Annotated in this window: 42 protein-coding genes (2 of these 42 cut by a window edge); 9 read left to right on the plus strand and 33 right to left on the minus strand. The window is 40.7% G+C overall.

The annotated features are described in order from the left end of the window. The 3 genes from QQK00_RS05180 to QQK00_RS05190 form a co-directional block, all read right to left on the minus strand. Positions 1-3527 carry the 5' portion of an ATP-binding protein gene (locus tag QQK00_RS05180; RefSeq protein WP_284216414.1) on the minus strand. Its footprint begins 1066 nt before the window's first position, so 3527 of the gene's 4593 nt are visible here — the first part of the coding sequence; it begins with the start codon at positions 3525-3527; the stop codon falls past the left edge of the window. Positions 3528-3706: 179 nt separating this feature from the next. Next, positions 3707-5815: a S8 family peptidase gene (locus QQK00_RS05185; protein WP_284216415.1), complete on the minus strand. Its 2109-nt coding sequence runs from the start codon at positions 5813-5815 to the stop codon at positions 3707-3709. A 260-nt stretch (positions 5816-6075) separates the two neighbouring features. Then, positions 6076-7368 carry a mechanosensitive ion channel family protein gene (locus QQK00_RS05190; protein WP_284216416.1) on the minus strand — a complete coding sequence of 431 codons (1293 nt, stop codon included), beginning with the start codon at positions 7366-7368 and terminating at the stop codon, positions 6076-6078. Positions 7369-7603: 235 nt separating this feature from the next. Here QQK00_RS05190 and QQK00_RS05195 point away from each other — a divergent pair, with 235 nt between their 5' ends. The 3 genes from QQK00_RS05195 (at position 7604) to QQK00_RS05205 (ending at position 9659) form a co-directional block, all read left to right on the plus strand. Continuing rightward, on the plus strand, positions 7604-7981 hold the full coding sequence (locus tag QQK00_RS05195) for a VOC family protein (protein ID WP_284216417.1): 378 nt from the start codon (positions 7604-7606) through the stop codon (positions 7979-7981). A gap of 191 nt (positions 7982-8172) precedes the next feature. Continuing rightward, complete coding sequence (locus tag QQK00_RS05200) at positions 8173-8727, plus strand: TetR/AcrR family transcriptional regulator (protein WP_284216418.1); 555 nt, start codon at positions 8173-8175, stop codon at positions 8725-8727. Between the two features lie 56 nt (positions 8728-8783). Next, positions 8784-9659, plus strand: a complete 876-nt coding sequence (locus tag QQK00_RS05205) for an NAD(P)-dependent oxidoreductase (RefSeq protein WP_284216419.1) — start codon at positions 8784-8786, stop codon at positions 9657-9659. Between the two features lie 6 nt (positions 9660-9665). Here the strand turns inward: QQK00_RS05205 and QQK00_RS05210 are convergent, their stop codons facing one another. Continuing rightward, entirely contained in the window at positions 9666-10109 is a 444-nt protein-coding gene (locus QQK00_RS05210) for a YaiI/YqxD family protein (protein WP_284217568.1), read from the minus strand. A gap of 78 nt (positions 10110-10187) precedes the next feature. Then, complete coding sequence (locus tag QQK00_RS05215) at positions 10188-11579, minus strand: SLC13 family permease (RefSeq protein ID WP_284216420.1); 1392 nt, start codon at positions 11577-11579, stop codon at positions 10188-10190. Positions 11580-11751: 172 nt separating this feature from the next. Here QQK00_RS05215 and QQK00_RS05220 point away from each other — a divergent pair, with 172 nt between their 5' ends. Together QQK00_RS05220 and QQK00_RS05225 are read left to right on the plus strand one after the other, a co-directional pair. Beyond that, positions 11752-12396, plus strand: coding sequence for a hypothetical protein (locus QQK00_RS05220; protein ID WP_284216421.1), 645 nt, complete (start codon positions 11752-11754; stop codon positions 12394-12396). Then, positions 12393-13142, plus strand: a complete 750-nt coding sequence (locus QQK00_RS05225) for a DUF3307 domain-containing protein (RefSeq protein ID WP_284216422.1) — start codon at positions 12393-12395, stop codon at positions 13140-13142. The genes QQK00_RS05220 and QQK00_RS05225 overlap by 4 nt, the downstream gene beginning before the upstream one ends. A 46-nt stretch (positions 13143-13188) precedes the next feature. On the opposite strand, the gene QQK00_RS05230 is transcribed toward QQK00_RS05225, so the two are convergent. Both QQK00_RS05230 and QQK00_RS05235 read right to left on the minus strand, forming a co-directional pair. Then, complete coding sequence (locus QQK00_RS05230; protein WP_284217569.1) at positions 13189-14661, minus strand: cryptochrome/photolyase family protein; 1473 nt, start codon at positions 14659-14661, stop codon at positions 13189-13191. 329 nt (positions 14662-14990) lie between these two features. Further along, complete coding sequence (locus tag QQK00_RS05235; RefSeq protein WP_284216423.1) at positions 14991-15299, minus strand: hypothetical protein; 309 nt, start codon at positions 15297-15299, stop codon at positions 14991-14993. A gap of 186 nt (positions 15300-15485) precedes the next feature. Between QQK00_RS05235 and fabA the strand changes: the two genes are divergently transcribed. Then, positions 15486-16004, plus strand: a complete 519-nt coding sequence (gene fabA, locus QQK00_RS05240) for a bifunctional 3-hydroxydecanoyl-ACP dehydratase/trans-2-decenoyl-ACP isomerase (RefSeq protein WP_284216424.1) — start codon at positions 15486-15488, stop codon at positions 16002-16004. An 83-nt stretch (positions 16005-16087) separates the two neighbouring features. Here the strand turns inward: fabA and rmf are convergent, their stop codons facing one another. Further along, a complete protein-coding gene (gene rmf / locus QQK00_RS05245) occupies positions 16088-16264 on the minus strand; it encodes a ribosome modulation factor (RefSeq protein WP_284216425.1) in 177 nt (58 codons plus the stop codon). Positions 16265-16731: 467 nt separating this feature from the next. Between rmf and QQK00_RS05250 the strand changes: the two genes are divergently transcribed. After that, the gene (locus QQK00_RS05250) at positions 16732-17268 is read left to right on the plus strand and encodes an RICIN domain-containing protein (RefSeq protein WP_284216426.1); all 537 of its coding nucleotides are present in this window, start codon (positions 16732-16734) and stop codon (positions 17266-17268) included. A gap of 50 nt (positions 17269-17318) precedes the next feature. On the opposite strand, the gene QQK00_RS05255 is transcribed toward QQK00_RS05250, so the two are convergent. The 20 genes from QQK00_RS05255 to rluC all read right to left on the minus strand — a co-directional run bounded on the left by QQK00_RS05255 (position 17319) and on the right by rluC (position 47518). After that, entirely contained in the window at positions 17319-19028 is a 1710-nt protein-coding gene (locus QQK00_RS05255) for a DUF3466 family protein (RefSeq protein ID WP_284216427.1), read from the minus strand. A gap of 12 nt (positions 19029-19040) precedes the next feature. Next, a complete protein-coding gene (uup, locus tag QQK00_RS05260) occupies positions 19041-20957 on the minus strand; it encodes an ATP-binding cassette ATPase Uup (protein WP_284216428.1) in 1917 nt (638 codons plus the stop codon). Further along, entirely contained in the window at positions 20954-21184 is a 231-nt protein-coding gene (locus QQK00_RS05265) for a glutaredoxin family protein (protein WP_284216429.1), read from the minus strand. The genes uup and QQK00_RS05265 overlap by 4 nt, the downstream gene beginning before the upstream one ends. After that, positions 21181-23319: a bifunctional 23S rRNA (guanine(2069)-N(7))-methyltransferase RlmK/23S rRNA (guanine(2445)-N(2))-methyltransferase RlmL gene (gene rlmKL, locus QQK00_RS05270; RefSeq protein ID WP_284216430.1), complete on the minus strand. Its 2139-nt coding sequence runs from the start codon at positions 23317-23319 to the stop codon at positions 21181-21183. The genes QQK00_RS05265 and rlmKL overlap by 4 nt, the downstream gene beginning before the upstream one ends. Then, positions 23312-24316, minus strand: coding sequence for a quinone-dependent dihydroorotate dehydrogenase (gene pyrD, locus QQK00_RS05275; RefSeq protein ID WP_284216431.1), 1005 nt, complete (start codon positions 24314-24316; stop codon positions 23312-23314). The genes rlmKL and pyrD overlap by 8 nt, the downstream gene beginning before the upstream one ends. 58 nt (positions 24317-24374) lie before the next feature. After that, positions 24375-29213 (minus strand): NAD-glutamate dehydrogenase, encoded by a 4839-nt coding sequence (locus QQK00_RS05280; RefSeq protein ID WP_284216432.1) that lies wholly within the window; start codon positions 29211-29213, stop codon positions 24375-24377. A 250-nt stretch (positions 29214-29463) separates the two neighbouring features. Beyond that, a complete protein-coding gene (locus QQK00_RS05285; protein WP_284216433.1) occupies positions 29464-31785 on the minus strand; it encodes an efflux RND transporter permease subunit in 2322 nt (773 codons plus the stop codon). Position 31786: 1 nt separating this feature from the next. Beyond that, positions 31787-32884 carry a WD40/YVTN/BNR-like repeat-containing protein gene (locus QQK00_RS05290; RefSeq protein ID WP_284216434.1) on the minus strand — a complete coding sequence of 366 codons (1098 nt, stop codon included), beginning with the start codon at positions 32882-32884 and terminating at the stop codon, positions 31787-31789. 65 nt (positions 32885-32949) lie between these two features. Continuing rightward, on the minus strand, positions 32950-34317 hold the full coding sequence (locus tag QQK00_RS05295; RefSeq protein ID WP_284216435.1) for a DUF1329 domain-containing protein: 1368 nt from the start codon (positions 34315-34317) through the stop codon (positions 32950-32952). A 10-nt stretch (positions 34318-34327) separates the two neighbouring features. After that, positions 34328-36403: a DUF1302 domain-containing protein gene (locus QQK00_RS05300; protein WP_284216436.1), complete on the minus strand. Its 2076-nt coding sequence runs from the start codon at positions 36401-36403 to the stop codon at positions 34328-34330. Positions 36404-36564: 161 nt separating this feature from the next. Further along, positions 36565-36789 carry a DUF2835 family protein gene (locus tag QQK00_RS05305; RefSeq protein ID WP_284216437.1) on the minus strand — a complete coding sequence of 75 codons (225 nt, stop codon included), beginning with the start codon at positions 36787-36789 and terminating at the stop codon, positions 36565-36567. A gap of 62 nt (positions 36790-36851) precedes the next feature. After that, the gene (gene pepN, locus QQK00_RS05310; RefSeq protein WP_284216438.1) at positions 36852-39500 is read right to left on the minus strand and encodes an aminopeptidase N; all 2649 of its coding nucleotides are present in this window, start codon (positions 39498-39500) and stop codon (positions 36852-36854) included. A gap of 18 nt (positions 39501-39518) precedes the next feature. After that, a complete protein-coding gene (gene nhaC, locus QQK00_RS05315; RefSeq protein ID WP_284216439.1) occupies positions 39519-40997 on the minus strand; it encodes a Na+/H+ antiporter NhaC in 1479 nt (492 codons plus the stop codon). Positions 40998-41000: 3 nt separating this feature from the next. Further along, positions 41001-42329, minus strand: coding sequence for a sodium-dependent transporter (locus tag QQK00_RS05320; protein ID WP_284216440.1), 1329 nt, complete (start codon positions 42327-42329; stop codon positions 41001-41003). A 45-nt stretch (positions 42330-42374) separates the two neighbouring features. After that, the gene (gene prc / locus QQK00_RS05325) at positions 42375-44432 is read right to left on the minus strand and encodes a carboxy terminal-processing peptidase (RefSeq protein WP_284216442.1); all 2058 of its coding nucleotides are present in this window, start codon (positions 44430-44432) and stop codon (positions 42375-42377) included. Positions 44433-44445: 13 nt separating this feature from the next. Next, positions 44446-45108, minus strand: coding sequence for an RNA chaperone ProQ (proQ, locus tag QQK00_RS05330; RefSeq protein ID WP_348521139.1), 663 nt, complete (start codon positions 45106-45108; stop codon positions 44446-44448). A gap of 49 nt (positions 45109-45157) precedes the next feature. Then, the gene (locus tag QQK00_RS05335) at positions 45158-45418 is read right to left on the minus strand and encodes a hypothetical protein (protein ID WP_284216444.1); all 261 of its coding nucleotides are present in this window, start codon (positions 45416-45418) and stop codon (positions 45158-45160) included. A 33-nt stretch (positions 45419-45451) separates the two neighbouring features. Next, a complete protein-coding gene (locus QQK00_RS05340; RefSeq protein ID WP_284216445.1) occupies positions 45452-45919 on the minus strand; it encodes a GAF domain-containing protein in 468 nt (155 codons plus the stop codon). Positions 45920-45927: 8 nt separating this feature from the next. Beyond that, positions 45928-46599 carry an HAD family hydrolase gene (locus QQK00_RS05345; RefSeq protein WP_284216446.1) on the minus strand — a complete coding sequence of 224 codons (672 nt, stop codon included), beginning with the start codon at positions 46597-46599 and terminating at the stop codon, positions 45928-45930. Beyond that, entirely contained in the window at positions 46577-47518 is a 942-nt protein-coding gene (gene rluC, locus QQK00_RS05350; RefSeq protein WP_284216447.1) for a 23S rRNA pseudouridine(955/2504/2580) synthase RluC, read from the minus strand. Before rluC ends, QQK00_RS05345 begins: the two co-directional genes overlap by 23 nt. 465 nt (positions 47519-47983) lie before the next feature. On the opposite strand from rluC, the gene rne reads away from it, so the two are divergent. Together rne and QQK00_RS05360 are read left to right on the plus strand one after the other, a co-directional pair. Then, positions 47984-50905 (plus strand): ribonuclease E, encoded by a 2922-nt coding sequence (rne, locus tag QQK00_RS05355; RefSeq protein ID WP_431307731.1) that lies wholly within the window; start codon positions 47984-47986, stop codon positions 50903-50905. A 92-nt stretch (positions 50906-50997) separates the two neighbouring features. Further along, positions 50998-51705 (plus strand): SapC family protein, encoded by a 708-nt coding sequence (locus tag QQK00_RS05360; RefSeq protein ID WP_284216449.1) that lies wholly within the window; start codon positions 50998-51000, stop codon positions 51703-51705. Between the two features lie 110 nt (positions 51706-51815). Here QQK00_RS05360 and QQK00_RS05365 read toward each other — a convergent pair whose 3' ends face one another. The 5 genes from QQK00_RS05365 to QQK00_RS05385 all read right to left on the minus strand — a co-directional run. Then, positions 51816-52451, minus strand: a complete 636-nt coding sequence (locus tag QQK00_RS05365) for a putative glycoside hydrolase (RefSeq protein WP_284216450.1) — start codon at positions 52449-52451, stop codon at positions 51816-51818. Positions 52452-52503: 52 nt separating this feature from the next. Continuing rightward, positions 52504-53214 (minus strand): SapC family protein, encoded by a 711-nt coding sequence (locus tag QQK00_RS05370; RefSeq protein WP_284216451.1) that lies wholly within the window; start codon positions 53212-53214, stop codon positions 52504-52506. A 12-nt stretch (positions 53215-53226) separates the two neighbouring features. Continuing rightward, the gene (locus QQK00_RS05375) at positions 53227-54777 is read right to left on the minus strand and encodes a tryptophan halogenase family protein (protein WP_284216452.1); all 1551 of its coding nucleotides are present in this window, start codon (positions 54775-54777) and stop codon (positions 53227-53229) included. A gap of 73 nt (positions 54778-54850) precedes the next feature. After that, positions 54851-56965, minus strand: a complete 2115-nt coding sequence (locus tag QQK00_RS05380) for a VCBS domain-containing protein (RefSeq protein ID WP_284216453.1) — start codon at positions 56963-56965, stop codon at positions 54851-54853. 56 nt (positions 56966-57021) lie between these two features. Next, positions 57022-57671, minus strand: the 3' end of a protein-coding gene (locus tag QQK00_RS05385; protein ID WP_284216454.1) for a TonB-dependent receptor domain-containing protein. The gene runs 3067 nt beyond the window's last position; 650 of the gene's 3717 nt are visible here — the last part of the coding sequence; the start codon falls outside the window, past its right edge — the gene reads right to left on this strand; it ends in the stop codon at positions 57022-57024.

The raw sequence follows: 57671 nt of genomic DNA on the forward strand, positions 1-57671 counted from the left end.
ATTAAGACAAGCGTATTTTCACCAATGAGGTCAGCTACATCAGTTCGATACCCTGAGAGTGTTTCTATACTCGATTCCAATCGCAATGTAACGGTACATTTCGCCCCAATTCTTTGTAGTAAGTTAGTATAATTATCTAGAGAAATTGACGGATGTAGTACCAACAAGAAGTCTGACTGTTTAATGCTATCTATCTGCGCACAGGCATTAATTTTATCCGGTGTATCAACTGTATTGATTGGCAATGTAACCGTAAATGATGTGCCCTTACCCATTTCAGAGCTCACATTGATAGAGCCACCTAATAATTCTACTAAATTCTTGGTAATATTTAAGCCAAGTCCTGACCCGCCAAATCGACGAGTGGTGCTAGATTCAGCTTGCTCAAAGGGATTAAAGATACTTTCTAATTTGTCGTTTGGAATACCAATACCTGAATCTGTAATCTGAATATTTAAACCAAAGTCATTCACTGATACGACCGTTTTTACAAATCCAGATTCTGTAAACTTAATCGCATTACCTACAATATTAATGATTATCTGACGCAACCTAATAGGATCATTAAATATAAATTTAGGGCACGCTTGTGAAATGTTTAAACCGAGCGCTACACCTTTCTCATAGGCTCTGGTGGCAATGTATGAAATCGCATCTTCAATAGTACGATGCACATCGGTGGGTACATTCTCAACGGCTACCTTGTTCATTTCCATTTTAGAGTGATCAAGCACGTCATTAATCATTTCGAGAAGCATTTCACCCGAACGATAGGCAGTCAATGCATATTTGCGCTGAACACTGTCTAGCGTTGTATTTAATAAAAGCTCCCCCATTCCAAGAATACTGTTCATGGGCGTGCGAATTTCATGGCTCATTGTGGCCAAAAATATCGACTTGGCTTCTGCAGCAGATTCGGCTTCTTCTTTAGCTGCTTGGGTTTCTGTTACCGCTAGCTCAAGTTGATGATTTGTTTTACTCAATTCGGCTGTGCGTTCATTGACTTGCGTTTGCAACTCACGTTGAAACGCTAATTGACGCCGCATTTTTTGCTTATATGAACGAAATACTACCGAAATGAATATACCAATCATCAGTAAATAAATAGCGTATGCAACCGAACTTCTCCATATGGGAGGGTTTACAACAATAGGTATCGTAATTTCATTCCTTGTACGCACACCATTTGCATTCGCCCCCCTAACTTTTAGCTTATATTCACCATCAGGCAAGCTAGAAAAATTTATATCACCACTGGTACCGTTTGAAATGAATTGTGGATATAAGCCTTCAAGCGTGTATTCGAAGGTGTTTTTTTCTGGTTGGGAATAATCTAATACGGCAAACTTAAATCCAATGAACGTCTTATCAAATGCCAACTCCAAAACACCATCGTCATTTAACGCACTATCAAGTGAGATGGGTGTATTCGCGACTGAAAAAGAAATTAAATTTAGGTTAGCGGAATGTGCATGTTTCTCAAGTGTTTTGGGATTAAACACATTAAAACCATTAGACCCACCAAAGAAAAAGTTACCGTACCTGTCTGCATATGCCGCACCGGACGTAAAATCACGCCCTTGAATGCCGTCGACAAACGAAAAATTATCAATGGCTAGGGTGGCAAAATTGATTTTTGACATCCCACGAGAATGACTTAACCAAACCTGATTTGTATCATCAACTAAAATACCGTAAATAGAATCACTTGGCAGTGAGGTGGATTTATCAAAATAGACGACATTCAATTCCGTTTCACTAATCGACGGTTTGTATATTTGGCCTAAACCAGTCTCTTGAGTTCCAAACCACATATGTGATTTAGTGTTATGAAGTACAAAAATATTATTACTTTTTAAGGCGCCGTTTTCTTTATTCAAAAAGGAAAAGCTTTTAATTTGGGGGTCGAAAACGTTGATACCGCCACCAATTGTCGCAATCCAGAGTAAACCATCTTCATCTTGCTCTAAATCAACTAATTGATTGCTGCTAAGCGAATCCCCCGTCGCATCGTTTCGACTGTATCGCGTAAACCTGCCATCCGGCGCCAATATATTTAATCCTCCGCCAAAGGTAGCAACAGCGATATCTCCTGAAGCTAAGGGTAAGACGTTGCTGACCGCGCTATGACTCAAGGAATACTCATCATTAGGATCTGGCTTATAATGCATCAGTGACGAGTCAGTAACAGAGTATTTAAACAAACCAGAACTGAATGTGCCAATCCATAAATGTCCATCGTTGTCTGCAGCAACGGACATAACGTTATCATCAAATTCAGCATACTTTTGAGTATTTATAAAAGATATTTCTTTGCCGTCATTTGCCAACACACTGATACCGCCGCCAAATGTAGCAACATAATAAATATTATATTGCTCATCATACGTAAATGAGGTTACCACATCGGCATTTAGAGTAGTCTTACCAGCAAAGCTTTTTTCAATGTGGTTGAATTTTCGTAGTACGGGATTCCATCGACTAATACCGACCATTGTCCCTATCCACATGACGCCGCCATTGTCACTAAAAATCGAGGTAATACGATTGTCAATAAGGCTATTTTTGTTACCATCAGTTGTTTGATACAAATGTGCGTCGCCGGTAAACGAGTCGTAAGCACAAAGCCCCTTATTTGTAGCGAGCCACAATAAACCACCATTGTCCGCAAACAAATGCGCTAGTTGTGTACCGCAAACATCTGAATTAAATTCCCGTATTTGTAAATTTTGGTTATCTAAGTCAACCTCGTACAACGCGCCGACTTTATCTATCGCCCGCAAGATATTTAACTTTGGTTCATAAGTTAAACGAAACCTGCCGCCATCATAAGCAAAGGTATTGGATTTATATGCGATGAGTTTATTGTCGTGAAAGCGGAAGATTCCACGATTTTCGATAGAAATGAACTCTCCATGAGGTGTCGTAACTATATCGACGATACTATTTGAAGGAAGATCAACATTCTGCCCTAGCTTCATTAATTGATCAGTAGTATTTGCAGTAAAGTGATACTCTATTCGATCGGCGTCAGGTGTAAGCGAAAAAATCCCATTGCGTTCGGTGACAAGCCAAATTGTGCCATTTTCCAATTCAACAATCGCTTTGTAGGAAAATTCTTTAGGTAAGCCAAGCGCTTTATCGACAGAAATGAAGCTGTCCGATTCGGACAAATAGCGATCAACGCCGCTTCTTGTCGCTACCCAAAAGCGTCCAGATGAATCATTGTGAAGATCCAAAATCCAGTTGCTAGACAAAGTATTTGAGTTTGAAATTTCAACATTATAATGAATGAACCTTGTACCGTCATACTTCTCTAAGCCATCCTGCGTACCAAACCACATGAAGCCTTCAGAGTCTTGCTCAATTGTATTGATGACCGGCTGAAAATCATGATCTTCTGGGTCAATATTAACAAACTTAATGGGCTGAAATGCGGGCTCTAATATATCATTCGCTCGCGTGTTAAAAATACATACCATCAACATGATACTTAAACATATGTTGCCAATTTTGCGCGAATTCACGCATAAAGAGTGACACCGCCTAATATATAAGGAGCTTAGTAGTCTATTCAAATTTTTTTCGAATCATCAACATGGTATGCCTTTTTATCGACATGTTCGTATATATTTTTACTCACTATAAACAAAAAAAGCCTTGAGTGAAAACACCCAAGGCTTTTTAAGTAGCGAATAGTTAATACTTATTCGTGGTCAACCCAGTCATTCAGTATTGAATTACTGCTAAAACTTCTACCGCGCCATAGCTGAGAACTACTATTGAAGCTATTCCCTCTCCAAAGCTGTGAATCAGCGCTAAAGCCGGTATTTCTCCAGAACTGGGAGTTAGCACTAAAACCCGTGTCCCGCCATAGCTGTGAATTGCTGCTAAATGACGTGTGTCTCCACAATTGAGAATTACTGTTGAAGCCAGTGTTTCGCCACAGTTGCGAATCACTAGAAAAACGCCACAACTGTGAATCACCGTATACACCAGACCATTCTAGCCCTTCAATACCTGGAATATAATAGTCACCTTCATTTTCGTGACGTCTAACCGGACCGATGTAATGCGCCTCTCCGGATAAGTCCTTCTCGATGTCCATATTGTTGTTAGCACAGGCAAAATTTGCATTTGTTACCGCTGCGAAGGCGTCTACTAAACCCGCACCTTGTTGAAATATGCTGAACGCTAAAGAACCGTCGTCAGATGTCGCAGCCTTAGCAGTAGATATTAAGCGACATTTTACATCGTCAGGGCTTAAATTAGGGTTTGCTTCTAGCATTAAAGCAACAATGCCGGTAGTAATCGCTGCAGATTGAGATGAACCCGACAATGCAAAGTAATCCTGTTTTTTGTTCGAATCAAAAATGCTGTATGTTTTTCTCAAAAGAGAATTCTTATCCATTATTCCTTTAATGTGGCCACCAGGTGCAACCAGTTCAGGTTTGACAAAACCTTCATACGTTGGTCCAGCACTTGAAAAGGTCGTGACGTAATCGTCGTTAAGATTACCCGGCGTGAAATTGTCTGAGACTGCACCTACCGTAATAACGTATGGTGTGTTACCCGGCACGCCAATTGTCATTGCATCAGGCCCTCGATTACCAGCCGCGGCAATGACCGTAATACCCACTTGCCACGCTCGCATAATGGCCTTATTTAGCGGATCGTCCCAATAGTATGAACTTGGCATCGCACTGAATGATAAGTTTAATACTTTGATATTGAGCACATCTTTGTTTTCTATTACATATTCAACGGCCTTTAATATGTCTGTGTAGTTTGCGCGACCTTGTGCGTCAAACGCTTTGATTGACACAAGGTTTACATTTGGCGCAATACCATTATATCCGTCCGCTGGATTTTTCTGTGCGTTAGCAATAAGACTGGTTAGGTGCGCTCCATGGCCATTGTCGTCAGTGGCACGCTCGCTATTGGTTAAAACGTTAACCTCTGTAATATGTCGCTTTTTATTGTTAGCGTTTGTCTTCAGATGTCGTGAATCTGTATAACCAGTATCGATGATGGCGACGGTAACACCTTGACCGGTATAACCCATCTCATGCACTAAATTAGCATTAACTAGTTTGGGATAATAGGTATCCACATCTTTGGTTTTTATCACCTCGCCAGTTGCGCCTTTCGTCGCGTTAACGATGCCATCTGAGTATGCTAATGAGAGGGCGTAATTTGTGCGGTCTACATTTGCTAAGGTGCTAAATTCAACAACTACGTTCGTTGCTTTATTCGGCTTCAGGTCTACATAACCAAGCAGCGCAATTTCGTTTTCTGACGTCTGATGAAATAGCACATTTTCGCCGTTGATGACGATTGATTCTATTGAACCGTTTTCGGTCGGCGCCTCAATGAACAAAGAGGCCAGCTCTTTTGTACCGGTCTCGATATTTTCAACTTGCCAGCTTACCGCATTAGATTTAGTTAAAAATTTAAGCGTGTTCGCCAGTGGCGTATTTGATGAACTCGCTGTGTTACTGCTAATGCTTAGATCGTTTTCAGCAAAAAAATGTAATTTAGCGTTACTGCGTTCAATCGCCTGTTTTTGTTGATCGCTCAACAAAACAGCAACAGCATCAATAGTGTCGTATTGATATGTCGGTTTAATACCTAATGTGCTCAGCGACGCCTTAATGTTTTCTAATTTATCACCATGCACGATGTATTGATTAAGATTAAAAGCCGAGACATCTGCGGCTACACTATGTGGTTTAACTGAAAGCATATGCGATATTTTTGCACTTGAAATAGCTGTTGCTACAAATAATGCAGCAATTATCAGATGTTTTTTCATTTAGTACTTCACCCTATGTTTAGGAATCGAAATGAACCTTCACTACGATCTTAAGAACTAGCGAACTCATATGCTTCACCGCAGAAGGCGTGCCAACTTAGAATATGAGAAAAAAAGGCGAAATTTGTAAAATCTAGCGGGTTTTTAGCGGCAAACACCAAAAATATGAACTGCCACCTACCAATGAATAAATATTTGAACTAATTTACAAACAAATACCTAATAAATGAACAAATTTTTGAATATAATCGATGTGCTCGTTAATCGTCATTTAATAGTCTTACTTCCCGCTGCGGGAATGGAATCGAAATATTATGTTGTTTTAAGGTTTCTAAAATAATTAACAGTAAATCGCCACCTACCCTATTTTTGCCATCGTCAATGCCCTCAATCCAAAATTCGACAAACATATTAATACCACTGTCCCCAAAGCTATCAATCTCACAATCAGGGCGCTCTTCAAATGGCACCTCTTCTCCGCCAATCACCTGCGGATGTTGAGCAACCGCATCTTTGACTAGTTCAACCATCGTACGCACGTCAGTACTATAAGCCACGCTGAAGTCGACTCTGTAGCGTTGCTTAGGGTCCTTATGCGTCCAATTCACAAGCATTGACGATATGAAGGTTTCATTTGGCACCAATATATCTTTACCGTCATATGTCTCTAGCACCGCGTGGCGCATTTTAAACTCTCGAACAAAGCCTTTTTTGCCGTCATCTAACTCAACATAATCACCAACTGTGAGCGATTTATCTAACAGGATAATGATGCCTGAAATAAAATTTGAGGCAATCGCCTGTAAACCTAACCCTAGGCCAACACCTAAGGCGCCACCAAAAACAGCGAGCGCCGTTAAATTTATCCCCATGATGTTCAGTAGCAACAAAAATATGATACAGAACAAGCCTACTTCAAACAGTTTTGTAAAGACTTCTCTCGTACTGACATCCAAGTTACTTTGATTCCGAATAATGTCTTTACCGACATTGTTCGAGGCTCGGCCAAGCCAAAAGAGTAATGCGCCAAAAAATAACACTCTGACAAGGCCAAACAGGGTGACCCTTATATTTCCAACTGAAATTGCCATTGACTCTAGGGCTTGTATGACAATTGGCAAGGCGCCTAACAAATGCAGGAACATAACGGGTATGCCAAACCAAATAAAGAGACCAGCCATAAATGGACTGGAGACAAACTCACGAATAGAAGAATAAACCAAGAGCAAAATAGCAATTGTAATTGCTGCATCCATCAACCATATAACATGACCGAAGTACTCAGTTACTGACAGGCAGATGCGCAAAAATATAATGGCAAATAATGGAAAAAGTAAGCGACTAAGCCTCGGTAACAAACGCGTGAATGGATGTTCTAGAGGGATCTTTGACAAGCGACTCCCAACACGCTTTTTAACGCCAAGAACATAAATCCAATATGCGGCTATATAGCAAACAAGAATTATTGAAGCTTGTACATAGGTTGATCGTAAGCCGACAACCGTTAGCGTCATATTCCATAAGTGCAATATCTCGTTGAAAATTATATCCATGTTCACTCACTAGTTGCGTGCGTTGCATTTTTATTCATTAAATTAAACCTTACCACTATCATGGATGTCGGGTAAAAAAATAAACAAATATTATGAAAAGTTTTTGAACTGCACTTGACTACCTATCAATAGGTAGATATTATACTTTACAAATTAGACGACACTGACGACTCTATGCATATTGTCAGGGTCCAATTAATTATGTTTTAAACATTAACGTAAATGAGGTAATAAAATGATTGGATATACAACAATTGGTTCTACAGATTTAGATAAAGCGGTTTCTTTTTACGATGAATTGCTAGCATTAGTTGGCGGCAAACAGCTTATGGCATTGGATCGCATTAAATTCTACGGCACTGACGCTGGTGGCGCCATGCTCGCGGTATGTATTCCTGCCGACGAAGGTTCACAAAGCTGTGGTAATGGACAAATGATTGCTATTCCTGGCGGTTCACCAGAAGGCGCAGACGCACTTTATCATAAAGCTATTTCGCTAGGCGCAACTGACGCTGGCGCTCCTGGTCAACGTTTCCCATTCTTTTATGGCGCTTATGTATATGACCTTGATGGCAACAAGCTGTGTTTCTACCATATGACGCCAGACGCATAATTAATATTTAGCGCTTATTATCACGTATCAACCCGATCGAAATCTAGTTGTGCGCAAAACGATAGAGGCAAACAAAACAAATGAAAGACCGACATTAACGTCGGTCTTTTTTATCAACATATAGACAACGAATACCTACCAGTAGATAATTGAATTACATATTAACTCATTATGCTAACAAGGGGGTAAGCATGACAGTTAAACTCGCCTTACTAAAGGAAGCTGAAAACAAAGTACGAGAAGGTGGCTACAACAATTTTAGTTTTAGAGAGCTCGCCACCAAAATAGGCATTAAAAGCGCTAGCGTACATTATCACTTTCCGACGAAAGAAGATTTGGGTGCTGAATTAGCGCGATATTACACCGACAATTTTATGAATGCGCTAGGCGATCCATACTCCCTTGTTGAAAATAAAAAGCACCCAGTTGACATATATATCGACCAATTTAGGCATGCAATTCTAGTTGATAAACGTATGTGCTTATGCGGTGTATTTGCCTCGGAAACCGATTGTTTACCCGATAAAATTAAACAGGAAACCACCGAGTTTTTTAATCGCAACATTCAATGGCTAACCAATGCCTATGTAGCGTCAGGCAACTGCACTACACTTGAGGCTGAAAAGAAAGCAATTCAAACCTTGGCACTATTAGAAGGCGCGATGTTGATTGTTAAGGCTTCAGAAAAATTTGATAAAAGTGATGCGTTCTTTGAACAAGCATGTGAAGCAATCCAAAAGCTGTAATACAAAAGTTGTTTTGCCACGACTTTATATTTAAAACACTATCATCAGGAAGGTACATGAAAATTGCGTTTATTGGTTTAGGTGTCATGGGTTTCCCTATGGCGGGTCATCTTGCAAATGCTGGATATGACGTTTGCGTGTTTAACCGCACCCAAGAAAAGGCGGAACGTTGGTTAAATGCTTACAAAGGGCGAGCAGCTAGCACACCAGCATTAGCAGCAAAATATGCAGATGTTGTTTTACTTTGTGTGGGTAATGATGATGACGTTCGCAATGTTACGTATGGTGAAAATGGCGTATTTTCACAAATGAAATCAGGCAGTACATTGATTGATCACACCACTACCTCAGCAGGTCTGGCACGTGAGCTATATTCAGCGGCAACCGCACAAGGCTTGAGCTTTCTGGATGCGCCAGTATCCGGCGGCCAAGCAGGCGCTGAAAATGCCAAACTAACAATCATGCTTGGCGGTGAAGAAGCAAGCTATTCAAAGGCATCAAAAATACTTGACGTATACGCGGTTAAACATGCATTAATGGGAAATGCTGGTAATGGACAGTTAACCAAAATGGTGAATCAAATTTGCATTGCCGGTGTCGTTCAAGGCTTGTCTGAAGCCTTACATTTTGCTCAACAAGCCGACTTAGACACAAGTAAAGTTATTGACGTGATTAGCAAAGGTGCTGCTCAATCGTGGCAAATGGAAAACCGCGCCTCAACAATGGTGAAGAATGCGTTCGATTTTGGTTTTGCGGTGGATTGGATGCGTAAAGATCTGGGTTTCGTTCTAGATGAGGCCAAACAAAATAATAGTCGTTTGCCAATAACAGCCTTGGTAGACCAATTCTATGCGCAAGTGCAAGCAAATGGCGGTGGCAGATACGACACCTCCAGTTTGATTAGCTTACTAAACAAAGGCTCGCACGATTAATCGGCATTAAGCTTTTGCAAGCATCCTGTCCAAGGTATCTGCAAAGGCTTTTTTATCTCGTTGCCCATAGGGCGCAGGCCCTGAAGTTTGCACCCCACTTGCCCGCATGGTTTCCATAAAGTCTCGCGTATTTAGTCGAGATTTAATATTTTGTTTATCTAAGGTTTCTCCCCTAAACGTAATTACGTGAGCTTGTTTATCAATAACTTCATCCGCGAGTGGAATATCTGATGTCACAACAATGTCGTTTAACTCACAGAGTTTAACTATCTCATTATCTGCGACATCAAAACCGGCAGGCACCTGCAAAGAAGACGTGTATGCTGACGGCGGCAGTTTAATAAAATGATTAGCAACAAATATTGTGTATACTTTTTGACGCTCCGCAGCGCGACAAATTATCTCTTTAACTACTGTGGGACAGCCATCGGCGTCCACATAAATTTTTATGTCTTTTTGCATGTATCTCACATGTATTGTTCTGTAACGAATGGCAGCGATAAAGTGCTGTATGTCAAGTTAGCGTAATTATAGTACGTAAAGCATCAGACTATAAGTAAGTAAGCCGACTAATATCGAAATCGCGAAACTTAATACCGCCCCTTCTTTAATCATGTCACTAATGTCTATTTCGTTCGTACCATAAGCAATCGCATTTGGTGCCGTTGCTACCGGTAACATAAAGGCACAACTTGCCGCCATTGCTGCCGGAATCATAAGTACCGCCGGGTCAACTCCGTATTGAATTGCCACCAAATATAAAATGGGCATCAATAAAGTAGCGGTCGCTGTATTGCTTGTAATTTCCGTTAAATATGTCACGCATAAGCACAAAAGAAGGATCGTAATAATTAACGGGAACTGAGTAAAACTTGATAGAGCATGCCCAATGATTTCACTTAAACCCGACGCACCAAAACCTTTCGCTAAGGCTATGCCGCCAGCGAACAGGAGTAACATTCCCCATGGAATACTTACGGCGGTCTCCCAGTCAAGTAACCTCCCCTTTTTTCCATTTGGAATCATGAACATAACTACGACAGCGGCCAATGCAACAGTCGCGTCGCCAGCATCAGTGATACTAAATAGTTCACTCCAGCCACCAAAAGGCGCCTTTCTGGTGATCCATGCTATTACCGCGATGGAAAAAACAATTAATGTACGAATTTCTTCTTTGCGCCATTCACCTTGTGCTGGCAACCCACCTTGAAAAGGCCCAGATAAATTGCGCGTTAACCAAAGGCTCATCACTGGAATAGCAACAAGTACACAGGGTATGCCAATCATCATCCAAGTAACAAAACTAAACTCTTCGCCCGTTTGCGCTTCATATAGGCCAGCGAATATAACGTTTGGTGGTGTACCAATTAGTGTGCCTAAACCACCAACACTCGATGCATACGCGATACCCAATATCAAGGCAACCTTAAGCTTTCTGTCGTCTACACTTGCTAGTAATGCCAATGCCATTGGTAACATAATTAGCACAGTTGCGGTATTTGATATCCACATACTGATAACAGCGGTAGCCAACATAAAACCAAATACCATGCGCTTTTGACTAGATGTACCAATGAGCTTAATCATTAAAATCGCTAGGCGACGGTGTACGCCAGACTTTTCGAGGGCTTTTGAGAGAATAAATGCCCCCATCAATAACAATATGACATGGCTGCCTAACGCAGAAGATACATCTTTATGATTAAGTACGTTAAAAAGTGGAAGTAAGGCAAACGGAACAATAGAGGTGACAGGGATTGGTAATGCTTCTGTCACCCACCAAGCAATTGTCACCACAGCGATACCCGCGGTGACCGCTGCAATATATGGCATACCGTTATAATCACAAACAGCATACGTGAATAGCGCCAAAAGTGGACCTATCCACAACATATGCTGATTAAACTGGCTAGACATCATTACTTCCCTGTAGATAGCTGGAATTAAAAACGGACAAAAAGGCAAATACACGTATTAGCCATGCTAAAAGCAAACGGGATTGTTTTCTAAAAACAAAAGCAAACAAATTCATTTGCTTTAATCTATAAACATACTACTATAAATATAATTACATTCTTTGGGTGCTTGTCAAATGATTATTGGGGTTGAAACGACAGATATAGTCCATTCTACTAAATTGGATAAGGCTAGCTTTTCACTGATAAGTGACAGTATTGACGATGAGTTAAACGATAACCGCGAAGCCTTTAATTATAATTTTCAGCGTTTTAGAGGTGACGCTTATCAAGTCAGTTATTCTGCGCCTGAGCATACAGTCAGAGCTAGCTTACTCACTCGGCTAGCGGTATTCACAACCTTGCCAGACAAAAGTGTGTTGCTCACACAATCAATTATTATTGGTAAACAAGATGTAAGCGACACAATGGGAGAGGTATTTATTGCGTCTGGTAGACAATTGGATAAGCAAAAGCGTGCAGGCTACACGGTTGAATTTATAAATTCATATATCACCATGGCATTACCCAGTCAATTTTTACAAACTTTGCTAAACGGCCTAACGCGTAAACAAGCAGACACGCTATATTGGTACATCAAACTTGGATTTCCTGAGCATCAAATGATTGCTGACAAACTAAAAATGTCGAGACAAAACGTGAACACACATTTGCAACGAGCAAATAGCGAACTTGTAAAAGCGTTTATCGATACCTACGAACGTAACATCCAGTCACTTTTGCATAAAAATGATGAAATATTAAAGGAAGATACAAAGTGATCATCTTTTTAACGCTATTTATAGCGCACTTAATCGCTGACTTTTTTTTACAACGTGATGCATGGATAGCGTCTAAGATAAAACATAAGATAAAAAGCATCGGCCTGTTTAAACACATTTTGGTGCATTTAGCGTTTAACGCCATATTGCTGTTAATTTTGCTCGATGGCCTCTCAGTGACATATTTTATGGCGTTGGCGGCGATTGTACTATCCCACTATGCAATTGATATCTGGAAGACCTATCAAGTGTTTTCCATTCGTGCTTTTTTAATCGACCAGTTTGCCCATGCCATTATTCTAGTTTTAGTAAGTGTTTGGCTTTCCGGGATTTCGTACACGCAAGCAAGTGCCGCAATTAAAGACTTTTTAGATATTCAAGTACTTGCCGTATTCGCAGCATTCATCTTTTTAAGCAAACCCTTATCTTTTATTATTTATTTAAGCTTAGCGCCCTATACAAAGGCATTTGAAAAAGATGAAACACAAAAAGGGTTAGCGAATGCCGGCGAACTTATTGGCATATTGGAACGTTATTTGGTGCTCATTTTAATATTAGTTGGTCAATATGCTGGTGTTGGTTTTTTACTGGCGGCAAAAAGCGTATTTAGGTTTGGTGACATGCGACAACAAAAAGACCGCAAACTCACTGAGTACATCATGCTGGGCACACTACTGAGCATCACCGCAGCATTGCTTGTCGGTTTAGCCGTCAAGTGGGTGTTTTCACTAGAAGGTAACGGTTAAGTCGTGAGAAGTTAGCTCGTAAGCGTTACTTGAAAACTTACGCCCCTTAGTCAGACGCTTCCTCTTTCATTGCAGCAAATGCATCCAGTGCGCGTTGGCGTGACAACTTTAAATCGACTAAGGGTTTGGGATAATGCTTTCCCAATGTGACTCCAGCCGCCGCAAGCACATCATCTGAGGCTTCCCACGGCTTGTGTATATATTTTTGTGGTAACTTAGATAACTCAGGACAGAATTGCATAACATACTCTCCTTGCTTATCAAACTTTTCCCCTTGGAGAATAGGATTAAAGATACGAAAATAAGGTGCAGCGTCAGCGCCAGAACCAGCCACCCATTGCCAACTAGCAGCATTACTCGCAGTATCCGCGTCTAAAAGACAATCCCAAAACCAGCGTTCGCCACGTCGCCAGTCAATTAATAGGTTCTTCACTAAATATGAACCGACAATCATACGCACACGGTTATGCATGTAACCCGTTTGCCAAAGTTCTCGCATACCTGCATCTACAATAGGTACGCCAGTCTTTCCTCGTATCCACGCCTTAAAATCAGACTCGCTATTGCGCCATGTCACCTTATTAAACTTTGCATTGAAGTTTTGGTGCGGCATTTGCGGAAAGTGATAGAGTAAGTAATACGAAAACTCACGCCAGCCAATTTCACTTAAATAAGTATCTACTCCTTGCTGAGACACATCGCCACCAAATGCATCATGTACCGCATACCAAATTTGATGAGGAGAAATTTGACCAAAATGTAGGTACGGTGACAGTTGCGAAGTTCCTTTCACCGCAGGTAAGTTGCGAGCATCGGTATATGCTTGAATGGCTGAACCAATAAAATTCTTCAACTTATTCTTAGCTGCATTTTCACCCACTTGCCACACATTTTTAATTGTGTCGTCCCACGGAATATTCGGTAGTAAATTTAAGCGTGATATTGCACTGTCAGCTTCACTTTTTAGCGTGTGAAATAATGTGAACTTTGGTTCAGGTAGCGGGTATCGGGGGCTTGCTCTGCGTAAACACCCTTTTCGATAATAAGGTGTAAACACTTTATAAGGCGTGCCGTCATTTTTAAGTACGTCCATCGGTTCCCATAACAAAGAACCGTTGTAGCTTTTTGCTTCAATGCCATTTGATTTAAGCGTTTTTTTGATTTCGCTGTCTCGTTCACGCGCCCATGACTCATACATGCGGTTCCAGTAAACGGCATCAATGTCGTAGTCTTTACAAAGCGACTGAATCACATCTAAGGGTTTACCCGCTCTAACAATTAATTTGTTATCAAAGCGCGCAGCTAAATCGTTTAAGGCATGATGCAACCACCACTTAGAAGCGCCGCCCAAGCTTGCTTGCTCCTCAAGTGATGTGTCGTATATATAAAGAGGAATAATCTCGTTTTTGGTTCCGCTATCGTCACATGTATTAATGCACTCGCAAGCGGCGCATAGTGCAGGGTTATCAGCCATTCTCAAATCTTGTCTAAACCAGACCAATGCTGTTGCCATGTATATTGCTACCTCCATTCATTCAATAGCATTTGGTACTTAATCACAGCAAAAATCGATCGGTTTTATAGATTAATTTGTAACAGCATCAATAGATACTTACCTGATTTGGATAGCTAGTGTATTGCCTATTCATAGAAGAATCCGCCAAAATTGCAAGGGAGAAACTATGGACATTCAAAAAACGCGATGACGTTAGAGTAGAGGCTAAACGTATCCTATTCAGGCACTCAGCTCCTTCTTAGTAAGTCCTCGATCGCGTCACAACTGTAACTATCCCCTAAAATAATACAACCTTCACTGTGGCGATGTACTTTGACTTTGTTACTACTGGCCTATGACTCATCCTCTCCTAATGAGGAAGTATCAGGGATACTGCGTTTAAGTCTACGCTTACGTTCGTCATCTTGAATCCATTTATTCAAAAAACGGATTTGTCCATTTTTATACGCTGCATAGGTTATGCGTAACGAATTTGATAAAATTTCGCTATCCGTCCAACCTGTTTTTTCTGAAATTAGCTTGTAGTCTTCTTGTGCTTCACGAGATATATAGCCGCGCACCATTTTTTTACCCAAAGCCTTTTGCTTCTCTCTAAAGCGCTTTTGCTTTTCTGCATTTGCTACAAGCTTTTTATTTGCCATTTACCCAAAATCTCTTTTCAAAAAATAACGAACTGAAATCTACGCAATATATTAGTTGTTCATCTGTCAGCAAACAATGAATACATCCACAATATATAAGATATTTAAATAAATTGACTGTTCAGAGTTGTTTAGCGTACAAGTGTACGCTAGATTAGCGTCCTAGTTTTAATATAAGTAATCAAAATGACCGAAAAGAAAAATAGCTTTAACAGAGATGACTTGCTGTCGTGCAGCACGGGCGAACTATTTGGCCCAGGTAATAGCCAGCTTCCCGCACCAAATATGTTAATGATGGATAGAATCACTTCTATCTATGAAGAAGGCGGTGAAAACAATAAGGGCTATATAGAAGCCGAACTTGATATCACACCCGACCTCTGGTTCTTTGATTGCCACTTTCCCGGTGACCCGGTAATGCCTGGCTGTTTAGGTTTAGATGCAATGTGGCAGCTTGTGGGTTTCTTCCTTGGTTGGTCAGGTGGCCCAGGCAAAGGACGCGCATTAGGTGTAGGCGAAGTTAAATTCACAGGACAGATTTTACCTACCGCGAAAAAAGTCACTTACAGAATCGATTTTAAGCGCGTTATCAAGCGTAAACTATACATGGGCTTGGCTGATGGCAGTGTTGCAGTTGATGGACGTGTAATTTATACAGCAAAGGATTTAAAAGTAGGCTTGTTTCAAGATACTTCATCTTTTTAATAGCATGCTCTTTACAAGTTAAAAGCCCTTGCAACAGGCAAGGGCTTTTAGTATTTAAAGTTAATTCGAATTTATCAGTTACATCACCTAAGAGATAAACCAATTTGCCGGTCTGATAGCGCTTCCCGCCAACCACCTAACCATTGTGAGCGAGCATCTGACGTTTGAAATGGACATACATCTTTTGAACGTCCATTAATACCAGCTTGGTACCCTTTAGAATGTGCTCTACTCAATTTATCTCTCTTTTGTCTTTTCATCGTTTACCTCTCTTGGTTATTGTAAGGTGAGTATTTGAATAAACGAATTTCTCCGATTAATGTTGAACTCGTATTTAGTAATACTCCGATGAAATTATGAATGCAATACTGTATAGGTATGTCGTATTATAAATATATATAAGTGACTGATATTTATATGTTTGTGATTTGAATCATTTTCGCCTAAAAAATTGTTTTTTAGTAAATAAAGTTATTAAGCAAAAAATTTAAGTTTTTCAAAATATTACTGAACTTTTTCAGTTTTATTCAACCACAAAAATAATAAAGCCATACCGATTTATCGCTTAAGTTACTACTATTCAGTAGTTAAACATACTTCAATCTATTAAAGTTTTGTTAAAAGTACAATATAAGTTCGTTTCTTAATTCATTTTTTAAGTAACACTCTGTACTATAGTAAATGTGGAGTATTAACTCCACATTTAATCATTTTAAAAGAAAGAAATATGAGAAATTTTAGAACCCTAAGCTTCATTGCTTCGTCATTTTTAGTTGCATTTAGTTCTGTTGTAAATGCTGACTCAGCTATTAGAGCATATAACTACAATCCGAATAGCCTCACTCAAACGGAAATTCAAAAATGTGTTACTCCCTTAAACACCTTTTCAAACGTCTTATTAACTCCCTGTGCAGCCCCCTCTTCGCAGCTACCGCAAGGAAATGAATGGACGTTTAAAAGTGTTTCTAATAACACATATGAAATATCAATTAATGTATTTCACAATACATCACCGATATCGGTGCTTTCACAATGCCTTGACGATCACGGTGGAAGCGACAACGTCATATCTTGGGATTGCAATGGTGGAGGAAATCAAAAATGGAAGATCGGCACATCTGTATACCAGTCACCAACAAGCGTGCCGACCCCGGTTACTTTAATAACTGGCAATAACTGGTGTTTAACAAGGGATCTAAACAATGTATTCGTTAAGCCATGCGATGACTCGGCGTCTCAAGCTTGGATAATACCTAATATCTAAAAGTAATCGTGTATAAGGCACTGACATGCTGTCAGTGCCAAACTAATAATTCAGCGGCGAAAACGGAAAAACACAATTGTTCCCAAAGAGGCTAAAAGCCAAAAACTAAATGACGCTCCTTGCCGCTCTCGGGAAACTCTGTCGTCTTCGGCGCAATCTGAAGGTGTATTTCCTGTTGGGCTAAGTTTTACACTGACAACAGTATCCAACGTTAGGGCCTCACCACTTTCGTCAGTTATCACAACACCTCTGGCATTCTTTCGAGGCACAGTAGTAAAGGCGTCAGCAATGATTTCATTGTTATCGTTAATATCAACGGCTGAAACAATTTTATAAGGAGAATCACAGGGTAACAATGTATTCAAATCCGTAAAGGTATCACTTTCTATATCATATATAAAACCCACTCTAGGGCGTTGCGCCGAGGATATAGATGCTTCCGATTCCGCATCGCCAACGACAATATTATTGTTATTTAGCGCTCTAGGAACAGTAGCTGAGCCAACGAAAAAGCCCTGAACGACATTCATCTCATTAGTATTGCGATCAAAAGTAAAAAGTTTGTTCCTTGGTGCACCGTTAATAAATTGTCCGACATAACCAACTATATAGTTATTATCGTTAATATTAGTCGCAAAACTTGGTAAGAACTCGTCGTCATCAGATAATCTTGTCGTCACACCGTTTTCAAATATAGCCGCAACAGGGCCAGGAGGGCGATCTTCTATCACCAGCACACTTGAAAACCCAACCATCACTCCTGCGTTGTTTACGTCGAGTCCTCTTGAATGATTTGAATCACTAAACTCATCCGGCTCATATAAGTTATCAAACAGTTGTGTCGATACTATGTTACCCTCTGCATCTAACTGCCAAAGGGTAGCTTTAGTTTCATAATCGAGATTGTCATATATTAGGCCGGCAATGAATGTAGATCTTGTATCGGCTTGATTAAATCTTACATATTCACAAACCTCAACAGGAACGTCACCCCGTTGTTCGTCGTCTAAACAAAGCGCCAAGGCTTCTTGAAGTGATTCAGCACTGGCAACAGAACTAACACCAGCTACCTGTAAGTTCGCATTTATTTGATAAGCTTCGCTAAAGCCGCCACCGTCAATATTGCCTGGTGCTAAAGGCGTAACCCTATCGCCAACTTGCACAAATGCTCTATTCAAAAACTCATTAACAACAAAAAATTGTGCTTCATCGTTTTCATTTACGTAATCAACCCTAGAAAATGGTCCGGCCATATTGCCAATAACATGTGTACCAAGTGCCGAATCCGTCAGGCGAACATTTGACGAAAACGTGAAGCCATCGGTACCGTCCATTTCTGAATCAAAACCGTTAACGTATGTTACATCTGTACCATCCGTTTTATATCCAATATCCGATGCTAATTTTTGAAACCTAGCATCAGGCTGAATTGTGCCTAGTGACGCTCGAGCTTGTAATAATTGGTCGATCACCAAAGTATAATCAAAATCATTGAAATTCCCTGCTGCAGCCGCGTCAGGATCGGTCAAAGGAGCATCATCAATATTTAAAAGGCTTAAGTCAATCGGTTGATTAAATAGGTCACGTGCAGTAACCAAACTCAAGCCGGTATTGTCAATCGACGTACCAAAATGCCTTTGTGATACATCACTTAGAGGTAGTACATGCACCTCATAACTAGCAGCATGTGCTGAATTTGCAACAGACGCAGCGCCAAATAGGGCTAACAAAAGTGCACTTACAATAGGTTTTCTCTTCATTAATAATCCTGCTTACTGCGCGTTATTATTCTTATCTTCTAATATCTGCCAACGTTCAAATGTCGCATCTAGCTTTTCTTCTAGCTTAGCTAATTCATCCAATACTGGCTGGGTTTCATCAACGTTTTTTTGAAAAAAATCTGGATGGTTAATCTTTTCTTGCAGAGTTTCAATGTCTGTTTCGATGGTATCAATTTCTTGAGGTAACAATGTTAGCTCTCTTGATTCCTTGTAAGATAACTTTCCACTTTTATTATTACTGTTTGACGACTTTTGAGGCTTCTCTTTTTCTTTCTTTTCGCTTTCGACAGTCGCCTGAATATGTTTTTCTTGTTGCGCATACCAAGCAGCCATATCTGCGTACCCACCAACAAACTGGCGAATATTACCATTGTTTTCAAAAGACAAACAGCTTGTTACAACATTGTCGATAAAAATACGATCATGACTGACCAACAATAGCGTTCCTTCATAATCCATTAATAATGACTCTAGGAGTTCGAGTGTTTCGACATCCAGATCATTAGTTGGTTCATCCAGTATCAATAAGTTATTTGGCTTGAGCATGAGCTTGGCTAGCATTAGGCGGTTTTTCTCTCCACCTGAGAGCGCTTTAACCGGCACATTTGCGCGTTCAGGCGTAAATAAGTAGTCTTGTAGATAGCTAATGACGTGACGATTATGTCCATTCACAACGAGATCGCGCTTCCCATCTGCAACCGTATCTATCACTGTTTTTTCCAGATCTAGTTGACTACGGTGCTGATCAAAGTAAGCCACTTCGATATTCGTCCCACGAATGATCTCGCCTTTATCTGGGCTAAGCTCACCCAGCAATAATTTGATAAACGTCGTTTTACCTGAACCATTAGGGCCAATAAGCGCCAGCTTGTCGCCGCGACTGATCAATACGTTAAGCCCATTCACAATTGTTTTGTTTGAAAACCCATAACTCACGTTTTCTAACTCAAAGATACGTTTACCGGAGCGCGTAGTATTTGTTGCAGTAATAACCGCATTGCCACTTAGGTTTCGACGTTCTTTAAATTCATTTCTAAGTGCCTTTAACGCTCTGACTCGTCCTTCGTTGCGTGTCCGCCGAGCTTTGATACCTTGACGTATCCACACTTCTTCTTGCGCTAACTTCTTATCAAAGAGTTTATTTTGCTCCGCCTCAACCTCTAAGTCGTGGGCTTTTTTAACAAGATAATCGTCATAGTTTGTGTCGTAAGATGTCACTTTACCGCGATCAATATCTAATATGCGTGTAGCAACACGTTTAATGAATGCCCTGTCATGACTGATAAACACAACGGCACCTTGAAAAGACATCACAGTGTCCTCTAACCATTTGACGGTATCGATGTCTAAGTGGTTAGTCGGTTCATCTAATAGTAAGATGTCCGGCGATTGTACCATGGCACGCGCAAGTGCCGCCTTTCGTCGCCAACCGCCAGACAGTGCGGCTAGGCTTGATTCTGGTACAAGGTCAAATTGCGTCAACAACTGGTGAATCCGCTGTTCTAAGCCCCAGGCATTTTTAGTTTCCAGTTGCTCCTGCAAGGTCTGTAGCTTATTGAGGTTAGTCTCAGAGGGATCGTCAACAACAAGTGCGGTTTGTTTATTATAACGTTTGAGTAAATCGGCGTTATCTTTTAGCCCTTCTGCAACGTAATCAAATATACTTACATCTGTTCGTTGTGGCGGATCTTGCGACAGTCTTGATATCACTAACTCATGGCTAAACAACAATTGTCCATCATCTAGCTTAATGTCTTTGCTCAACACTTTAAGCAAGGTCGATTTTCCGCTGCCGTTGCGTCCTAAGATACACAAACGCTCATTTTCATGAACGTTAAAATTGGCACCATCCAATAGCGGTGGCTGCCCAAAAATAATGCTGCCGTTAATTACTTGCACTAAACTCATGCTAAAAATTCTTCAAGTTGCTTACTATCAAAAATCCATCCTAATTCTTTTTTACTATCGTCACGTTTTAGCACCGGAATACGCGCGCCATACCGGTGATATAAATCAACGTTATTGCGCACATTAACTTCTTCAACAATCAAATCATCTCTACCGAGCAAGCTTACAAGCGCCTTGGCTTGTAAGCATAAGCCACAATTTGGCCCTGTAAACAGAATTAACTTCATAAACTTAATACCCAACAGTGATGAATTTTTTGATTTCTCGAAAAATCTTCAGGGATACTTTGTTTAGTTATATTTTGGATCGTAAACCCAGACGCGACTATCGCTGTTTCGTCTAACTGAAAACTACGTAAATTGTTACTAAAGAAAATTTTGCCGTTTGGCTTTAAAATCGCTTTTACCGATTCAATCAAGGCAATGTGATCGCGTTGCACATCCCATGTATCCTGCATTCGCTTTGAGTTAGAAAATGACGGTGGATCTAAGAATATTCTATCGTAGCGGCATTGTTTTCTTTGCTGCGCTTGCGCTACCCATTCAATACAGTTTGCTTGCTCAAATACATTGGCGCCTTTAATGCCGTTTAGCACAAAGTTGTCTTTTGCCCACTGTAGATATGTGTTCGACATATCCACTGAGGTTACCGAACGTGCACCACTAAGTGCTGCATGCACTGACACGCTGCCAGTATAACAAAACAAATTAAGTACATCTGCACCAGCGCATTGTGCCGCAAACATTTGCCTAGTTTCTCGATGATCTAAAAACAAACCAACGTCTAAGTAGTCTTTTGGGTTAATCCAAAATTTAGCGCCATACTCATGCACGGTAAAACGCTTGTGTCTTGTCGAAACTTCTCGACTTGGTTTAGTTTTGTTTTTTTCGTATTGATTCTTGCCGGCCTGTTTTTTACGTGTTTTAACAACTAACTTTTTAGGATCGATACCGAGTGCTTTGGGCACATGCAAAATGGCATGCTGTAAACGTTCATTTGCCACTTTTTCAGGAATCGATTTAGGCGCTTGATACTCTTGCAGAATCACCCAATCGCCATACCTGTCAATCGCAAAATTGTAATTTGGTAAATCTGCATCGTAAACACGATAGGCGTCTGTGTGACCTTTATTAATCCACTTGGATAGTTTTTTTATGTTTTTCTTTAGGCGATTCGCTAGTTCGCTGTTCTCATCGACGACTGAGAACATTTCTAAATTCCCTTCGGTCATCTCATATAACGCTAGCTGACACTCAAGCTTACCGTTGAACAATTGATAACGTTTATGTGCCCGCAATTTTAAAGCTTTGAGTAGACTTTGTTCACTACAAAGTAAGGCGAGTTGCCAGTTGGCAAAGTGCGTCTTAAAATGTTCCCCTAATTCATCATAAAGCGGTAACATGCTGGCAAATTCACCGAGTCGTTCTCCGTAGGGCGGATTAGATACGATTTGCCCACTTTCTGTCGGTGGACGTAACTGAAGTGCATCCACTTGCTTAAACTCAATATAATCGATGACATTTGCACGCGTCGCATTTTCAATGGCTTTTTCTACCACTATCATGCTGACATCCGAGCCAAAAATTGGCATCTTGGGCTTGCTAATTTGTGCTTCAGCCTTTGCTTCTATTGCTTGCCAAGTCCGTAATTTATGCCCTAAATAAAAGTCGAAGCCCCACATGTCACGATGCATATTCGGTGGGATATTGGCGGCCATCATGGCAGCTTCTATCGCGATGGTACCAGAGCCGCACATAGGATCTAGCAATGGCGTATCGCCATTTGGTTGCCACCCACTGCGTTTTAGCATCGCAACGGCCACATGTTCTTTTAGTGGGGCGTCGCCAGTGTCTAAGCGGTATCCTCGCATATGTAAGCTATTACCGCTAAAATCAACGCATATATCAGCGTGCTCTCTAAACACCCTTACTTGAAACTTTATGTAAGCGTTGCTTTTGTCCACATTTGGACGCGGCAATTGTTGCTCTTGAAAACTATCGACGACGGCGTCTTTTACTTTTTGCGCAATAAACTGCGTATTACGCAACTCCCTATTGGCGCCCCGCGCAGTGATTAAAAAAGGCGTATCGCTGGCAAACACGTCTGGCCATTTAACACTACTGGCTAGAGAGTACAGCTTTTCTGCATCGTCAGCTCTACCAGAAGCAAGCACTACAAGTACTCGGTTTGCGAGTCTGCTGTGCAAACAAAGCGTATACGCTGCGCGCAAATCAGCGCTAAAACGACATTGCCCGGGCTTAACTCGGATACTGTCTAAATCTGTCTCATCACATAAATCCGCAATTTCAATTTTGAGTAATTCTTCTATACCGGTTGACGTGGTAACAATAATATCAGGCATTCACGAGCTCTTTAATTAGTTTGGGGCCTTGGTATATAAAGGACGAATATACTTGTAGTAAGCTAGCACCTGCATTTATACGCGCTTTGGCGTCATCTGTATTGGTAATACCACCAACCCCAATAATGGGTAACTTCCCGCCCAGTTTATCCGCAAGTAAGCGTGTAATTTCTTGGCTTTTATCTCGCAGCACTTTACCACTTAGCCCCCCCATCTCATTTGCGTGTACATGCCCTATAACAGTGTCGCGCGCTAAGGTTGTGTTTGTGGCTATAACTCCATCCATTTCAGTCGCTATTAATTGTTCTGCAATTTGAGCAATCGCGATTTCGTCATTGTCTGGGGCAATTTTAACTAGCAATGGTACATATTTCCCTGTCGCTTGTTGTTGCTTAAGTTGCGCTTCTTTTAAGCCACAAAGTAAGGTTTCCAGCGCATCACCAAACTGTAAATTACGCAATCCCGGTGTGTTTGGCGAAGAAATATTGATCGTGATGTATGATGCATGTGGGTAAACTTTATTTAAGCATATTAAATAATCATCAAGGGCACTCTCTTCAGGTGTGGTTTTATTTTTACCAATATTAATACCCAAAATACCATCAAATTTACTTTCTTTTACACGTTCAACTAAGTAATCAACGCCTTTATTGTTAAAGCCCATGCGATTAATAATTGCCTGATGCTCAGGTAAGCGAAACAAACGCGGTTTTTCGTTCCCCGCTTGAGGTTTAGGCGTTACTGTGCCGACTTCAATAAAGCCAAACCCCATTGCGGCAAACGCATCTATGCACTCAGCATTTTTGTCTAAACCCGCAGCTAAACCAACCGCATTTGGAAAATTGAGACCAAAGCACGTGACAGGCTTATTGGGTACAGTTTGTTTGTAGAGGCTATTTAACACATTGTGTTGAGAGCGTTTTAGAAATCCAAGGGAAACATCATGGCTCCACTCAGGATCGCAGCGTAATAAGGTTTTTTGAACTAATGAATACACAGTTTTCTCATAAAAAAGCCCTGCAATGCAGGGCTTGTTTTGCACTTGGTGCGCTATTTTAATGGTTAGTGCTTATACTTAACAGCATCAATTCACGTAAAGCGACAGAAAATTTTGCAAACTCATGGTTATCTGACGTTTTAAACTCAGACATCATATGATGCCAACGCGCTAACTTAGGCTTATTAGCTTGTGTCCAAGCATCTAAAATCTCGTCTGCACTTTGTTTCTTGCTACTTGAGTTTAATATAACAATAGCCAAAGCACGTTGCTGCCAATCAAGTTCTTCTCGGTATGAAGCCCTTGCCAATGCTTGCCAATGATTGGCAACGGATTGGTTATTGATCTGTTGTAAAAACCAATGTAACTCAAACTTATTACCTAATTGATAATAAATTCGCGCCACTAGTTCTACGTCATATGACTCTTCTTCTGCCACTTGTGCCAAGTCCAAACATGAGAACAAGTTACTTAAAGACGCAATACGCTTAGCTTCCGACTCTCCCACATGGTTGTCAATAAGCTCTTGTGTGCGCTTTTCAACTTCTTGCACTTCTTCGTTAACCAAGAAATTGTGTAAATTGGCGCTAACAACTTCAAATGCTTTTCGATACTTGGCAATGGCTTTGTCGATGGCCAAGTCTTTTTCGCCATGACGTATAAACCAACGACATGTTCTGCGTAATGCTCGACGCATATCATCAAGCACTTCGAGTTGAACATTTGCATCAATGACATTATCCAAATTTTCTACGGCGCACCATAAATCAGACATTTGGAAAACACCTTTTACTACCGAAAATGCCTGCACAATGTCAGCCACCTCTGCGCCGGTCTCTTCCTTAATACGATAAACAAAGTTTAAGCCCATATCGTTAACAATTTCGTTCGCAAGTTTAGTGGCAATAATTTCGCCACGTAATGGATGCTCCTGCATTTGCGCACTAAATTTACTTCTCAACACCCCGGGAAATGCTAGTTCTAGGTGCTGATTATAGTATGGGTTTTGGGTGATTTCGGGTATATTGAATTGCTCTTTTAATACCATTTTACCGTAAGCAATCAATACAGATAATTCTGGCCGCGTTAACCCTTTACCAGTCACCACTCGCTCAGATATTTCGTCATCGCTCGGAATAAATTCGAGTTCACGATTTAGTGCACCCTCGCGTTCTAGGCCATGTATAAAACGAAGCTGTTCTTTTATTTGTTTTACACCGCCAAGCTCGGTGATAGAAATAGATTGGGTCTGACGATAACAATCCTCTAGTACAATCGTCGATACGTCATCCGTCATATCATAAAGTAAGTTGTTTCGTTGCTTAACGGTTAAATCACCGTTACTAACAAGGTTATTAAGTAAGATTTTGATGTTTACTTCGTTGTCCGAACAATCAACCCCGCCGACGTTGTCGATAAAGTCGGTGTTGACACGGCCGCCATGTGCCGCGTATTCAATGCGGCCAAGCTGCGTTACGCCAAGATTCCCGCCCTCGCCTACTATCTTAGCGCGGACTTCATTCCCGTTCACTCGTAAACTATCATTGGCTCTATCTCCTACTTCCGCATGAGACTCCGCAGAGCTTTTGATGTATGTGCCAATGCCACCATTCCAAATAAGGTCTACGGGCATTTTTAGGATGTTATGCACAAGTTCATTTGGCGTCATTGTTGCCTGCTTAGTACCTAAACATTTCTTCATTTCGGGACTGAGCTTAATCGATTTTTCGCTACGTTTAAAAATACCACCGCCTTTGGAGATGAGTTTCCGATTATAGTCATCCCACGACAAAGAAGGGTCTTCAAATAAACGTAGACGCTCTTTGTAAGTAGTTTTTGGGTCTGGGTCCGGGTCGAAAAATATATGTAAATGATTAAATGCAGATACCAGTCTTGTGTATTCAGACAACAACATACCATTCCCAAATACATCACCAGCCATATCGCCAACTGCGACGCATGTAAAAGGTGTCGTTTGGCAATCGATACCAATTTCTCTGAAGTGGCGTTTTACCGACTCCCAGGCACCACGGGCAGTAATCCCCATTTTCTTATGGTCATAACCTACGCTGCCGCCAGAAGCAAAAGCATCACCTAACCAAAAATTGAATTCATCAGAAATACCATTAGCGATATCTGAGAACGTCGCTGTGCCTTTATCTGCCGCAACGACCAGATATGGGTCATCTTCATCTAGACGAACCACACTTTCAGGGTACACAACTTTGCCATCTACAATGTTATCGGTAATGTCCAGTAAACTCCGGATAAAGGTTTTGTAACACGCTTGCCCTTCTTCCTGAATTGCCGCTCTATCGGCGTTCTCTGGCATACACTTACATACAAAACCACCTTTAGCGCCGACCGGCACAATGACGGTATTTTTAACCTGTTGTGCTTTTACTAGGCCTAAGATCTCTGTTCTAAAATCTTCCATTCGGTCAGACCAACGCAAACCACCACGCGCCACTTTACCCCCACGCAAGTGCACACCTTCAATTCTTGGGGAGTACACAAAAATTTCAAACTTTGGCATGGGCAACGGCATGTCAGGAATAATTTCAGGTAATAACTTAAACGAGATATAAGGTTTTGCGTTACCTTCATTATCTTTTTGATAAAAATTAGTCCGCAACGTTGCCTTAATTAAATCTAAATAACGACGAATAATACGATCATCGTCCAAGTTAGATACCGCATCTAAAGACGCTAGTATCGCTTTTTCAGTACTGTCTATTTTCTTCTGATTACGTTTAATTTTCGGGTTAAAAATCAAATCAAATAAACTAATAAGTGACTTAGCAATATCGGGATAACTTGCCATTGTATTGGCAATATAGTCGATACTAAATGATGAGCCAATTTGGCGCATGTATTTGGCGTAAGCGCGAACGATCGTTACCATCCGGCCAGTAATACTCGCCCCAAGTATGAGTCGGTTAAAGGCATCGTCTTCTAACTTGGTATCCCATACATTGGCAAAACCGTCTTGAAAAAGCGCCTGTGCTTTTTCCATGTCAAAATCGCTGCTACGTTTATGTAGCATACTAAAGTCCATTACCCAATTCACAGCACCATCTTCACTGGTGACTTTGTAGGGGCTTTCGTCAATCACCCGTAAACCAAAATTCTCAAGCATCGGCAACACATCTGACAAATGTATTGGTTCGTGCCGATGATAAAGTTTTAGTTTCACAACATCGCTTTCACTACCTTCCTCTTGAGGTCTGTAAAAAAGAATATCTAAGCAATTGTCGTCACATAATTCTTCGATTCGTTGTAAGTCAACTAAGGCTGCACTTGGCAGATTTTGATCGGCATAACTATGGGAAAAGGCGTTGCTGTACTTTTGCTGAATACCTTTACCCTTCTCTTCACCGTACGCAGAAACGATTTTAAGATTTAATTTGTCTTGCCATGTTTTGGTTAATTCGACGATATTGTTTTCAATTTCGTTCACATCGAACTCCATATTATTGTTATCAACACGCGCAATATAATGCGTTCTCGCATACACAGACTCAGAGAAGTACGTCGTAAACTCAACATCACCTTTCGCCTTTAGAGACCGTTTCAACAGGGCCTGCGTTTCACGCCTTAACTTTGTGTTGTAACGTTCTCGTGGTACGTACACCATGCACGAAAAAAATCGTCCAAAAGCGTCTTTACGCACAAAAAAACGGCTAATACCGCGTTCCTGCATTTGAAAAATACCCATAATGATCTTGGCAAGTTCATCATCGGGGGTTTGTATTAGCTCATCCCTAGGGTACGTTTCGACGATATTCACAAAGGCTTTATAAGCATGTGTTCCTACCTCAAACCCAGAAATTTGACACATGCGGTCAATTTTTTCTTTCAACATCGGTAAATCTGCGGCGCTGCTATTGTAAAATGCTGCAGAGTAAAGGCCTAAGAAACGATGCTCACCACAGACATTGCCGCTACTATCAAATACCTTAATGCCAATATAATCCATGTAAGCTGGACGGTGTACTTTAGAGTATGAATTCGTCTTTGTTAAAATTAACGGCTTGTTAGATAAAGCTTCTTCACGTGCACTAGCAGGTAAATTTGATAGCAATCTGTCACGATCGTTAATTGAGTTTTTCATCAAACCCAAACTGCTATCGTTTTTAGGGATCCATCGGTGATCGCCTTCAACGGCTTTTACATCATAATAACGGTAGCCCATTAAGGTAAAATTATGATCATTTAGCCAGTTTAAAAACGTTTTACCTTGTGATTTAACGTCTTTATCCGCTTTACTTTTTGACTTATCAAAGTCTTTTGTCACATCCGCTAATTTATCGCGCATTGGATGCCAGTCACTTACCGAAAGTGAAACATCACTTACCACAGAATCTAATTCGGCAGTTAATGCTTCAATATCACTCGCGCGTGATTGGCGGTCAATCTCAATAAAGAATACGGTTTCAGACACATCATTCTTTTTACGAGATGAAGCGTCAGAAAAAGCGCTAACACGATTATGTTTGTCACGGCTTATATGCATTGGTGCATGCAACATCAAGTGTGACGTAATATTCATACGATTGATGGCCATTCGAATTGAATCGACCAAAAACGGCATGTCATCGACTATCAATTCAATAATGGTATGTGATGACTGCCAGCCGTGTTTAGCGATCTCAGGATTAAATACTTTGATGATGGATTTACCTGAATGCTTATCTTGTAATTGCTGCCATAAGCTCAAAATAGCGCCATACAAATCGCTATCGCTGCGTCCTTGGAGGTCGTCGAAGGACATATTTTTTAAAAGTATTTGTCCAAATTGTTGGACTAAACTTGCTTGTTCAGGATTTACTTTGCTGTGTATTAGTGAAAAAACTTGCTCCAACAGCACCGAATTTTTTTGCTTGGTCACCGTCATAAATTGTCCCAAATTCTTCTGTCGTTAGTGTGATTAGTGAGTCTTTAAAATAAGTAACATTCCGTATCACTTATTACACGTATTCTATTGAATATAGACTTCTATCGGACATTTTCCTAAAAATATTAATAGTTTACTACTAAAAAATAACCAATTTTTTACAACTTGCATGACTATATTCTTTTATTGCATAAAAAAAGCCCCTTAGGGCTTTTTAATAAATACTTAAGTAAAAATAATTTGGAACAGCTTATTTGCCAGGTGATTTTTTATACCATAGCAAACGCGCGATCGCAGGCAAGACAATGATCGCGCCGAGCATGTTCACTAAAAACATAAAGGTTAAAAGAATCCCCATATCAACTTGGAATTTTAGAGATGAGAATACCCAAGTACTCACGCCTATCGCTAACGTGATGCCGGTAAACAACACGGCACTGCCGCGTTCTTTCAGTGCCTCATAATAAGCCTGTTGGACGCCTAAGCCTTGTTTTAACTTAGTATTCATCGTTGACAGTATGTAAATACCGTAATCAACGCCGATGCCAACACCCAATGCAATAACTGGTAAGGTAGATACTGTGAGTCCAATGTCTAAGAATGTCATTAGCGCTTGCGCTAATATGGATACAACATAAAGCGGAATGACGACGGCTAGCGTTGCTCTTAGCGATCTAAAGCTCAACAGACATAAAAGAATGACTGCCCCAAACACATAAAACAACATCGGGATTTGTGACGATTTTACCGCTTCATTTGTCGCCGCCATTACACCTACCGGGCCTGACGCCAATCTAAACGCGAGATCCTCGGACGAATATTCGTCTCGTAAGGCTTTTACTGCATCCACGATGGTGTTTATGGTTTCTGCCTTATGATCTTCCATAAATAAAATGATCGGCATTGCCGAGCAATCACCATTCAACAAACCTGAAGACGTTGGCACTCTCGACACAGCTTGCACCATCGTCGATTGATTACGAGGCAGAACGTGCCATTTTGGATTCCCTTCGTTATAACCAGCGTTCACTTTTTTTGCTACTGACGCTAAAGATATCGCGGATTGAACACCAGGTACATTCTGCATCCGCCATTGAAAATCATCTATCGCCGACATCACTGAATGACTTGTACAGGCTTCTGGCGTAGCCTCAACAATGACTGATATATAGTCGACTGTAATTTCGTACCGATCAGTAATCAAAAAAGTGTCTTGATTGTATCGTGAATCTCCATGCAAGGCTGGCGCACCTGCATGTAAATCACCAATTTTAAGCTGTTGTGATTGAACGTAGCCAAGTATGAATAATATAGATGTAGCGATTACGATTGCCGGTGCATATTTTTTACCTGCAAACCCCGCGATAAATTTCCAAAACTCACCGCCATGCGACTTTTCCAAATAATGGCGTTTATTTTTTTCAGATAGACGTATGTACGACATTAAAATGGGTAGTAACAACAGGTTTGTTAAAATAATGACAGCAACCCCCATTGAAGCAGTGATCGCAAGCTCTCGAATAATGCCGATATCGATAACCATCAATGTCATAAAACCAATAGTATCAGACAATAAGGCAATGCCTCCCGGCAGCAACAAACTATTAAACGCTCGCTGCGAGGCTGCTTTAACTGACATCCCTTGCGCCGCTCGCTTACCTACTGCATTTATCATCTGTACGCCATGGCTAACGCCAATCGCAAATACTAAAAATGGCACGAGGATTGACATCGGATCCATCCCAAAACCAAATAAGGTTAGTAGGCCCAATTGCCAAATAACTGCAATAAATGAACATACGATGGGTAAAAACGTTAATGTGACTGAACGGCAAAAGAAAAACACCATAACAGCCGTTATACCAATAGCAATAGCAAAGAAAATCAACACATCTTTTGCGCCGTTGGCAACATCACCAATCATTTTCGCAAAACCGATTATATGAATACTGATACCATTAGATTCGAATTCACTACGTAATTGAGCTTCCAATTCTTCTGCAATCATCAAGGTATCAAGTGGTAAGCCTGATTCTGGATCAATATCGAGCAATTGTGCAGTCACCATCGCGCACGAAAAATCACTTGCCACTTGTCGACCAACGATACCCGCTTTGCCAATGTTCTTTTTCACTAAGTCCAGTGCGGCGGGATTAGACGAATCAAAATCTGCGGGTATTACTGGACCACCAGAAAACCCACCCTCTACAATTTCTGTAAAACGTGTTGACGGAGAGAACAACGAAACGACTAAAGAACGGTTAACGCCATTTATAAAAAATAACTGATCGTGAACACCTTTTAATGTATCAAAGAATGCTTGATTAAATATGTCAGAATCAGTATCACAAACCGACACTAGAATATTATTCGCGCCGCCAAAGTTATCTTTATACTGAATATAGGTCTGCATATATTCATGGTTTAACGGAATGTTCTTAGTAAAACCGGCATCTAGCTTAAGCTGCGTTGCTTGGTAACATAGAAATATAGTGATTAACGCGAAAATGGCAAATAAGCTATTCCGATGTTTAAATACAAGCCGCTCGCTGCGGTCAATAAACGTATTCATATTAATTTGTCACCACTACTTTTTTTATACCTTCTTGCGTTACTAAACTTAGAGACTCGTTAAATACGAGTCCATTCGCGATGGATGACGATATATTACTGGGTAAGCGAGTCACCGCTATATGCGGTTGACAATTGTCGTTAGCATGGCGCGTTCTCGAATTATGAGACGCTCGACCAACATAGTTAAGTTGTTCAGTATCTATATATAAAATGACACCGTCATTACCTACCACAAAAGCACCATTATCCTGACTAATGATAGCGTTAAGTGACGTAGTGACACAGGTATCTAAAAAAAACCAGTTGCCATTGTCAATGCGCGCAAACATATTTCCGCGAAGTCCGACGGCTAACTGTGTATTGTCTGATATTTGCGCAAAGTCAAAAAATGACCCTTGATAATCCATATCCATGCGCTGCCATGACGAGCCACTGTCGTCACTTAACGCGAGTAAGCCTGCCTCACCAGCCAGCATCAAACGTCCATTGGCATGCCGTATTCGATTAAAATGCGGCAAAATATATGCAAGTTCTTCCTGATAAAATTCAGGTTCATTTTTAATACTGTCGAGATAGTCAATATCTTCTTTGCTTAACACGGACGCATGCAATTCAGGTAACCACGTTTTTCCGCCATCGATGGTTCGATAAAACGTACCATAGGCTCCGACCGCGATACCCTCAGTTGGAGATAAAAATAAGATATCCAAAAATGGGCGGTCTAAAGCAACATCAGAATAAACCAAGGACCAAGAATCACCATTATTGACTGACTGTAGAATAGTTGCGTCATGCCCAACAGCCCAATAGTTTTGTTCTATTTGTGTTATCGCAGTTAAGGTAGCGGTAGTAGGCACTGGTACTTGTTTTACGTGAACTCGCATCGTTGTGTCGGCTGGTTCTTTAGCGAGATCAAATTTAACAATATGCCCTCGTTCACCTACAGCAATAGCGTGATTGTCACGGTTCTCTAAATCCAATAGCAACGAACTGCTTACCAACGGCGCCATGAATGTCTGCAGCGCGGACGTGGAATAACTAGTATTAAACAGCCCACAGAATAGTAATACAGCAATGAGTAAGTGTTTTTTTATCACACACAACCTTTCAAAATGATTTACTACAAATAAAAACGGTTGGCTAGGCCAACCGTTTTTATAATCTAACGTTTGCCTTCACGTCTCAGTGCTTGCGGTGTAAAATCCCGATCACTGGGTCGCACAGTAAAATCATACATACGTTCTTCGTTATCTAAGCCTAAGGCTAAATATCTGCGCGAATTAAGGTCGTGATATACGTCCATTGTAGACCAGTGCGTACGCACATCGTAGTAGTTAAGCCCATACGCCAACGCTACTCTGTATAACTCACCACGGTTATCATACATATCAGCGACATGAATTTGCCAGCTGTCTTCATCAATATAAAACACGCGTTTTTGATAAATATGTCTAAATTCGTCTTTTAATGTCGCTTCAACCACCCAAACACGGTGCTTTTCGTAACGCGTTAAATCAGGATTAATGTGCCCAGGTTGTAATATTTCTTCATATTTAACCTTATCACTATGTAGTTTATAACTGTTATACGCAATAAAAAGTTCTTTTTTACCTTTTAGCTCCCAATTATAGCGATTTGGCGAGCCATTAAATATATCAAAATCGTCTGTTGTTCGTAAACCGTCAGCGGCAGTTCCCGGTGCATCATAGGCAATATTGGGGGCTCTTCTTACGCGACGTTGGCCCGTATTATATGTCCAAGCCTGACGAGGTTCTTTAATTTGATCAACCGTTTCGTGTACTAGTAATGCAGTACCGGCAAGCCTCGCGGGGCTTGTCACAGATTGCTTAAACTTAAACAGCACATTTTCTTCAAGCAATCTTTCTGGTGTCATCCCTGATTCAGAATATTTTAGTAATAAGGTTTCGTCAAACCCAATAACATTATAGTCACCACCAGCCGTAACAGCTGCTTGCCCACCATACCGTTGTACCCCATACCCACGATACCTAAGTGTATGATTCCATATCGCTTCTACCCCAGATTGTGGAATAGGAAAAGGAATACCAATAGCAGCGCCTTTAATGCCGTTGCCACCATCTAATAATTCTGCACTGACGGCATTTGCCTTTGTCGCATCGTAAATTTCTTGAGGGGTTGAAGCCGTCCGTCGAGTAACATACACAGGCATCCTAAAAGTATCAGGATAGGCTTCAAAAAGTGCTTTTTGACCATCACTTAACTGGTCGCCGTATTCTTTATAATTACTTGAGGTTATTGTAAATAGTGGTTTATCTTCGGGAAAGGGATCAATATGGAAATCTCCTTGCGAAAAACCAGCGGGAGCAGCGGTAATACCGCCACTCCATGCTGGAATACTGCCATCAGCATTACCCATTTTTTCACCACCTAGCGGCGTTAATTCGTTACCTAGTTTTGCAGCTTCAGCGTCAGATACTTTTGCAAGTGATGTTGTGCTAGAGAACACAATCGCAATACTGGCTGCAATCAGCCCTATCTTTTTAATCATATTAGTGTCCTTAAATTGCGTACTTGATATTAAATGATGCAAAATCTCTATCTGCAAGACCGTTAGTTGTACCTAAGCCTCCCCAAAAAGAGCTGTAAGACGCGGAAAATGACCATTTATTCAAGTAATCGAAGGTCAATGATAAATTGCTAGATTTTCTGTCTTCTTGGAATAAAAACAGAGGATCTGGCGTTGTGCCGTCAACATCGTGAGAAAATGTACCTCTCACGCGTAAATTAACACCTGAGAACACGTTATTGAAATCAGCGACCGCCAAAATTCGATACCCCCACGCATCATCGGTAGAGAATGGATTGGTTTCAGGCCCATCAGATAATCCAATGTGCAGGCCTTCTCTGAAGTTTGGTGGATTGCTACCAGGCACAGGCTCTAAAGACGCTGTGCGCGCCGTACCTGGCGCATTTAGACGAATAAGGTCGGGGTCAGGAAAGTCTTCAACCTTCACGTATCCCGCTTCACCCAATAAAATAAAGTTGTCCGTTCCCAATATTGGGCCAAACACATGCGATGCTGTCATCTGTAACTGCATTGTGTCAGAAAGCAAGAAACCTTCCGCCGTTTCACCCGGACCAACACCACGACCAATATTATTCAACTGCGAGATGCCCGCTAAATCTGGACGTAAACCAGCGTTAGCAAGCTGTTCAGGCATACCTTGATACAACAACTCTACATCATCTATTTGTAAAGGCTCATCAATACGGTAAGCAATTTCACCCGCAAGCGCAGTCTCACCGACATTGGTGTTAAAACTAACGCCGTATAATTTAATATCTTCAGGGTATGTAAAACGCGCTTCCGTAAACGCCTGCAAATCTGCCAAAGTATCTCTTGTCACACCTTCAGTTACGAGCATATTCAAATCACGACCAATACTTTCCGGTGTGAAATTAGACGTCACGCCCGAGATTAAAGGCCGCTGACTATGGTAGTTTATATGATAGAAGCCAAACTCAGTTTCATTCAAATTTTCAGCAAACCAACCTAACTTAATACCGTATTGACCTGAGTCACTAGCTTCTTCATGCGCGGCATCACTTTTCGCGCGGACAGCAACTTTTGTCGGGTAAGCCAAGTAAGCCTGACTTGCTTGGGCTTGCGAAATCATGCCGGAAGACAAGGCTTGCCCAATCCCATTTAACTGCGTTATCAAGGTATCGGCATCAATGTCAGGGTTGCCAGTAAAGCCCAATTGAACATTGTTGAAAGAACCACCCTCGCCTGCAAAGTCATTGCCGGCAAAATAGCTGCCTGCGACGGGTAGCAACGAACGTTCATATTCATACTGATAGTAAGCCGACAAGCTCATAGTATCTGTAAACCCTATATCGGCAAACACCATACCTACTGGGATAAAGACTTCTTTGAGCTCAGCCCCTGGTGCCCTTGCACGAGTAACATCGACTGGATTTGTCGTATTTATACCATGCTGAATAAATGTGCTCTCTCCCCAAGATACCACTTGGTCACCTAGGCGAATACTGATTGGTACATCACCAGCATAAAAATCAGCATAAACGAAGAAGTCCAATAATCGAATATCTCGACACAACTCATCACGCGCTTTATCATCGCGACAAGGATCGACTGTATTACCCGTTATCGGATTTTGCCAATCACGGTCTGAGTCCATCAACTCAAAATCATAAAAATAGAAACCTCGCGCAAAAAATCCAAAGTCGCCGTACCTCACATCTAATTCGTGTAACCCGACGACTTGCGTTGAAAATGCCTCACCAGGATCGAAACTTAAGTTACCTAAATCGCCATTTGTAGAATATGCGCCATTTCCTCTCGCCCAAACATCAGCACTAGGATAAATTACGTTTGTCGCAGCGTTATAACCACGCCAGTCAAATTGAGGGCTGTTACTATTTCCGATCAGGCTTTGATCTCTGTCTTCGACACGAATGCTGGTAGCAAGCGTGAAGTTTGAATCTAAAGTGACGTCTAAATCACCGAAATTCCAATTTGCTGCATTTGCACTTAAAGATGCTGCGGATAATACTGCGGCAACTCCCACTGCTACTGTCGTTTTATTATATGCACGAGGCTTTTTTGACATGCGTGTACTTTCTCCAATTTAAGCGATACTACTAATTAGTGTAGACACAAGTTCTGAATTAACAAAAATATTACATTATTTTATATTAATCGCAAGAACTAATCGTACCAGTTGAAGCCAATTACATCTACTACTTTGATTTTTATACTTTTTGCACTCTACTAAGATAATCTGATGAGTGTTTTGAAGTTGTTATTTTCGTCGACGATGAGTTTAAATACACCAAAAATGCCAGATGGGGTTAAAAACTTGAGAATATGCTTTTTCAATAATTGAAGACGTTTTCCATCTTTGTCTTCAACGACAATGTATTTGATATCAGTAAGGTATAAATCCTGACATTGGGCATAATTCATTGAAACCGAAAACGTAAACGTTTTATCCATAAGCGTTGAAATCGTAGAGGGTTAATAGACTAGTCACTGACTAAATATAATGCGCGAATACGTTAGTTAGCGCTAGAAGTAAGTGCTTTGCTAGCTTTTTCAAATAGATCTCTGCTGAGGCCTTTGCTAGTAAAGATTCGCTCAATTTGAGACTTCATTAGCGACTTGTAAGGCTCGTTAAAACTCTCAAATTGAAGTAAGGGGGTGACAATTCTACTAGCTACTTGTGGGTTCACTTTATCTAAATCCAATAAATAATCACCTAAATATTTATATCCCGCCCCATGTTTTTGGTGAAACCCAAGCGTGTTGTAAAATGCAAAACTACCGATTAACGCCCTAACTTTGTTAGGGTTATTAATCGTAAATTGACCATGTGCTCGAAGTAAATCTAACTGTGCAAGAATATCGACGCGTTTTGTGGTGGCGTGTAAGCCAAACCATTTATCCATAATCACCGCATCGTGTCCAAACTCTTGCTCAAAACTAGACATCAATTTATCGAATAAATCAATATTCTCAATTTGGCAAACCTTCAGACAATTCAGCCTATCGGTCATGTTGTCTGATTGAATATAACGCTGCTCAATCTCAAGTAGTGCAGCATTGCGTGTATCTTCATTCAATACAGCTAACTTCAACCAACTAGCATTTAATGCTCGCTGGTTCACCTGCTCAACTGAATACTGATATGTAGCTACTTGACTAGCACTAAGGCACGCTAACGCATGACCTCCTATATGTTCGGCAAACGATTTTTGCACATACTCACTCGCGTCTTCAAACGCAATTGGATCTATCGTCTTAAGGCCTGTTCGCGCTGTTTCTGTGCTTGGTAATGACAATAACTCAACGAGTACGTCACCCTCTATATCTGCATTGACTAAAACGTTCGCGTACTCAGACAAAACACCCTGAACGTCAAGTGTGTTTCTATTATTGATGAGTTTGTCACCTCTCGGGGTTGCGTTGCTTATTTGCATAGCATAGCGCGCTTGAATACACGCACTAAAAACGCGTTGACTAGCGTCCCATTTGGCATAACTAGAACTTGCATACCTAATAATATGAAGTAGTTCAGGTATTGAGTAGTCATAATCTATGACGACAGGCGCAGAAAATTTATCTAACAATACAGGCGTTAAATTTGTCCCTTCGACTGAAAACGAATTGTGTTGCTCATTCACAATAATGCTACTATTGGTTAAGCTAGGGGCGTCAACTACCTTGCCAGACGTATCTAAAAACTCAGCAACTATTGGCACAAATAAAGGCGATTTCTCTTTTTGGTCAGCCGTTTTAGGGTTTACTTGCGTAAACGTAAACTCCGTTGTTGCGGCCAAGTCATTTTCTTTTTTACTTACCGCAATCAATGGCGTGCCACTTTGCGAATACCATTGCCTAAAATGCTGCAAATCCATATTATTTGCAGTTGCCATAGCATCAACAAAGTCGTCACAAGTAACGGCCTCGCCATCATGGCGAGCAAAATACAAATCCATACCTTTTCTAAATCCCTCAGCAGACAACAAGGTATGTAACATTCTGATTACTTCAGCGCCTTTGTCATATACTGTAACGGTATAGAAGTTATTCATTTCCATCACTTCATCAGGGCGTATTGGGTGGCTCATAGGCCCTGTGTCTTCAACAAATTGATGTTCACGCATAACTTTTACTTGGGAGATTCTTGTCGACAAGTAGCTACTCATATCCGCGCTAAATTGTTGATCTCGAAATACCGTTAAGCCTTCCTTTAAGCTTAATTGAAACCAATCTCTACACGTTACCCGATTCCCTGTCCAGTTATGGAAATATTCATGAGCAATGATAGATTCAATATTAAAAAAGTCTTCGTCAGTGGCTGTTTTAGCATCTGCAAGTACAAATTTAGAATTGAAAACATTGAGTCCTTTATTCTCCATCGCCCCCATGTTGAAGAAATCAACAGCAACGACCATGTAGACATCTAAATCATATTCAAGCCCGTAGGTATCTTCATCCCACTTCATTGCTTTTTTAAGCGAATCAAGGGCGTGTTGACCTTGTTGCAAGCGACCTTTTTCAAGATAAAGCTCTAGGTTAACTACTCTGCCTGAGCGCGTAATGAAGGTGTCAACTAACAAATCAAAATCGCCCGCCACAAGCGCAAATAAATAACTTGGCTTTGGATGGGGATCGTGCCAAACAGCAATATCAGTATCACCTTCTTTATATCGCTTCACTAAATTGCCGTTAGACAAGAGATACTTATTTGGCGCATCCGTCGTGCGTATTGTCACAGTAAATATAGAAAGTACGTCTGGCCTGTCTAAGTAATACGTTATTTTACGAAACCCTTCCGCTTCACACTGTGTGCAATACGCGTCCTGCGTATAATATAAGCCTTCGAGTGAGGTGTTCTGTTTAGGGTTTATTTCTGTGACAATTTTTAGCTCTACAGAATCGCAATCTATGCATAGTTTTAACCCTGACGCATTTAATTCGTATTCGTCTGAGGATAGCGCTTTATCGTTAACACTGACAGATACCAGGCACAACTCTTCGCCATCCAAGGTAATATGACTTGCCTTTGTATTTTGCCGCTTTACCAGTAGTACACTTGTGACGACGGTTTTTTCAGGAAATAAATCAAAGGTTAACGCTGTTTCACTAATTAAAAAGTCGGGCTTTTCGTAGTCAAGCCTGCGCTTTACAATATGCTCTGCCATGATGAATATTCCTGAAAATTATTTTGCTATCTCAACTTTTGGCGGTGTTAGCCTTAAAATTTTGATACCGAAGAAAGCGTAAATCACGGCTAGCACCGGATTAATAAGGTTAAAGAATGCATAAAAAACATAGTCAAGTGGACTGACTTGAAGTACACCGTGCATATAAGCGCCACAGGTATTCCAAGGAATCAACGGTGACGTAATCGTGCCCCCATCCTCTAAGCTACGAGATAAATTTAACTGGTGAAGATGGCGTTTTTCATATTCTTCTTTATACATGCGCCCCGGCATTACGATAGCAATGTATTGGTCAGCAGTAACTAGGTTGGTACCAATACAGGTCAAAATTGTTCGCGTAACCATATCTCCAGCGGTGGTAGCACCTTTTAGAATTGCAGACACAATTGCTTTTAACAACCCAACGCGTTCCAATACAGCGCCAAATGACATGGCGCAAATGATTAACCAAATAGTATTCAGCATGTTCGACATGCCTCCTCTCGACAAGAGGTCATCTAAGTTACCATTTCCCGTGGAAAAACTTACGCCGTCAAACATCGCAACCCAAACAACTTGTAAGCTCGTAATAAAATTGCCGTGCTGATTTTCTAACATGCCTAACACAACATCTTGTTGAAATAGCATCGACCAGATTCCACCGAGCGCGGCGCCAATAGCAACCGCAGGGAACGCAGGCATTTTATTTATCGCCAATGCCAATAGTACAAATAATGGAATAAGCGTATACCAAGCGATATTAAAATTCTGTTCTAACAACGTTCGCATTTCTGCAATACGCACGTCAGAATTACCCACGTCTTCTTGTAAGCCCAATATGACGAACAAGACCATCGCAATAATAAAGCTGGGGACAGTTGTCCATAACATATACTTGATATGTTCAAACAAATCTGTACCGGCGATGGCGGGGGCTAGGTTTGTTGTTTCAGACAGTGGCGATAGTTTATCACCAAAATACGCACCAGAGACAATCGCGCCAGCCGTAATAGGTAACGACATATCCATACCAGTTGCAACACCAATGAGAGCGACACCAATGGTGGCTGCCGTCGTCCATGAGCTACCAATACTCATTGCCACCACTGCACAAATAATACATGCTGCTGCATAAAATAGACTTGGATTTAGCAGTGATAGGCCGTAATAAATCAAGGTGGGCACGGTGCCAGCTAGCATCCATGTGCCAATGAGCGATCCTACGGCTAATAAAATTAAACAAGCGCCGAGTGACATCGATATGCCAGTCACAATGCCCTTTTCTATCGACTTCCAAGAATGGCCATTTTTTAAGCCAATTGTTGCGGCGATGAACATTCCGATAAGTAAGGCAATTTGATTTGGTCCGTAGGAAGAATCAGCACCAAATAAATACACTGCACTTCCCATAAGGATAACCAGAAAAACAATGGGAATTAAAGAATCTACCAGCGATGGCTCTTTAAGAGGTAATGCTTTTTGTGTTGGCTCTTGCATGGTTTAAAATACCGAAAAATAGAAGTTGATTGCAATAAAGGCAGGACAGAAAATTTTCACGTACCAAGGCCAAATTTTCCAAAATAACGTTTTATCTGCGTGCTCATCGCCATGTTTCAACTCTTCAAGGATTTCATTTCTATTCCAAATCCATCCCGCAAAGATACAGAGTATTAAGCCGAGTAGTGGCTGACTGTATTCTGTAGTGACGGTGATAACGACACCAAATAAGGCATTAAAATTCAAGACAATGGTAGCACTTGCTGCGAAAACCACCGCGGTAAGAATTAATGTCGCTTTTTTTCTCGCGACGCCTTTGTTATCAACCAAGAATGCCACTGGCACTTCAAGCATAGAAATAGACGACGTTAATGCAGCAATAACCATTAATAGGAAAAACGCGCTGGCAACAATTGTTCCCACGTAACCAATACTATCGAATAGAGACGGGAGTACTTGAAAAATTAAGGTAGGTCCAGAAATCAAGTTACCCCCTTCATCCAATATGCTTACGCCGTTGTGCAAGGCAACATACATTGCTGGAATAATGAGCATGCCAGCAAGAATCGCGACGCCAATATCAACTAAGGCGACAGACGCACCTAACTTAGGTAAGTTTTCTTGTTTCTGAATGTATGAACCATACACCAACATGGTGCCTACGCCGAGTGACATAGAGAAAAAGGCTTGTCCCATTGCATCAAGCATTAAGGTCGGACTAAACACTCTTGAAATATCAGGCACTAGCAACGCCTTCCAGCCATCAATAGCGCCGTCTTGGGTACTGACGTATATGATTAGCGCTATGATCAATAAAAAGAGCGTTGGCATTAGTCTAACTGACCAACGCTCAATACCCGCGCTGACGCCCCCGGTGACGACAACACTGGTAAAGATTAAAAATACAGCCATGAAGACTAAATTGCGAGGAGTTGACGATTCGATTAACCAGGGAACATCCACTGTTAAGATGCTTAAAAATGCATCGACTAAATACGACATCATCCAGCCAGCAACAATTGCATAAAAAGCTAAAATAAGTACAACAGTGATAGCGCCAACACTACCCGTTATCGTACCAAATACGTTGCCGGAGATACTTTTAAGCGCATCAATCATGTTCGCACGTTTAGCACGACCAATGATCAACTCAGCCATCAATACAGGATATGCAAGTAAAAATGCCATACCCAAATACATTAAGATAAAAGCAGCGCCGCCGTTCTCAGCAACCTTTGTGGGAAATCCCCATATATTGCCAAGGCCAACGGCAGATCCTGCAGCGGCTAGGATAAACCCCAACCGCGAAGAGAAATGCCCTCTCGAAGCCATAAAAACCTCTTTATTATTATTGTTATTTTTCCAGAGCGTTTTTAACTATGAGCGTGTATTTAGTGCATAACTACCTGTTTTGATCATATCATTAGTAATATTTACTGCTTCAGTTAAAAATGGGTCTATATCATCTAACTGCTCCGGTAAATCATCGTCTAATGATTCAATCTTAGCTAAGCCCATACGCTCTAGTCGTTCATTTATTCTAGTAAGTCGCTTCGTATCATTTTCCTTGCTTTCAGCTTTTCGTTCTGAGGCAACCAATGAAATAAACTTCTTGTCTTTATTCTTTTTATATTCTTCTATGTCTTTGTATATATATTGAAACTCAGGATCATTCGCAATTCGTGCATTATGCTTCGCTGTTAACACGTCCAACATGTTGTGGCTATTTGTCACGGTTGTATAGTTAGCTCGCTTGATTTTATCCCAAGGTAGCGCATTTTCTTCTTTACTCTCTCCCCACTCTTCAGGGTCAATAGCGGTTGGGTAGAGTATATCTGGTTTCACACCTTTATGTTGCGTACTCCCCCCGCTAATACGATAAAATTTAGCCATCGTATATTGCACCGCGCCGAGTTTGTTTTCGTAAAAATCGTAAATACGACCAAGTGAACGATGCTGCTGAACAGTACCTTTACCAAAGGTTTGCTCGCCAATAATAATCGCGCGATTAAAGTCTTGCATAGCCGCAGCAAAAATCTCACTCGCTGAGGCACTAAAACGGTCTACCAGCACGGTTAGCGGGCCGTCATACATGACAATACCATCACGATCTCTATTAATTTCAATATGACCGTTTTCGCGCCTAATTTGAACAACAGGCCCTTTATCAATGAACAAACCTGAAAGTGCAATTGCTTCGGGCAATGAACCACCACCATTGCCTCGTAAGTCTACAATAATACCTTGCACTTGTTTCGTTTCTAACTCATCAAGTAACTTAATCACATCAGCATGCAAACGGTGATAAAAAGAAGGGATCTCAATCACACCAATCTTCCTGCCATCTTCTTGCTCTATCACATCTGATTTAGCGGCTTTGTCTTCGAGCTTAACCTTGTCTCTGGTAATTGCGATATCGACGACTTTTTTGGTGTCAGTTCCACCTTTTTGTACTTGCAGTTTAACTAAACTACCCTTGGGACCTTTTATCAGTTCAACCACTTCATCTAAGCGCCATCCAACAACGTCGATGTAGACTTCCTCATCATCTTGTGCAACACCCAATATCTTATCTTGAGGCTTAATTTCCCCATTTTTATCTGCAGGGCCGCCAGCAACAACACTTACGACAACCGTATGGTCGTCTTCACTACGCAGCACTGCACCGATGCCTTCAAGTGATAAGTTCATGTCCATTTGGAATCGTTCGGTATTTCTTGGAGACAGATAACTCGTATGTGCTTCAATACTGCGCGCAAATGAATTCATAACAGTCTGGAAAACATCCTCACTGTTCGTTTGACTTAAGCGTCGAATAGCACGTTTGTATCGTTTAGTCAGTAGTTCCTTAGCTTCTTCGATAGTTTTGTCAGCTAACACCAAATTCAAGGCATCATACTTTACACGCTGTCGCCAAATTTCATTTAACTCTTTAACGTTAGACGCCCATTCCGCGTCTTCACGATCATAGTAAAACTTGTCATCAGCTTCACTAAAATCAAATTTCTCGTCCAATAATGACAACGCATACTCTAACCTAGCCTTCCTGCGCTCTAAGTTGAGTTCGTACATCTCGTATGCAATATCCAAATTACCTACTTTTACCGCCTCATCAAACTTTAACTTGTTTTTTTCAAACACGCTGACATCAGACGCTAAAAAGAAATGCTTACTGTTATCTAGGGATTCCAAATATCTCGTAAACATTTTTTCAGACAACGCATCATCAATTTTGACTTTTTTATAATGTGCGCGAGTAAACAATTCTGAGATACGCGTTGCAGCTTTGGCGTGCTGTTCTTCTTGTGCTAAGCTGGGAATTTCAACCGATTCAGAAGCGACTTTCGCAAGCACTTGAGATGATGCAAAAGTCGTTAATCCAAATATCGTGCTTGCTAAAAACAGCTTTGTAGCTGTGAAACGCTGTAATCTCATTAAATTACCTCTATTAATTTTTAACCAGTGTTCTCAATTGCTCATGCTGAACTTTGACTGACATTCCTGAATTAAGTTGCACAAATATACCGTCTTTACCTACTTCAGTAATAACGGCAGGCATTGGCTGTTTACCAACCTTTACAGATACATTGAGACCGGGCTTTAAGTCTTGTTCTTCGATTTTTACTGCTTGTGGTTTTGCAGCACGTTGTTTAAAACTAGTTGTTTTTGCTTTAACTTCTTTATCATTTGTTGACTTGGGTGCCGAAGCATTTGTGCGGCTATGTTTAAATTTAGGGTTTCGTGCTTTGCGTTTATCCGCCTTTTCTTGTTCACGTTTCTCGGCAGCTCGCTTTTTACTTTCTTTTAGTTGTTCTGCAGCGTGCTCAGCATGTTCTGCCTCAACCTTATCACCCGGTTCGCCATTTAAGTTAACTCGCGCATTGCCTTGCTTAACCGCACCTAAATATTTCCAACTACTGGTATAGTGCCTCAAACTCATTCTCAGCAAGCGCTTGCTGACAATCTCAGTTTCTTCAAACTCAGACGCCAAGTCTTTAAATATTCCAATCTTTAATGGCTTAACGTCTCCATTTAAAATAAAACATTTTGGAAATTTTTCGGACAAAAATGTGAGTGTTTCTTTTGTATTTGTTAGCTTTTGCTGTTCCATCAATCGTATCTATAGTAACTTTTAGTCTCGCGTTTATATTTGCATTATTTCAGTTATTCAGCAGATGATCCACCCAATCGACCAAATCATCTGCATCAACATCGGTTAAATTAGCGTCCGTATGCCATTTTTCCCAAACCTCAGCTAGTTTTTCGTTTAACTTATCGCTATCAATATCATCGTCTGCTCTATCATACGTAAGATGCAGGACCATATTAAGGGCGTCGCTAGCATCATCCGGGTCATCATGCCAATCTTCCATGTCTGCGGGTGTGGACAATAATGTATGGATATCAATTACATCTTTCATATATAAGGAAATTTACTCGTTAATTTTTGCTGTTTATGCGATATCGTACAAGGTAGCAATTAAATTGCTGATCGGCAGCAAGCCAGCCGCATCTTGCTGATCAAATCGACCTACTGACGGGCTATCGATATCTAATACGCCAACCAAGCCTGTATTTGTCACTATGGGTAACACGATTTCACTGTTTGACGCAGAGTCACACGCTATATGCCCATCGAAAGTATGCACATCGTATATCACTTGTACTGTTTCAGTTTCTGCCGCAGTGCCACACACGCCCTTGCCCATGGGTATTCTAATGCAAGCAGATTTGCCTTGAAATGGCCCTAACACTAACTGTTCTTCTTTATATAGGTAAAATCCAGCCCAATTTATATCGTCCAAACCATAAAACAATATTGAGCTAATGTTCGCTAAGTTGGCGATGATGTCGTTTTCACCTTGCGTAACGGCTGCAATTTGCTGTAAAAGAGATTCATAAACGACACTTTTATTATCCATACTAATAACTACCTAAGATATTGTTTTATTTCGCTAAAGCAATCAATGATGCCAATAGGCTCGTGCTTTAATAACCTTTCTGCTTTATGTACGCCATACGAAACTGCAAGTCTTGGCATATTTATCGCTTCCGCCATTTGCATATCGTAAACGGTATCACCCACCATTAATACATTTTCTGCATCGACTTGCCATTGATTTAGTAATTGTAACAACATGTCTGGTGATGGTTTAGACAGTGCTTCATCCGCGCATCTGGAGGCATCAAAATAGGATGCCAAATTACACGCGTGCCAAGCCCGCTCTAAACCGCGCCGTGCTTTTCCTGTTGCGACACCAAGTGTGCAATGGTTTTGCAAATCACTCAAAGTTTCAGTGACTGTGTCAAATAGAGGACACGGTATGTGATCTGCCTTAATAAATGCTGTTTTGTAATATAAAGATACCTCTTCCGATTGCTTCACATCTATATCAAATAAACGTTGAATTGCAGGTATCAGGCTAATACCAATGATGTTCTTAACTTCGTTGTCTGCGGGGATTGGCAAATTGGCAGACGCTGCAGCAGACTGCATACAACTCACAATTTTATTTGCTGAGTCCATCAGCGTTCCATCCCAATCAAAGACGATATGGCTAAACTTCATCACCATGTATTTACATCCACTTTGTGACGACATTTTTTAGCTGCTTGTCATAAGGTGCAGTAAATGTAACCTTTTCCTCTGTATGAGGGTGAATAAAACTAATTTGATAAGCATGTAAAAAAAGGCGATTACAATCAAGATCTTTTACAATCAAATCAAAATGCTTGTCTCCATACTTGCTATCATTTGCAATTGGATGGCCTGCGTGTAAACAGTGCACCCGGATTTGATGTGTTCTTCCGGTAATCGGCTTACATTCAACTAGTGACATTCGTTCGTGAGCCCTAAGCACCTTATATAGTGTAAGACTTGTTTTACCCTCGGGGTTAACTTGCACCATTCGCTCTCCGCCTTGCAGCGTATTTTTGAATAGCGGAGCATCTACCTTTTGGGTTGTTTTTGGCCAATACCCTCGCACTAATGCATGGTAAATTTTGTTTACTTGATTGTCTCTCAGCTGCTGATGTAGCGATCTTAAGGCTGAACGTTTCTTCGCAATGAGTAAACAACCAGAGGTATCTCTATCAAGTCGATGTACAAGTTCTAAAAACTCATGCTGTTTTCGAGACGCCCTTAAACCTTCAATAACACCGTAATTAAGTCCACTCCCACCATGTACGGCAATACCGGAGGGTTTATTTAAGACGATGAGCCTATCGTCTTCATACAAAATACTGTCATTCAGTAACTCAACCACTTTATTGGACGGTAATTTTTTTGCATCGTTACTTTCAAGACGGATTGGTGGCACTCTTACTTGGTCGTCAATTTGTAACTTATAGTCTGGTTTTATCCGTTTTTTGTTAACCCTTACCTCACCTTTACGAAGTATGCGGTATACTTTACTTTTAGGCACCCCTTTTAATTTAGTCACTAAAAAGTTATCAATCCGCTGAAATTGATTATCTTCCGTTATGTGTAAAATCTGCACTTGTTGAAATTTTTCAGTCATGAATACTCAAAAGTTGTAAAATAATTCGACATTTGACGTCTTAATCTATATGTGAAAAAAAAATATTGTGATATTATCGCACGGCTTAGGATTGACCTAAATAAATTTTGCTTTTTCAGTACGTTAAATGTAAGAAACGATGAAAGAAGCAAGGCAGGTTAAATGCGGGATGCTACAAACATGCAATCTATAACGCCCTAAGCACAATAGAATTTTTATGACAACTAATGACGAAAGAAGAAAAGAAACCAGATTTATTAGTTGTCTTGGGTTAAAAAAAGACCTAACAGCGAATTTAGTGCAAAAAGCACATTGTATTGAAAATAGAAGTATTTGAATATTAAGCAATAAACAATTGAAATCTAATACATAAACAATGAAAACTAACACAGTCGTGAGACTCTGAAATGAAATTTAATTTGCTGCTAGGTCTGTAATAAAACAGAGTTAGACAATATGAAACGTATGTTAATCAACGCAACTCAGCAAGAAGAGTTACGTGTAGCCCTTGTAGATGGCCAAAAACTCTACGATTTGGATATTGAAAGTCCTGGACACGAACAAAAAAAAGCAAATATTTATAAAGGTATCATTACTCGCGTAGAGCCTAGCTTAGAAGCTGCATTTGTAGATTATGGTGCTGATCGTCATGGTTTCCTACCAATGAAGGAAATCGCTCGCACTTACTTTCCTGATGGTTATCGATTCGAAGGTCGACCCAATATAAAAGAAGTTATCTCAGAGGGTACTGAGGTAATTGTGCAAGTTGATAAAGAAGAGCGTGGACAAAAAGGCGCTGCGTTAACGACCTTCATATCGTTGGCAGGTAGTTATTTAGTGTTGATGCCAAATAACCCTAGAGCTGGTGGTATTTCTAGGCGCATTGAAGGCGAAGAAAGAGCCGAGCTTAAGGCAGCGTTAGACGAGATTGAAGAACCCAAAGGCATGGGATTGATTGTCAGAACTGCCGGTGTAGGAAAATCTGCAGATGAGCTCAAGTGGGACTTGGGTGTCTTAAAACATTATTGGGAAGAAATTTCTAAAGCGGCGGAATCTAGACCTGCACCATTCCTCATTCACCAAGAAAGTAATGTTATTGTCCGTGCTATTCGAGATTATTTACGTCGTGATATTGGCGAAATTCTTATTGATAAAGAGCGCGTGTATGAACAGGCGCTAAAGCATATCGAATTGGTGCGCCCTGACTTTGTCAACAAGGTAAAACTTTACCGCGGCGAAGTCCCGTTATTCTCACATTATCAAATTGAAAGCCAAATTGAGTCGGCGTTTCAAAGAGAAGTGCGCCTCCCTTCTGGTGGTTCCGTCGTTATTGACCCCACCGAAGCACTTACGTCAATTGACATCAACTCCGCTCGTGCAACAAAGGGTGGAGATATTGAAGAAACCGCGCTAAATACGAATTTGGAAGCCGCAGACGAAATTGCACGCCAATTACGTCTTCGCGACTTAGGCGGTTTAGTTGTGATCGATTTTATCGATATGTCTCCTGTTAAACATCAACGAGAAGTTGAAAACCGAATGAAGGACGCTGTTCGCAGCGATAGAGCACGTATTCAATTAGGTAAAATTTCTCGTTTTGGTTTATTAGAAATGAGCCGCCAACGTTTACGACCTTCGTTGGGAGAATCTGCCCACACGGTATGCCCGCGATGTGACGGTCATGGTACGATTCGAGGAATAGAATCCACCGCATTAGCTGTGCTTAGAATTCTTGAAGAAGAAAGTATTAAAGATAATACTGGGCAAATTGAAGCGCAACTACCAATATCTGTAGCAACATACTTGCTAAACGAAAAACGTGCAGCAGTACAAAGTTTAGAAAAACGCCAAGACGTTAATCTACTTATTATTCCCAATCCAAATATAGAAACACCTAAGTTCCAGATAGTTAGACGTCGTACCGCAGACGTATTGACGGAACAAAGTTACAACTTGGAACTTGTACAAGCCAATGAAGAAGTAAGAGAGTCGGCAAACACGCAAGTTGTCAAGCGAGAAGAACCAGCGCTACAAGGCATGACCGCACCAACACAAGCTCCCGTAGTTGTTAAGCAGGAAGAAAAGCAGGCACCAGGCCTTATTAGTAAAGTGCTTGATTGGTTTGGCAGTTTACTTAAAGAAAAAGAAGAAGAAAAGCCAGCACCTAAAGAGCGTCAACAACACCGGAGAAACAACAAAAACAAGCGGAGACAAAACACTCGCGGTAAGCAAAATCGGCACTCACGAAATAATGAAAAAGTTGACGCCAAAGATGGAAGTAAGCCTGAACAACACAATAAGGTGGATAGAAACCAACGACAAGATCGCGCTAACCAAGAACGTGGTAAGCAAGATAAATCATCTTCTGAACAAGATAAACAAAATCAGAACAAAACTCAGCAACGGAAGAAACCTGCGCAAAGACGAAATAGACGTAGCGAACGCCCTAGTGTACGAGTAAAGGATGATGCACAAGTAGCAGTTACGAATACTTCAGATGCTCAGCCAGCTGAAATTCAAGTCGTTGACAATAAGACTGCCCCGAAAGATGCTTCAGTAAACGACACAAGTGTTAAGCAAAAACCGAAAAAGACGCAAACAAAATCGCGCACCAAAAAGGATGCCATTCCTGACGATGCAGCTACGCCAAATGTAACGGAAGCGACATTGAGCGACACGATTGTAGATAATGCATCTACGCAAGGTGCTGCTATACTTGATGGCAATGAAAAGTCGGGCATGCTAACTAGTGAAGTAACAGATGCTTCAAGTGTTGAGCACACAAGTATTAATGACGAAAAATCTACAGGCAGAGTAAGAACAAGACGCACGCCTAGACATGCTAGAGCTGCTGGACAAAAACGCAAACAATCAAAAGATGAAAATGTTACTAGCAATGAGGAAGAACAAAGTGAAAGTGCGCTGAGTGATACTCATGAAATACAAGAAACTTCATCTAATGCGCCGATAGAATCGAAACAAGAAGATGTGCTAGACAAAAACGCGACTAGTAATGCGCAAGCTGAGTTGTCATTTGATGCCGACACATCTGCGACAAAAACAGTGGAGCCTAAGAATGATGATACGCCTATTCAAGCTGAAATTCAGCTTGAGGACGATACAAGTGAAGAACGTGTCGTTACATCTGCAACAATTACTGAAGTAAATGACAATGTAATTGCGGCTAAAACCAGGCAAAGTTGGAAGTTCACGTCTCATCCGACTGCTCGCCCAGAAAACATTGCGATGCCTGATATGGCTGAAAGTCATTCTATTATGCAGGATAGTGACCGTATTCAACTAACCGGTAAATTGACGACCGCAGTTATTGCAAATGCAAAATCTAATGTAAGTGCACCAATCACAAGGCCAACGTCGACTGATTAATGCAATTTAATTCTAACGAATACTAGAAATTTAAGCCCTTGTACTTATGTCCAAGGGCTTTTTATTGTTAACCGCAACTAGAGTAGCAATTAATGGCACAACAAATACTAGATCCGTCTAAACATAAACGTTTAAAAATAAACACCGGTCACGGTGAGACGTTTGGAGAAAACACTCATTTTTTACCCGTTGTAGCAGATGAATTACGCTTTTTATGTATTGAATATCCAATATGCTTTCTAAAAGATAGTCGCACTGGAAAATTTGTATTAAATGCAATTTTGGGCTTCAACAAAGGAGAGAATTTATACTTAGATGGGGATACATGGCGTGCCCAATATATTCCAATGCATATTCAAAGACAACCCTTCTTTATTGGTGGCGTAAAATCTGACAGCGACAAACGAAGTGTTGTAACGCTTGATACAGATCATCCGAGAGTAAACGAGAATGATGGTAACTCCATATTCACTGATGACGGAAAACCGACCGAATATTTAATGCGTATACAAAAGCTGCTTTCTTCTCTAAACCTAGGCACCCAAAAAACTGGAGAGTTTATCGAGGTGTTATTAACACATGGCTTAATTGAACAAATCCGTGTTACGGTAAAAGATGCAGATAACAAAGCGCTTGGGTTTGATGGAATATATTCTATCAGCGAAACTAAACTAAAAACCCTCAGCGATGATGTGATTTTGGAGTTTCAATCCAAAGAGTACTTGCAGGCAATACACCTACTTTTGGTATCAATGGGACATTTTCAAAAATTGGGTCGCTGGCATAAAGAGAAAGTATAAACGCCCTCTTATGCATAAAGTATGAAGTGTTTTACCTAACTTGCGTCATCATATTTGGGCAATCCATATTAATAATGCAAAAAACACTTCAAATGCTTATTATATTTACACTAACACTTAGTGACGGCTTCATCTAAGGTAACAATGCTGATAGATGATATCTCTAGCTCCATCTTTCCTGACGTTTGCAACATGAATGGCGTAGTTACTTTTGAAAAATCAATTTTATTTTGGTCAAAACAAGCCAAAGGAATTGTCACGTTGGACCATTCGCCTTTTGGTAATCGGCTCAATGCGCCTTTTAATTGCACACTATCACGACATTGCCAATCCCAATTACACTCCATTGTTAATTTTACGAAGTCATCTGGTTTACGAAGTACCTTTGTACGCACATTTATTGCCTTTTGTGCATAGTCATCGGCCAAATTTTCATGCCTTTGACGATTAATGACTGTGATCGTTTGTACGTTAGTATCAACGCCTCCCCATTCATTTTTTACACCACGAGGACGCCATTTGAAACGTACGCCCGAAATACCATCGTCGGAAAAAGGCGTTGCAATTAGCGAGCCCTTCGTCGTCTTTTGCTTTTTATCAGTAATCACCTTTTTACCAAAAGATAGGCTTAATTCATAAGGTGATACGGACTTTCCTTCTTCTACAACTGAAATCATTTGTGCTTGAAGTGAAAACCCAAAAACTAATATGCTCGTGCTTAATACTATTTTACTTAATCGGTTCATTATAGATCTCCAATAACTACCTTATTTGTGTGCGTGAATAACGTATAAAACTCTATTCATTACTCCAATTAATCAACTTTTGAATATGTGAACCTGAGCTCATTATCAGGTGGGCAATCTGCAGCAAACCTTCGTTGTGCGCTAGTTGAAGTTCATCACCATGTAGTGCTGCCAAATTGTCCTTATTTATACTATATAGGCCATTTACCACTAACTCTTTGCCTCTAACAGAATCAAATTTAAGGCTAACAGATTCAATTAAATTCAGTTTTGCCATCTTTTGCATGCAGTCTTTGGTATATTCTGCCCCTCCCATAATTTGAGAAAAAGTTTGCTTCACTCTCTCTAAATAAGCAGTTTCGTTACCACTATCATCGAATAACGCTTCCCCTTTTCCTGCTTTTACTTGCTCACTCTGCATATCAATGGCTATACGACCACCTGAAAAATTATCATCTTCTTTCAGCATTGCCTGAAATGGCCTTCTAAGTACGTCTAACGGTAAATAATTTGCGTGCCATTTGTTGTCTCTGATAAACAAGTTTTCACCCGAATGTAGTCCCAATAAGACAACAAGTCCAAATTGCCCTGTATTGGCGTCTTTCCGAAAAAATATTGGATATTCATGACTCAGGTTTGCAATTTCGTTAACGATAATATATGCCGCATTGACTTGGTTTACAGGTATGTTGACTAGCGAAGTATCCACTTTTAAATTTTTATGGCGTACGCTGTCGAGTAGCTCAATTCCATCACTATTCATATAATTCTCTTATTAAATGGTCGATAAACCATATTTATAAATTTTTTCCAAAAGCTCTCTATTACTAGGAAGCATAGCAACAATTTGCTTTCGATTTTTTTTATTTTGTTCAATATAAGACTTAACAAATGACACCGCATGTTCATCTGCAGTAAAGGGCGTTTTCGTACTAAATTTATTACCATACAGCACAAACTGATAACTCATAAAATTGAACAGTTCGCCAATTGGTTCAAAATCATTAGCATCAGGCACTTTGTGTTCCCACAGCTGCATTAATTCTTGTAGGCTTTCAGGAATGGATTCTGGGTTACGATTGTCTTGCCAAAATGGCGTATTGCGATGACTTAACACATAGTGTAATTTTAAAAAGTCTACTGCCCGTTTCCAATGATAACGAAACGTCTTATTAAAACGAGACTCAGCTAAATGCATGAGGGCATTTGTTCTCGGTAATTGTTCCGCTATTTTCATTGCAGATAACTCGACCAATACCAACGCAGACGCTTCTAAAGGCTCTAAAAACCCCGCAGACAAACCAACAGCAACACAATTTTTGTGCCAAAACTTGTCACGGTAGCCAGAAGTAAAATTAATTTCTCTAACGTTTAAGTCCGATGTATCACCACCCGTATTTTTTATATATGCCAATAACGCAGATTTAGCTTGTTCAACAGATGCGTACTTACTAGAGAACACATAACCGACGCCTCTGCGCGTAGGTAAACCAATATCCCAAATCCATCCCGAACTTTGCGCTGTAGACTGCGTATACGACATGATCTCGTTACTTTTGTTTGAGTACGTTACTTGAGTCGCTAACGCGGTGTCAGCAAATAAATGGTCGGATACTGGATTAAATGGGACATTTAAAGCTTTACCAAGCAATAAGGACTTGAAACCTGTGCAGTCAATAAATAAATCGCCGCTGAGGGATTTATTGCCGCTGAGCGTAACTGCTTCAATATTACCCGCCGTATTAATCAAAACATCTTCTACATCTGCCAAAATATGCTTAACACCCAGCTTACTTATACAGTGTTTTTGCAAAAATGCAGAAAATTTTGCTGCATTTAAGTGATAGCCATAGTTCGACTTCGCTTTGTACTCAGGGTCAGTGATGTTTTTGGGTGCCAAGTTTTCTTCACAAATTGCTTCTTGCAACGAAAAATGTCTCGCAAACGATTCGTCTGAATTTTGAGAAAGCCAATACTCAGCAAATGAGCCGTTACTCCCCTGCCTTAGCTCTTCAAATGGGTGGTAGTAAAAACCACCCGACGCTTCTTCGTCCCACTCGACAAATTTAGAACCTTGTTTATAAGAGGCTTCACATTCTCTAAAAAAATCTGTTTCTGATACGCCGATGTCTCGCAACGTAGATGCCATGGTAGGCCATGTACCTTCACCAACACCAATAATTGGAATATTAGGCGATTCGCATAGGGTAATGGTTAACTCATCATGTTTAATTCGTGTGGAAAAACGCGAAGCCAATATACTCGCGGTTAGCCAGCCAGCGGTGCCGCCACCAACAATGACAATAGACTTTATAAAGCTTTCCATTACATCCTCTCTATGGATAAAAACTAGAGAAAAAAAAACCCACACGAAGTGGGTTTTTCACTTCATACAGAATTTATCTGGCGACATCCAACGTTACATTGTCGAAGTTATAATTCAAGCCTGTCGCATCACCTGCAACATTTGAACTAGGCACTTCAATGACTAAGGTAACATCTTCATCTACCCAATTTGGACTGTCAATCTGAGTATTTTCATCTAAGTTTATCATAACAGATACATCTCTTGCCCAGTTACCAAACTCAGTAAAATACGTAGGTAAACTTTGCCCAGAAGCTGTTTTAAGATACGCCGCGTATCTTACATTTCCTTCGGCACCTGCTTCAAAAGAATTGACATTCATACTTAATCGATAACGTCCATCTGCTCGAACAGACTTTCCAATTAGTGGTATCGACACCATAACTGTCGACGCATCAGTACTAACTCTCAATCCATTTGTACCATCAACACCGATACCAGTTAATATTTCTACAGCCCCTTCCTCACTCGTTCCAGGTACCGCTAAAGCATCTTCAAAGGAGCCCATGTCACCAGCAATAACATCGAAATCTTTTGTTGTTTCAATTGTATAGTCGACAAATCGAATATCATCAAAAAAGCTAACGCTATTTGTTTCATCACCTGATGGACCATCCAAAATCGAGAAGACCGCATCATTTATGTCAACAAACTCTGGCAATACACGACCAATTTGACCACTTGGTATGACAGTACCTTCGGCAGTACTAATATTAAAGTAAATTTCTTCCCAAACATCAGTTGTTTCAGTTGAAACGCGCTCACCGCCAGACCACCATGCTCTTCCAGCAGCACTAGATTGGGCATTATAGTGTATATTTGCTGCGGTATTTGTGCGCTTGACCCACAAAGACACGTAATAGCTGCTGTTAGCAGCTAGTGACGGTAGATTGAAAATAAACCCATCCTGACCGCTATCGGTCGAGTCTAAGGCCAAACCAAAGCGACCTGTTCTCGCTGCGTCTTCAGTTACTTCACCTGTACCAAAAAAGTCTGGCAATGCACGTTGAGCTTCAAAGTTATAATCAACATCTAACTCGCCATTTCCATCTCTATCCAAATCAACCAGAAGATTTAAATTCTTGTCAGTTAATGTAACAGTATGAACCACCCTACCATCAGACTGATTACCTTGGTCATCTTCAACATTAAACGCTATTTCAACGATGCCAGTACCGCCATTTCGTGCATGATGAATAAAGGCTGCTGTATCGAAAGACAAGGTAGTATTTTCGACAGAAATTCCGACATCGTAGCCCACGACACCGTCTACCGTTATGCTCGATACTTGTATTTCATTTCCTTCCTCGTCCGAAATACCTTCGAGTAAATCAATTGTTTGTACACCCGAATCTTCTTCAAAGTTACTGCTAGGGAAGTAATTTTCTATATCTGGCGCGCCAGGTAAATCTGATACACCTAAGACACCTATCTCAATATTGCGAGAAACTGTGTTATTACCATCCATAATATCGTAGGTGAAATTAAACTCAGTCAATTGTCCAGATGGTATCAAATCCGCAACGGACGAAACATCCACGACTAACTGATTATTTTCCAAAGAAACAACTAAATCATAAGGATTATTCTCTCCAACCACTAAATTGCCAGTAGTTAAGTCATCGCCATCAGCATCAGTGATATCCTGAAGCGCATCTAATGTAGACTCTTCCAAACTAACATCTTTAATGAAACTACCGGACAACGGACGCCCTTCTGCAATAACTGGCGCAAAATCCTCACCGGTAATATTTATCGTCGCAGTACGAGGCGTACTTAACGTACCGTCAGACACATCAAACGTAAACACCATTGTCTCGGTATCACCAGTATTTAAGGAATCAATTAGCTCAGATGGCCTAAGGAGCAGTTGATTTCCGTCAATATCCACGCCCAACATTGCGTCAATCTCGGCGATAGAAGGCGAAATATTTTCTACAGAAAGAAAATCACCATCTAAATCAACGGCCCCTGCAAGTAAATCAACAAATTGAAATATGTCTTTTTCGCCAACCGTAATATTAATATTGCCATTTACGGTAGGCGCAACGTTATTTTCTTTTACTGGTAAATCGTAGTCATCACCAGAGCAACCGAACAAGAAGCTACTTACAGCAGCCGCAACTAATGTAGTTTTAAAATTTTTCATAATGTCATACCAAATTTGGGATGGAAGAAGCCGTTTGGGCTTCCTCCAAAATATCTTTAAAAGTTAACGCGAACACCAAGACGGTAGATAGCACCCACTTTATATCTGTCGTATGTACGATCAGTTGGTGCGTCACCTTCAAGTGGATTCCCTTCTTCAAACGCTTGAAATGAAACCGCTTGCGTTTCAGGATCTACCACTCTGTCAACCTCCAACTCTCTACTTGTAAAGTAGGTTCTGTACTCTTCGTCAGTCAGGTTAATCGCTTGAAAGTTAACAGATATATCTGGATTTATCTGATATGACATAGATAAATCTAGTGTTGCTCGTCCTTCATTCCAAATTGAGCCACCAAACCAAGTTCTACCGCGTTGGTCTTGACCTCGGTTCCAGTCGACACCAACAAGTGAATCAGACGTTGCACGATAACTTAGACGCACTTGATGTCCATCTTGTTCCCAAAATGCCGTCGCATTAAAGCTATGCTTAGGCGTATCTGCTACTGGCGCAGACGGTAATAGTCTTCCAGGTATTACCGTTGATTCTTGTTGTTCGTATTCACTGTCTTGGAACGTATAGTTAACAGTTGCACCAAGACCACTCATCCAGCCAGGTAAGAAATCATAGACTTGACTATATCCAAGCTCAATACCTTTAATCGATGCAGAGTCCCCATTTATTTTGTTATTTATCGTATGACGCAAAC

This window comes from Agaribacter marinus, from assembly GCF_030160655.1.
Lineage (GTDB): Bacteria > Pseudomonadota > Gammaproteobacteria > Enterobacterales > Alteromonadaceae > Glaciecola > Glaciecola marina.

Excerpts from the sequence above, each read along its gene's own strand:
- QQK00_RS05185 (WP_284216415.1), bottom strand. The coding sequence starts at position 5,815 with ATGAAAAAACATCTGATAATTGCTGCATTATTTGTAGCAACAGCTATT.
- QQK00_RS05190 (WP_284216416.1), bottom strand. The coding sequence starts at position 7,368 with ATGGATATAATTTTCAACGAGATATTGCACTTATGGAATATGACGCTA.
- QQK00_RS05195 (WP_284216417.1), top strand. The coding sequence starts at position 7,604 with ATGATTGGATATACAACAATTGGTTCTACAGATTTAGATAAAGCGGTT.
- QQK00_RS05200 (WP_284216418.1), top strand. The coding sequence starts at position 8,173 with ATGACAGTTAAACTCGCCTTACTAAAGGAAGCTGAAAACAAAGTACGA.
- QQK00_RS05205 (WP_284216419.1), top strand. The coding sequence starts at position 8,784 with ATGAAAATTGCGTTTATTGGTTTAGGTGTCATGGGTTTCCCTATGGCG.
- QQK00_RS05215 (WP_284216420.1), bottom strand. The coding sequence starts at position 11,579 with ATGATGTCTAGCCAGTTTAATCAGCATATGTTGTGGATAGGTCCACTT.
- QQK00_RS05220 (WP_284216421.1), top strand. The coding sequence starts at position 11,752 with ATGATTATTGGGGTTGAAACGACAGATATAGTCCATTCTACTAAATTG.
- QQK00_RS05235 (WP_284216423.1), bottom strand. The coding sequence starts at position 15,299 with ATGGCAAATAAAAAGCTTGTAGCAAATGCAGAAAAGCAAAAGCGCTTT.
- fabA (WP_284216424.1), top strand. The coding sequence starts at position 15,486 with ATGACCGAAAAGAAAAATAGCTTTAACAGAGATGACTTGCTGTCGTGC.
- rmf (WP_284216425.1), bottom strand. The coding sequence starts at position 16,264 with ATGAAAAGACAAAAGAGAGATAAATTGAGTAGAGCACATTCTAAAGGG.
- QQK00_RS05250 (WP_284216426.1), top strand. The coding sequence starts at position 16,732 with ATGAGAAATTTTAGAACCCTAAGCTTCATTGCTTCGTCATTTTTAGTT.
- QQK00_RS05255 (WP_284216427.1), bottom strand. The coding sequence starts at position 19,028 with ATGAAGAGAAAACCTATTGTAAGTGCACTTTTGTTAGCCCTATTTGGC.
- uup (WP_284216428.1), bottom strand. The coding sequence starts at position 20,957 with ATGAGTTTAGTGCAAGTAATTAACGGCAGCATTATTTTTGGGCAGCCA.
- QQK00_RS05265 (WP_284216429.1), bottom strand. The coding sequence starts at position 21,184 with ATGAAGTTAATTCTGTTTACAGGGCCAAATTGTGGCTTATGCTTACAA.
- rlmKL (WP_284216430.1), bottom strand. The coding sequence starts at position 23,319 with ATGCCTGATATTATTGTTACCACGTCAACCGGTATAGAAGAATTACTC.
- QQK00_RS05280 (WP_284216432.1), bottom strand. The coding sequence starts at position 29,213 with ATGACGGTGACCAAGCAAAAAAATTCGGTGCTGTTGGAGCAAGTTTTT.
- QQK00_RS05285 (WP_284216433.1), bottom strand. The coding sequence starts at position 31,785 with ATGAATACGTTTATTGACCGCAGCGAGCGGCTTGTATTTAAACATCGG.
- QQK00_RS05295 (WP_284216435.1), bottom strand. The coding sequence starts at position 34,317 with ATGATTAAAAAGATAGGGCTGATTGCAGCCAGTATTGCGATTGTGTTC.
- QQK00_RS05300 (WP_284216436.1), bottom strand. The coding sequence starts at position 36,403 with ATGTCAAAAAAGCCTCGTGCATATAATAAAACGACAGTAGCAGTGGGA.
- QQK00_RS05305 (WP_284216437.1), bottom strand. The coding sequence starts at position 36,789 with ATGGATAAAACGTTTACGTTTTCGGTTTCAATGAATTATGCCCAATGT.
- pepN (WP_284216438.1), bottom strand. The coding sequence starts at position 39,500 with ATGGCAGAGCATATTGTAAAGCGCAGGCTTGACTACGAAAAGCCCGAC.
- nhaC (WP_284216439.1), bottom strand. The coding sequence starts at position 40,997 with ATGCAAGAGCCAACACAAAAAGCATTACCTCTTAAAGAGCCATCGCTG.
- QQK00_RS05320 (WP_284216440.1), bottom strand. The coding sequence starts at position 42,329 with ATGGCTTCGAGAGGGCATTTCTCTTCGCGGTTGGGGTTTATCCTAGCC.
- prc (WP_284216442.1), bottom strand. The coding sequence starts at position 44,432 with ATGAGATTACAGCGTTTCACAGCTACAAAGCTGTTTTTAGCAAGCACG.
- proQ (WP_348521139.1), bottom strand. The coding sequence starts at position 45,108 with ATGGAACAGCAAAAGCTAACAAATACAAAAGAAACACTCACATTTTTG.
- QQK00_RS05335 (WP_284216444.1), bottom strand. The coding sequence starts at position 45,418 with ATGAAAGATGTAATTGATATCCATACATTATTGTCCACACCCGCAGAC.
- QQK00_RS05340 (WP_284216445.1), bottom strand. The coding sequence starts at position 45,919 with ATGGATAATAAAAGTGTCGTTTATGAATCTCTTTTACAGCAAATTGCA.
- QQK00_RS05345 (WP_284216446.1), bottom strand. The coding sequence starts at position 46,599 with ATGTCGTCACAAAGTGGATGTAAATACATGGTGATGAAGTTTAGCCAT.
- rluC (WP_284216447.1), bottom strand. The coding sequence starts at position 47,518 with ATGACTGAAAAATTTCAACAAGTGCAGATTTTACACATAACGGAAGAT.
- rne (WP_431307731.1), top strand. The coding sequence starts at position 47,984 with ATGTTAATCAACGCAACTCAGCAAGAAGAGTTACGTGTAGCCCTTGTA.
- QQK00_RS05360 (WP_284216449.1), top strand. The coding sequence starts at position 50,998 with ATGGCACAACAAATACTAGATCCGTCTAAACATAAACGTTTAAAAATA.
- QQK00_RS05365 (WP_284216450.1), bottom strand. The coding sequence starts at position 52,451 with ATGAACCGATTAAGTAAAATAGTATTAAGCACGAGCATATTAGTTTTT.
- QQK00_RS05370 (WP_284216451.1), bottom strand. The coding sequence starts at position 53,214 with ATGAATAGTGATGGAATTGAGCTACTCGACAGCGTACGCCATAAAAAT.
- QQK00_RS05375 (WP_284216452.1), bottom strand. The coding sequence starts at position 54,777 with ATGGAAAGCTTTATAAAGTCTATTGTCATTGTTGGTGGCGGCACCGCT.
- QQK00_RS05380 (WP_284216453.1), bottom strand. The coding sequence starts at position 56,965 with ATGAAAAATTTTAAAACTACATTAGTTGCGGCTGCTGTAAGTAGCTTC.